The organism is Microbacterium gorillae (assembly GCF_050990725.1).
Classification (GTDB): Bacteria; Actinomycetota; Actinomycetes; order Actinomycetales; family Microbacteriaceae; genus Microbacterium; species Microbacterium gorillae_A.
In genome coordinates, this window is record NZ_CP158844.1 from 974776 (window position 1) to 1031623 (window position 56848).

Consider the following 56848-nt stretch of genomic DNA (forward strand, 5'->3'; position numbering starts at 1 on the left):
TACGCCGTGGTGTTCGGGCAGGAGAAGGCCTGGGCTCAGCAGATCACCGTCTACTACGAGAGCGCCCAGGTGGTGCCGTACTGGTACGCGGGCTACGGCGCCTTCGACGGACACTCGTTCTCCAGCAGCATCGGCGGCATCACCGGCGGGATCAGCAGTGCGCTGGCGAGTTCGTCGAGTTCGTCGTCGTCCGGCGGCTCGAGTGGCGGCGGCTTCAGCGGTGGTGGCTCGGGTGGCGGCGGAGGCGGAGGGGTGTAAACCGCCGTGTCACAAGAGTGAGGGCCGATCGGATGGTGTCCGATCGGCCCTCGTCCCTTGCACCAAGAGTGTCCTGCAATCACATGTCGGCAGCTGCCACAGCAAAACAACTACCTGTCGTGAACTCTATAACGGCGAGGTAACGGAAGGGAAGGACACGCCGTTATCTTTTTGTGATTTGTTTGCTGTGAGGTCACGCGCCGCGATCTGCGGCATACACAAGGTCGGCGAAGCGTTCGAGGGCTCGCTCGCACGTGCGCAGACGCTCCGCCGAGGTCTCCGCCTCCGCGAGCCCCAGGACGTCGCGGCGCTTGAGGTCGCGGTACCAGCGGCGGAGGCGGTCCAGACTCTGCTCCTCTTCCTCGAGCTCGGCGAAGGTGAACTTCTCCTTCGCGATCTCGGATTCGATCTCCGCCTCGAACTTCCCGCAGTCGGCGTCGAACTCGCGCCACTCGTCCACGCGCGCGTCGCGATACAGATCGGCGACGATCGTGCGTGCCGCATCGTTCTGCGGATCCACGGTGAAGACGGCGACCTGGCCGCCACCCTCCGCCGCCAGTTCGCCGGCGCGATCCAGGGCAGCCCGTGAGCGGGTCGCGTCGGGGAGCGCCCAGGTGCCCTGTGTGATCGTGACTGCGCCCGCGCGCTTCAGTTCCCGCCACACGGCGACGCGATGACGCGACGGCTCGGCGGGGATCTGGACCAGGGCGAACAGCCAAGACACCTCATGCTGCATGCCCCGACGCTAGCAGGCTCGTCACTTGCGGGTATGTAACCGCTGTTACTCTCGTCAGTGTGACGAAGAACTCCTCCGCCCCGCGCGGCCTGGCTCCCCTGTATCTCGCCGGATTCACCACGGCGTTCGGCGCGCACGGCGTCGCCTCCGTGTTGGGATCCGAGAACGATGAGATCGGCATGTCTCTGCTCGGGCTGGGCCTCGTGCTCGCGCTGTACGACCTCGCCGAGGTGGTGTTGAAGCCTCTGTTCGGTGCCCTGAGCGACCGGATTGGCGCGAAGCCGGTGATCATCGGCGGACTCGTGACGTTCGCCGTCGCGTCCGCGGTCGCCTTCGTGATGCCCACCGTGCTGGTCCTCGCGCTCGCACGTCTGGGGCAGGGTGCGGCGGCGTCGGCCTTCTCTCCGGCGTCCTCGGCATCGGTCGCGCGTCTCGCTGGGAAGCAGCGCCTCGGCAGGTACTTCGGTCGCTACGGCGCGTGGAAGAGCCTCGGGTACGTGCTCGGGCCGCTGCTCGGCATCCTGCTCACTCAATGGGCGGGGATCGCGGCCGTGTACGCGGCGCTCGGCACCCTCGCGATCGTCGCGGCGGTGTGGGTCGCGCTCGCCATGCCTGCTCTTCCTGTCTTGCCGCGTACGCGCACGACACTGGTGGACCTCGCCCGTGAGATCACCGCACGCGGATTCCTCGTGCCCACCTTGATGCTCGCCACGAGCACGGCGGTCATCGGCGTCGCCGTGGGCTTCCTTCCGCTCCTCGCCACGCGCCTCGAGCTTCCGCCGATTCTTGGCGCCGTCGCGGTGGCCGTCTTGGCTCTCGTCTCCACCGCAGTGCAGCCCCTCGCGGGTCGCTGGCGGGACGAGGGTCGCATCTCCACCCGCGCGGGAAGTGCGGCCGGCCTGTTCCTGGCTGCGGCGGCGCTCGTGCTGCTGGCCGTTGCGCCCGGTGCGGTCACGATGCTCATCGCAGCGGCCGCGTTCGGCCTCATGACCGGCATCGTCACCCCGCTGGCCTTCGCCCATCTCGCTGACGTGACTCCCGACGCGCGCATGGGACGGACCATGGGCAGCGCCGAGCTGGGACGGGAGATCGGCGACGCCGGCGGCCCGCTGCTCGTCGGCGCAGTCGCAACGGCATGGACGCTGCCGGCAGCGCTCGCGGTACTCGGCGGGGTGTCGGCCGCGTCCGGTGCGATCGGCTGGCTCGCGCTGCGACGGTCGGGCTCGACGGCAGAGTCACAGTCGGGCTCGACGGCAGAGTGAGGGGCGGCGTCGGACGCAGGCTCGGAGTCGGATCGCGGGTCGGAGTCAGGCTCGGGGTCGCCGTCTGACCCGGAGGCGGCGCCGGAGTCCGCAGCAGGTGAGGCGCTCCGCATCGGGTACGGTCGGCACATGCACCGTCGCGTCCTGCTGCCGCTCGTCCTCGCCGCGTTCGTCGGACTGACAGCCTGCACGCCCGCGAGCGACGCGGATACGCAGCTGCTGTCCGAGCAAGCCGAAGACTACGTCGGGAGCACGGGGAGCGGGTCCGGCTCGCTGGGCGCGGGGAGCTTCTCCCTGAGCTCACGGAGCGTCGACGGAGGTCGCATCACGCTCGGCGAGATGCATGCTGCCGTCACGGCGGTCCGCGCGATCTGCTTCGGGGAAGGCAGTGCGAGCGCCAGCTTCGAACTGCGGGGCATGGACAGCACGGTCACGAACACCTTCGATGTGCCATGCGACAGTGCTGAACACGACGCGGTTCTCGGTGAGCCGCTCCGCGGTGTGACCGAAGCTGAGCTGGGTGCCACGTGGGTCAGCGGGTCCGATCTCGCGGTGGTGGTCTCCGTCGTCGGCGACCAGGAGTGACAGCCGGTCACACGGCGCGGACGAGCACGAATCCCTGATCCTGCGCCTCGCCGGGACGCGCTGGGCGCACGACGCTCTCGATGGACACGAACCCGACGCGCTCCAGCTCGGACGACACGTCGTCCACGGAATGCAGGTGAGCCCGGAGCTCCACGGCGTGACCGTAGGCCTCGCTGCGACGACGTTCGCCGCTGCCGTGCTGGAACCCGAACAGCGCGGCTCCACCGTCGGCGAGAACGCGCCGGAGTTCCGCGAACACCTCCGCGAGATCAGCGGGTGCGGTGTGGATGATCGAGTACCAGGCGAACACCGCATCGAAGCTCGCGTCGGGATAGGGGAGTGCCGCTAGCTCCCCGCGGTCGAACCTCGCCTGCGGATACGCCAGCCGAGCGTGACGGAGCATCTCGTCGGACAGGTCGACGCCGACTGCCCGGTGTGCGGGCAGCAGCGACCGGAGGACCGGTTGCATACGGCCCGTGCCGCATCCGGCGTCCAGCACCCGCGCATCGGAGGGGATCAGCGCGGCGAATCTGCCGATGATCGCGAGATCCTCCCCAGCCTCGAACGAGGCGTCCGGAAGGCGACGGACATACGAATCCGCCACCGTGTCATAGAGCTGCCGGGCCGCGGTGAGATCGTCCATGCGGTCACGATACGCATGGCCTCCGACATCGATTCCGCGTCAGCCGCGGTGGGCCGCACGGGCGAGGAAGTAAGCGCGCTCGCGTGCATTCTGCGTGAGCTGGGCAGCGCGGTCGAACTCCACGGCCGCCTCGCTGTCGCGCCCCAGCCGAGACAGCAGCTCGCCGCGCACGGTGGGCAGCAGGTGTGACTGCGCGAGTCGTCGGTCGGTCGCAAGATCGTCGACCAACGCCAGCGCGGTGTCGGCGCCGTCTCGCATAGAGACGGCAACCGCCCGATTGAGTGCGACCACGGGAGACCCGGACAGTGACAGCAGTCCGTCGTAGCAGCGCACAATCACGTCCCAGTCCGTGCCGGCCACGTCCGAGGCGATCGCGTGCTGCTCGGCGATGGTCGCCTGCAGCGCATAGGCGCCTCGTCCGCGCCCCAGGGCGTCGACCCGGCCCAGAGCGGCGCGGCCGCGGAGAATCGCCGAACGATCCCACAGGCGTCGGTCCTGTTTCTCGAGTGGCACCGGAGAGCCATCCGCACCGGTGCGCGCAGGGAAGCGCGCCGCCGTGAGCTCCATGAGCGCCAGCAACCCCCACGGCGCGGGCTCGCGGGGCAGCAGGGCGGTGAGCATGCGCCCGAGCCGCAGCGCTTCGCGGGCGAGTTCCGGACGCAGAACTTCGTCGCCGTCGGTGGCGGTGTGCGCTTCCGTGAAGATGAGGTACACCACACCGAGCACGGTGCTGAGGCGGGCGCTCCACTCGTCGCGCGTCGGCGTCTCGAACGCGACGCCGGCGTCTCCCAGCGCCCGCTTCGCCCGCACGATGCGCTGCTGCACGGTGGCGGTCGACGTCAGGAAGGCGCGTGCGATCTGCTCCGTCTCCAGCCCCGCAACTGTCCGCAGAGTCAGCGCCAGCTGCGCCTCGCGACCGAGCACGGGGTGGCACGCGATGAAAATCAGGCGCAGCACATCGTCGTCGATGACGTCCGGATCCCAGGGCAGCTCGTCACCCGTGTCCTCGCGCAGCTCCTGGCCGATCTGCGCGAGCCGGTCCGCGTATCGCTCGTTCCGGCGCCAGCCGTCCACGGCCTTGCGCTTGGCCGCAGTGGTCAGCCACGCCGCCGGATTGTGCGGGATCCCGTCGACCGGCCACTGCCGCAGTGCGTCAGTGAAAGCGTCCTGCGCGAGGTCCTCCGCCAGAGCGAAGTCGCCGGTGTAGCGCGCCAGGGTCGCGACGATACGGGCAGCATCCATGCGCCACGCCGCGGAGACGGCACGGTGCGCGGACTCCGCCGCACCGGCCGTCTCCTGCGTTGTCATCGTGGCGTCGGCTCTCAGCGAGCGGCCTGCTCTTCGCGCCAGCCCGCTTCCTTCTCGATCCACTCGTTGTCGGCGGGGAAGTCGGACTCATCGGTCACCCGACGCACCTCGATCTTCGAGCCGGGGCCCAGCGGTACGCGCTTCGCCCACTGCACCGCCTCTTCGCGATCGGCCACCTGCAGGATCCAGAAGCCGTTGAACAGCTCCTTCGTCTCGCCGTAGGGGCCATCGGTCACGAGGGGCTCATCACCGGAGAAGTCCACCACGAACGAATTGGCCGGGTCATCGGCGAGGCCGTCTCCGGCCAGCAGGACGCCCGCCTTCATCATCTCCTCGTTGAAGCGGCCCATCTTCTCGATGACCTCCTCGAACGGCAACTCCTTGTACGCCTGGACGGCCTCGTCGGTAGCGCGCATGATCAGCATGACCTTCATCGGTTCTTCTCCTTCTGGGGGACGCTTCTCGACCCTCTCACTGAAGACGTCGAACGGGGAACGCCCCGATCGACACGATCGAGAAGATTCTTCGAAGAAAGTTGGCGCGGCACGCCTGGGAGCCGGCTGGGCGGCATTTGCGAGCCCTGTGGATATCACGTAGTATCAATCTTTGGTGTCTTGCGCCTTCATTGGCGTGTCTCTGACACCGATCCATCATCCACCGCAGACCGACCGGTCTGCTGAGCGTCAGCGAGTGTATGGCTAAGAAAGACGGTGTCATCGAAATCGAAGGCACGGTGTCCGAGGCGTTGCCGAACGCGATGTTCCGCGTCGAACTCACCAACGGACACAAGGTGCTGGCTACGATCTCCGGAAAGATGCGGCAGAACTACATCCGCATCATCCCCGAAGACCGTGTTGTCGTGGAGCTGAGCCCCTACGACCTCACGCGTGGCCGCATCGTCTACCGCTACCGCTGATCCAACATCCGGTCGGGAAGTAACGGCCGGGAGCGATCCCGGTACGAAGACAGCGATAAGGAAGCACCATGAAGGTCAACCCCTCCGTCAAGCCCATTTGCGACCACTGCCGCGTGATCCGTCGTCACGGCCGCGTCATGGTCATCTGCAAGAGCAACCCGCGTCACAAGCAGCGCCAGGGCTGACACCCCGCGCTTCGGCGCGGATCTGATAACTGAACACAGACATCAAGGCAGGAACAACAACCCATTCGTGGGGGACACCTCGGGTCGGAGGCCCGAGCACAGATCCTGCTCCACACCTCCATCACTCCTAGGAGAACCGCATGGCACGTCTTGCCGGCGTAGACATCCCGCGCGACAAGCGCGTGGTGATCGCACTCACTTACATCTACGGCATCGGCCGTACCCGCTCCGTCGAGATCCTCAAGCAGGTCGAGATCGACGAGAGCATCCGCGTCAAGGACCTCAGCGACGACCAGCTGGTCGCACTGCGTGACTACATCGACGCCAACTACAAGGTTGAGGGTGACCTCCGCCGTGAGGTCGCAGCCGACATCCGCCGCAAGGTCGAGATCGGTTCGTACGAGGGTCTCCGCCACCGCCGCGGTCTCCCGGTTCGCGGACAGCGCACCAAGACCAACGCCCGCACGCGCAAGGGTCCGAAGAAGACCGTCGCCGGCAAGAAGAAGGCCGGCCGCTGATCAGCGGCGGCAAGGATTAGGAGAAGCACATGGCTGCACCCAAGACTGCCGCGCGCAAGCCGCGTCGCAAGGAGAAGAAGAACATCGCGCTGGGCCAGGCCCACATCAAGTCGACGTTCAACAACACCATCGTTTCCATCACCGACCCGAGCGGCGCTGTCATCGCGTGGGCCTCGTCCGGTGGAGTGGGCTTCAAGGGCTCGCGCAAGTCGACCCCGTACGCCGCTGGTATGGCCGCCGAGGCTGCCGCCAAGGGCGCGCAGGAGCACGGCGTGAAGAAGGTCGACGTCTTCGTCAAGGGCCCGGGTTCGGGTCGCGAGACGGCGATCCGTTCGCTGACCGCCGCGGGTCTCGAGGTCGGTTCGATCTCGGACGTGACCCCGCAGGCGCACAACGGCTGCCGTCCCCCGAAGCGTCGCCGCGTCTGAGTCCTCTCGCCGCGCCGGGTGAACCCCGGCGCGGCGCAGGCTTCCCGCCTCGATCATCATCGAGGCGATCACAACTCAAGACCTCACCACCGCAAGTGTCATATAGCGGGCACTTGATCGAAAGGAACACAGAGTGCTTATTGCACAGCGTCCCACTCTGACCGAGGAGAAGATCGGGGAGTTCCGCAGCCGGTTCATCATCGAGCCGCTGGAGCCCGGATTCGGATACACCATCGGAAACGCGCTTCGTCGCAGCCTCCTCTCCTCGATCCCGGGAGCGGCCGTCACGAGCATCCGCATCGACGGCGTGCTGCATGAGTTCAGCACCATTCCGGGTGTGAAGGAGGATGTCACCGAGATCATCCTGAACATCAAGCAGCTGGTCGTCTCCTCCGAGCGCGACGAGCCGATCACCGCCTACCTGCGCAAGACCGGCGCGGGCGAGGTCACGGCAGCGGACATCTCCGCTCCGGCGGGCGTCGAGGTGCACAACCCCGAGCTCGTGATCGCAACGCTGAACGACACCGCGAAGTTCGAGCTGGAGCTCACCATCGAGCGTGGCCGCGGTTACGTCTCGGCTCAGCAGAACCGTAACGAGTACGCCGAGGCGGGTCAGATTCCGATCGACTCGATCTACTCGCCCGTGCTCAAGGTCAGCTACCGTGTCGACGCCACCCGTGCCGGTGAGCGCACCGACTTCGACAAGCTGGTCCTGGACGTCGAGACCAAGCCGGCGATCGCCCCGCGCGACGCCGTTGCCTCGGCCGGACGCACCCTCACCGAGCTGTTCGGTCTCGCCCGCGAGCTGAACGTCGAGGCCGAGGGTATCGAGATCGGCCCGGCGCCGGTCGAGACCGTCCTCTCGAACGAGCTGTCGATGCCGATTGAGGACCTGGACCTGTCGGTTCGTTCCTACAACTGCCTGAAGCGCGAGGGCATCAACACGGTGTCCGAGCTGGTCGCCCTCTCGGAGACCCAGCTCATGAACATCCGCAACTTCGGTCAGAAGTCGGTGGACGAGGTCCGTGACAAGCTCACGTCTCTCGGCCTGTCGCTGAAGGATTCGGTGCCCGGTTTCGACGGCGCCCACTTCTACAGCGGCTACGAAGACGACGCGATCTGATCTCACCCCTTTTCATCTCTGGAGTAATTCACCATGCCTAAGCCCACCAAGGGCCCCCGCCTCGGAGGCGGTCCCGCACACGAGCGTCTGCTGCTCGCGAACCTGGCCGCTGCGCTGTTCACCCACAAGTCGATCACGACCACCGAGACCAAGGCCAAGCGCCTGCGTCCGCTGGCTGAGCGTCTCGTCACCTTCGGTAAGCGTGGCGACCTGCACGCTCGTCGTCGCGTGCTGAGCGTCATCGGCGACAAGAACGCAACGCACATCCTGTTCGCGGAGATCGCGCCGCTCGTCGCCGAGCGCGAGGGTGGCTACACCCGCATCACCAAGATCGGCAACCGCAAGGGTGACAACGCCCCCATGGCCGTGATCGAGCTCGTTCTCGAGCCCGTCACCAAGAAGGCGAAGGCCAGCACCAAGGCCGCGCCCAAGGCTGAGAAGGCCGAGAAGGTCGAGGCTCCGGCCGAGGCTGAGGTCGTCGAGGAGACCGTTGAGGCTCCGGCCGAGGCTGAGGCTGAGGTCGTCGAGGAGGCTCCCGCGGCTGCTGCCGAGGAGACCGCCGAGGCCGACAAGTAAGTCGCACTGCCACAGCAGTCGAAGGGGTCCCGCTCACGCGGGGCCCCTTCGTCGTTCCCAGATTCCCCCGCTGCTCTCGACCGTCTCGGGGTTGGCCACACCATGACCCGCGAGAATTCCGTCTGTGGGCGAGAATCCGCGCAACGCGGCGATTGTCACCCACAGACGGAAGTTTCGCGGGGTTGTGGGGTGTCCGACGTCACGCGGGGGAGAGGGCGCCGGAAGTCTCGCGGGGTGAAGGGGCGCGGGTAGGGTGGGGGGATGCGCCTGCGCCTCGACATCGCCTACGACGGCAGTGACTTCCGAGGCTGGGCGAAGCAGCCGGGGCTGCGGACCGTGCAGGGCGTGCTGGAAGACGCGCTCGGGAAGATTCTCGGATCTCCGGTCGCGATCGTCGTCGCGGGGCGGACGGATGCCGGCGTGCACGCGTCGGGTCAGGTCGCCCACATCGATCTGGACGAAGCCCAGCAGGCGCGGGTGCTCTCGCGTCGCGCGAACGATCAGCGCGATCCCGTCGGCCGTCTCGCAGACAAGCTTCGAGGCGTGCTCGGGCCTTACTCTGACGTGGACGTCCGCGCCGTCACGGAGGCGCCCGCCGGGTTCGACGCGCGCTTCTCCGCTGTCTGGAGGCGCTACGAGTATCGGCTCGCCGACGATGTCAGCGGCTACGACGTGTTCGAGCGCAACCGCACCACGCTCGTGCGCGGTACGCACGACCTCGATCGTATGAACGACGCCGCATCGCGGCTCATCGGTCTCCACGATTTCGCTGCGTACTGCAAGCCGCGTGAAGAGGCCACCACCATCCGCACACTGATCGAGTATGAATGGCGCCGCGACGCCGCAGGCACCCTGATCGCACACTTGCGGGCCGATGCCTTCTGCCACAGCATGGTGCGCGCCCTCGTCGGCGCCTGCGCCGCGGTCGGTACCGGGCGGCTCGAACCCCAGGACGTCGTGACCCTGCGCGACGCGGGAGCGCGCACCAGCGCCTTCCCGGTGCTGGTCGCGCGCGGCCTGACCCTTGCCGAGGTGGGGTATCCCGCGGACGAGCTTCTCGCTGCGCGCGCGGAGCAGACGCGGGCTCGCCGCGAGCTCTGACGCGAACTCTGAAGCGAGCTCCGAAGCGAGCTCTGACGCGAGAAGCTGAGAGCGCTCCCGCCGTGTGCTGACGCGGCTCGTGGAAGTGTGATCACAGCAGTGGACTTCTGTGCATGGATACGCGACGTTGTGTGAACTGCCCGCAGAGGGGTCGCTGGCCGAAAACCGCATGAAACTCGGGGTAGGGCACCGCAACCGCCTCTTGGCGCAGATTCATGCGGACGAATATGAGCGATCCGCTATCAATAGGATGAAGGCGATCCAGTGTCCCCACACTCGTGCGTCACCCGATGCGACCCCGATTACGAGTGCGTCCCCAACGACATGGCGTGCCCGCGCCGCACTGGATCCGAGCACTGACGCTCTCGCTCCCCTGGAGCGGGAGCGTTGATTGTTGTGCGCCCCGGGGTCCGAGGAGATGACCGTGCGTAGTGATCGCACTCCCATCCGGCGCAGACCGCTGCGTGCCGCTCTCGCGGCGCTGCTGTCAGGCCTGCTGCTGGTAACCGGCCTCATCGCTGTTCCAGCGATGGCGGCCGCGACCGATGGAATCAGTTTCGAGACCAACCTGCCGAAGGACGGCACGATCGTCGGCGGATCGACTTACAACGCCACTCTGGTGTTCGAGGTCCCGACGCACGCGGGCGAGACGCTCAGCGTGCAGTACCCGAGCCAGGTGAGTGATGTCGCGTCCCTGACGGCTGCGCTTGAGGCGCTGGATGCCGTCACGGCCGGATCCGTGACGGTAGACCCCGCGACCCGCACCGTGAGCTTCCGGGTGAGTGACACCAGCTCCCAGCTGCAGGCGATGGCGAAGTTCACCTTCGTGATCGACAACCCCGAGCAGTCGATGCGCGATCAGACGGTCGAGTGGAACGTCGCCGGAGAACGCACCACGTCCACCCTGACGATCGTGAAGAAGGGCGACGAGCAGTCCCCGATCCGCCAGAACAGCACGCAGAAGCGACTGGCGAACGGCAACGACAACCTCTGGCAGGTCGTCACCGTGAACGGTGAGCGTCGTGTCGTTCTGTCCCACCCGGAGAACGCGACGGTCCGCTACAGCATCCAGCTCGATGCCGCGTCGGCACGCACGATCGCACTGAAGGACGTCATCGACGCTGACCTGGACATCGTCACCGACTCCGTGTCGGCGACCATCTCCACCTGGACCGATGGCCTGAACAAGACCACCGCTCCGCTGCCGATCTCGGCTACGGCGGACGGTCTGAACGCATCGTTCGAGATGCCCGCCGACTCGCGCGTCACGATCACGTACACGGCGATCCTCGCTGCCGCCGATCTGGACGCGATCGTCGCCGACCTGCAGGCGCAGCTCGACGCCGCCGACCCGGAGAAGGCCGTCACGCTGAGCCACAAGTTCACGAACGTCGTCACCACCGGTGAGGCGGGCGTGGAGGCATCGGCCACCGCCGACATCCACTACGTGGTCAACGCTCCTGCGGGTCCGGACTTCGGCCGCATCTTCGGCAAGTCGTCGTCGGTGACCACCGCGCAACAGATCGCCGTGGACGCGGAAGGGAACCTCACCGCGCCGATCGCCGTGACGTACACGCTGACCGCGAATCTGTCGGGGTTCGCGGGGAAGCCCAGCGGCACCCTGCCGAACCAGAACATCATCATCACCGATGATCGCGCCGGTGCCACCGCCATCGAATGGACAGGCACGGTGACCGACAGCTCGGGCCGCGCGCTGACGGAGGCTCCCGCAGATGCGGACCTCGCGGATGACGCATATATCGACCACTTCCGCATCCGCAACGGGGTGCTGGAGATCAACGCCGGCGGCCGCGTCGCCCCGTACGTCGACAAGGCGTACACGGTGTCCGCGACGGTCTCGAACATTTCGAGCCTGAAGCCGCGCACGGGCGATGCGTTCAAGGAACAGCAGTGGGATGTGGCCAACCGCGCCCGCTTCGCCTACCGCACGGACAAGTCCGCCGCCGAGCGCACCACCTCCTTCGAGGTGTACACGCCGAAGGACGTGAGCGCCGGTGTGAACGACCGTGACGCCTTCGCCAAGACGACCGATAACGAGACGCGGATCGACGCCGACGGCGTAGCTCGCGTTCCGTTCACCTTCACCACCGGGTGGAAGGTGCAGTACGACGTGACGAAGTCCACCATCGTCGATGAGGTCGACCACTCCGTCTTCAACGTGACCGAAGCGAACCTGGCCGAGATCGCGGCGAGCATCAGCGGAACCTTCGCGGGGATCGCCCTGCACGCCGGCGATGTGGATGTCGCTCTTGTCGACGGCAACCTCGAGCTGAAGCTGTCGGACGCATTCAACGCCGCGAACCCCTGGGTGTACAAGCAGGGCAACCTGAATCTGCGGGTCCTCCTGCCGACCCACCCCGTCGAGGGACGCGCCACGATCGACTTCGTGAACTCCGCGCGCCTGTACGGCGAGGATCGCACGCAGTTCCCGTGGCTCAGTGAGGCGACCGCTTCGGTGACGTCGTACTCGAGCGAGCTCGAGGTGCGTAAGAGCGTCTACCAGGGCGAGGGTGCGTTCGGATCGAACCTGCGCGTCGCCTACGAGAACGACACCCTTGTGAAGGACACCTTCGTCTACCGCGTAGAAGTTCGTCCGCACGGTGACTGGATGAACACCCAGATCATCCCGATCGAGGACGTGCTTCCCGCGGGTGTCCGCTGGGAAGGTTTCGTCGCCGATGAGCATCTGGATGACGAGGTCATCGCGAGCGCGACGACGTATGACCTGGGTGGCGGACTGACCGCTTCCTGGGGCACGGCGAAGAACGGCGAACCCGCGCTGGTGCTGAGCGGGCGACTGAACACTCTGAAGACGCTGCACGTGAACTTCCTGGTGACGCTCACGGACTGGACGCCGGACACGTCGATCGTGAACGCGATCGGTTCTGCCAAGGCGACCATCACGCCCAGCAACGGCTACCCGCTGGTGGTCGAGAAGCAGGACTCCGCCAACCCCGACAAGCTCATCACCGACGAGAAGTCGCGCTTCCGCGTGGACCGTCAGCTCGCTGACGGCTCGTGGCAGAAGGTTCTGGACGATGCGTTCCTCGTCGACGGCAACGTCGTGGTCGCGGGAGAGAACGGACGTCCGCGCGCGATCGTCGTGCCTGAGGAGGGCACGTACCGTGTCTCGGAGATGAAGGCGCCCGCCGGTTACCAGCCGGTCACCGTGTCTGAGGATGGCACGACGTCGAACAAGTCGGTCGTTATCACGATCGCCGATGGCACCAGTTCTGCAGCGCGCATCGTCAACGACCCCGCCGTCGAGCCGGTCGAGAAGAACTACGCGATCGGCGACGTGGTCTGGTACGACGACGCGCGTGACGGTGTGCAGCCCACCACCGCTCTGCGTCCGGTTCCGGGCGTCGGGGTGGAGTTGCTGGACGCGGATGCGAAGCCGGTCTTGAACGCCGATGGCGAGCCGTACACCACCACGACGGACGCGAACGGTCGCTACCTGTTCGACGAGCTGCCGGCCGGCGAGTACCGCGTGCGGTTCACGCTGCCCGAGGATGTAGCCGCGGAGTATGTGTTCACCACGACCGGTTCCGGTGACGATGTCGCTCGCGACTCCGACGCAGACCCGGCGACGGGAACCACCGGTGTGATCACGCTGAACGACGAGAACAGCGAGCTCATCAAGCGCGACGGCGTCGCTGCCACGATGGGCATCGACCCCACCTGGGACGCGGGAATCGTGCGCAAGCCGGAGCCGCAGCCGAAGTCGTATGCGATCGGCGACCGGACGTGGATCGACACCGATAAGGATGGCGTGCAGGATGCCGGCGAGTCGGACATCGACGGCATCATCGTTCGCCTGCTGAACGCGGATGGTGAGGTTGTTGCTGAGACGGTGACGCGTGATGGTCGTTACCTCTTCGATGAGCTGGCTGCCGGTGAGTACCGTGTGCAGTTCGAGATTCCGCAGGAGCTTCGCGAGAAGTACTCCTTCACGCGCAGCGGTGACACCGGTGGCGCCGCGGACGATTCCGATGCGGTTGTGGGGGAGAAGGCATGGATCGGCACGAGTGTGCTGATCGCGCTGGATGACTCGAACCCGCGTCTGGTGACGGACTACACGGATCAGACGGTGCGTGCGACGCAGGGCATCGACCCGACGTGGGATGCCGGTGTGATCGTGACCGAGCCTTCGCCGGAGCCGACGACGGAGCCTTCGCCGGAGCCGACGACGGAGCCTTCGCCGGAGCCGACGACGGAGCCTTCGCCGGAGCCCACGACGGAGCCTTCGCCAGAGCCGACGACGGAGCCTTCGCCGGAGCCGACGACGGAGCCTTCGACGGAGCCGACCACGGAGCCTTCGCCGGAGCCGACCACGGAGCCTTCGCCGGAGCCCACGACGGAGCCTTCGCCAGAGCCGACGACGGAGCCTTCGCCGGAGCCCACGACGGAGCCTTCGCCGGAGCCGACCACGGAACCGACCACGGAACCGACGACCGAGCCGACGACCGAGCCGACGACCGAGCCGACGACGGAACCCACGACGGAGCCCACGACGGAGCCGACGCCGGAGCCCACCACGGAGCCGACCGGAACCCCCGGCACGTCTCCGACGGCAACGCCGGTACCCGCTGAGCCGGGCGACTCCGCATCGCCCACGCACACCTCGGGTGCGCTGCCCACCACCGGTCAGAGCCTTCCCACGGCGGCCGCGGTCATCGCACTGCTGCTTCTTGCGGGCGGCGCGGTGATCATCGCTCGCCGACGCGTGATGCGTCGCGACTGATCGCAGCGAAACACACCAGCGGGGGTCGGACATCGTCCGGCCCCCGCTGGTTTTCTCTCGGCCGATGGAGACGGAGCGTTCACCCCACGGACAGGGGTGCGCGCTACCCTGGTTGGCACATGAAGGTCATCTCGTACAACCTGCGCAAGCACCGCGCGGCCGGTGAGCTGGCGGCACTCGTCGACGCGCACGACCCCGACGTGCTGTGCCTGCAGGAAGCCGATACCGCCGACATCCCCGAGCGGATCGGCGGGCTCGTCCTGGCGGCGGCGACACGAGGAAATCGGCTGGGCCTGGCCGTCTACTACCGTCAGAGCGTGTTCCGCTGCGACGGAACCATCACGCTCGCGCTGAAGAAGTCGCTGCATGATCGCGTCCTCCGCCCCGCACACGAACGGGTGCTCGGGGTGCTGCTGCACGACATCGACAGCGGCTCGCAGGTGATCATCGCGTCCTTCCACGCGGCACCGCTCACCGCGCTGAACTCGCTGCGTCGCCACCAGATCCGCACCGCGCTCAGCGAGCTGGACCGCCTGGGTGCGGGCGTTCCGAAGCTCATGGTCGGGGACTACAACTACCCCGTCTTCAAGGAGGACCTGTCGCGCCGCATGCGCGCCGACGGTCACGAACTCGTGATGAGCGACGCACGCACCTACACGCGCTACCGCTTCTTCCGCGGGTATTACGACTTCGCGACGGCGGTCGGTCTCACCGTCGAAGCCGTGCACACGCTGCCTCAGGGGGAGAGCGATCATCTCCCGATCCTGGTGACCTGCGCAGCGCGCGCGCCGTACCGTCCCATCGGCTGAGTGGGTGAGGACCCGACAACGTCCGGTCCTCACCCACCCGTGCGTCCGCGGTCGTCAGCGCGAATCGGTCATCACGTTTCGAACAGGATCACCTGACGGATCGCCCCGCCGTCCGCGAGTTGATCCATCGCCTCATTGATGTCCTCGAGTCGGATCGTGGAAGAGATGAGTGCCTCCACGGGAAGTCGTTTCTCCCGCCAGAGTTGCGCATATGTCGGGATGTCCCGCGCGGGCACGGCCGAGCCGAGATAGCTTCCCACAATGGTGCGCGCCTCTGCCGTGATGGTCAGCGGCGCGATGGTGGCCTCTGCTGTGGGAGCGGGAAGACCCACCGTGACCGTGCGTCCGCCCACGCCCGTGAGCTTCACCGCCGTTTCGAACGCCCGGGCGTTGCCCGCCGCTTCGATCACGATGGGTGCTCGAATGCCGGCTTCGAGCGCGGCTGCCGGGGAGTAGACCTCGGTCGCGCCGAGTTCGCGTGCGCGATCCAGCTTCTCGGGAACACCATCCACACCGATGACGCGGCCCGTGCCGAGCGACACGGCGGTGATGAGCGCCGCCATCCCGACGCCGCCGAGGCCGACGACGATGATGTCGTCCCCCTCCTGCGGGTCACCCGCGTTGATCACGGCACCGCCGCCCGTGAGGACGGCGCAGCCGAGGACTGCCGCGATGTGCGGGGGCACGTCATCGTCGACCGCGACGATGGACCGGCGATCGACGACGGCGTGATCGGCGAATCCGGAGACTCCGAGATGGTGGAAGATGTCCGCGCCATCGCGATGCAGACGCATCGCGGAGCCGAACAGGGTCCCCGCGTTGTTGGCCGCCGACCCTGGCGAACAGGGGAGTCGACCGTCGGTACGGCAGTTGTCGCACTCGCCGCACCGCGGCAGGAAGGCCATCACGACACGCTGACCGGGGGAGAACTCCTGCACAGCGGACCCGACGCGAACGATGCGACCCGCGGCCTCATGACCGAGGAGCATCGGAACCGGGCGCACTCGGTTGCCGTCCACCACGGACAGATCGGAATGACAGATCCCAGCCGCCTCGATTCGCACGAGAACCTCATCGGGACCAGGATCATCGAGCTCCAGGTCGGAGATCGAGAGGGGACGGCTCTGGGCGTACGGGCGGGCCCGACCGATCTCCTCGAGAACAGCGCCGCGGATCCTCATGATGCACTCCCGGACGAGAAGGTGTGCGAATGGGATTGCCCGGCGGAGGCCGCCGTCGCCGCTGCCACCGCGGACGGGATATCGTCGCCCGCGCGAAGTGGTTTCGGGGCGAAGATGCCCTCGTGGGCGAGGATCGGACGGCGGTCGCCGGCCAGCTCCGGATTGCGCTCTTCCAGTTTCTCGCGCTGACGGGCGATCTCATGCCAGTGGCGGACGGTCTCTCGGTCTCCCTGACCCACGGTGTTCCAACTGCGCGGCATGTTCTCACGGCTGACGCCCGTGCTGGCACGGCCGCCGATCTGAACGCGAGACGGACGCCGCCGCGTGCCGGCGTCACACGTCGGGCACGGCGGGTTGTCGGACATCATGGAGGCGACAGCCTTCTCGAAGTCGTGGCCGGCGTCGCAGGTGAAGTCGTAGATGATCATGATCGGCTCAGCTGTAGTAGCCGTCGGGAGCGAATCGGACGGTCTTGGCCTGTTCGGCGTCGTGTCCGAAGATCACCTCGGCACCGGTGCGATCGGCGATGCCACGCAGCTTCTCGACCGATTCCAACCAGGCCAGGTTGTCCCACACGATGGCCGCGCCCGTGGGGGTGGGGCCCCAGCTGTCTGCGAGGTAGACCGCGTCGGAGGTGAAGATCTTCGTTCCGTCGTTCTCCAGATCGAGCATCAGCGACATGGTGCCCCAGGTGTGACCGGGAGTCTCGATGACGCTGATGCCGGGAAGGATCTCCGCGTCTCCGGAGACCGCCTCCAGGTCCAGCCCGTCGTAATCGCTCACGATGTGCGCACCCTTCGAGTAGCCGCTGATCGCGCGAGCGCCGGCGATCTCGTTCGAGTTCGCGATGATGCGAGTCTTCGGGTTCGTGAACATCTTCGCGTTCGCGGCGTGGTCGAAGTGCAGGTGAGACAACACGAGGATGTCGATGTCATCGGGGGTGAGCTCGAGCTGGGCGAGGGATGAGTCCAAGTATCCCGGTCCGTCGATCGGCTCCTGCACGGGGAAGAAGTCGTGGAACCCGGTGGGCGCCCAGCGCTGCTCCCAATCGCGGGGGACGCCGGTGTCCCACAGCACGCGGCCCTCGGGATGCTCGATCAGCACGGCATGCGTGGGGCACTCGCCCCAGACCACGGGATCGTTCTTGTGGTGCCGGTCGCGAATCGTCCGACCCCCCTTCAACAGCAGCCAGGTCAGATCGGTCTCCATCACTCCGGTCGAGAGCACGTGAACCTTCATCTCAGTCACAACAACCTCCATTGCTTGTGCGTTCTCCCCCAGCGTGATCGACGATGCCGACGACGGCCATGTGTTGCCGTGCCATGATCAGAGTCATCAGATGTGGCGATCGCATATACGGGGAGCGCGGATGCAGGGCCTTGACCGATTGGCACCACCGGTGCAGGACCGTGTGCTCGGAGCCGTGCGGGAGTGCGCAGCGGACCTCGCGACCATCCGCGACCGAACCGTCATCCTGCGCGGCATCGTGCGACGCACACGCGCTCTGCTTGGTACCCACATGTCGTATCTGAGCCTGAATGACCTCACGGCCGGCGACACCTACATCCACATCACGGACGGCGTCGAGACGGAGGCCTACCGGAACATCCGGATGCCGCTGGGAACCGGCGTGCTCGGGTCCGTTGCCGCGGGAGGAACGGCGGTTCAGACCGCGGACTACCTCGCCGATCCGGCGATGAACCACCTCGGCGACATCGATGAGATCGTCCGCAATGAGGGCGTCAAGGCCATCCTCGGCGCGCCGATTCGTGTCGGCGGCAGGGTGGTCGGAGCGCTGCTGGTGGCACATCGCACCGCCACCGTGTTCGGGGAGACGGCGATCGCCGCACTCATCGACATGGCCGCCCAAGCGGCGGTCGCGTTCGAACAGACGCGCCTTGCGGCCGAGATCGCGCGGCTCTCCCGGGAGCATGCGGCCACCGAGTCGGAGACCCAGGCCCGACAGGATGAGCTGGAAGCGATGCTGCGTCTCGATGATCGGCTGATGGGCGGGCTCCTGTCCACCGCGGGTCTCCCCGGCGTCGTCGACGTGCTCGCCGAGGCCATCGGTGCGCCGGTGTCCATCTACGACCCGACCGGCTTCGTGCTGGCCGGGTCGCCGATCCTGGACGGTGAGCGGCTTCGCGCCGCAGACGTGCGGGCAGCGGTTGACGCGTCGCACCACGGGCGTTCGGCGGCTGCACTGCACATCGACGGCGCGCCGCTGTTGATCGTCGCCGTCGCTGCAGGACCAGAGCATCTTGCGACGATCATGACCGTCGACGCCCCCGCAAGGCGATCGCTCGTCGAGCGTGCGTCGGTGTACGTCAGCACGTTGCTGCTGTTCGAGCGAACGCTCGTGGACGCCGACAACCGAGCACAGTCTGCGCTGGTGGAAGACATCGTCCGTTTGGACGGCGTGCCCGACCAGAGCATGCGATCCCGGCTGAACGAGTACGGGATCCGCCCGGAGACGCGCTCACTCGTGCTCGTGTGCGCAGTCCCGGCGACGCAACAGCATCGCGCCCTGCTGGCGCTGCGTGACCAGTTCGCGCAGCAGGCCGCGGTGGTGTCGGTGCATTCCGGCCACCTCTGCGTGATCGCGGCCGATGATACGCGCACACCGGTGGTGACGTTGCGTGAGCGGGTGCTGGATCGCCTCGCTGTTCGCAGTATCGACGCACTCATCGGGGTCGCGCGCGCGACGGATGCCGCACACCTGCGGCAGGCCCATGGCGACGCGCTCGCGGTGAGTGATGCGCTCGCCGCGCTGGGCCACGACACCGGGATCGCGGATGAGGTGGAACTGGGGCTGGCCGGGATGCTCGTCGGTGGCTCCAACGCGGGGCGCGTGGGTGCGCTCGTGGATCGATTCCTCGAACCGCTCCTCGAGTATGACCGCGCGCACGGTTCACGCCTGTGTGAGACCGCGTGGACGTACCTTGAGCACGGAGGACGTGCGGCACCGGTTGCAGCCGCTCTGCACGTGCACGTCAATACCGTCCGGCAGCGAGCCGAGCGCATCGATGCGATTCTGGGGGAGGGGTGGCGCGTGCCGCCCGCCTCCGTCGACGTCCACTTCGCGCTACGACTGTGGCGGCTTCGCGCCGCCCCGTGATCACGACGCGAGCGGCTCCGACCCGCTCGGCCCCGGATTCGCGCGACGCGCCCGGATGACGTAGACTCGACCCTTGGTGTGCTCCCTCTGCTGAAAGCATGCCCGAACGTGAGCCCTCCACCGGTCAGTTCGCACGGCCTCGCTGTGAGAACCGCCACGGGAGTGGGATTCACGAACCTCTCCGTTCGACACAAAGAAAGCAGCACTATCGTGACGCGCACTTTCACTCCGAAGGCTGGCGAGCTCCAGCGTGAATGGCTGGTCATCGACGCGACTGACGTCGTGCTCGGTCGTCTGGCCTCCCACGCCGCCGCCCTCCTTCGCGGCAAGCACAAGGCAACCTTCACCAACTTCATGGATGCCGGTGACTTCGTCATCATCATCAACGCCGACAAGGTCGCCCTGACCGGTCAGAAGCTCCAGAAGAAGATCGCCTACCGTCACTCGGGTCACCCGGGTGGTCTCAAGGCCGTCGCCTACTCCGAGCTCCTCGAGAAGAACCCGGTTCGCGCCGTCGAGAAGGCTGTTCGCGGCATGCTGCCGAAGAACTCGCTGGGCCGCGACCAGCTGAGCAAGCTGAAGGTGTACGCCGGTGCCGAGCACCCGCACGCCGCTCAGCAGCCCAAGACGTACACGTTCGACCAGGTCGCCCAGTAAGCGCCGCTCTCCAAAAGGACACACTCGTGGCTGACATCGAAACTCCGCAGAACTACTCCACCGAGACGCCGGCTGAGGCCGCCGTCGAGGCTCCCCGTCCCGTGCTCTCGGTTCCCGGCGCTGCCGTGGGTCGCCGCAAGCAGGCCATCGCCCGCGTGCGTCTGGTCCCCGGTTCGGGCACCATCACGGTCAACGGCCGCACGGTCGAGGACTACTTCCCGAACAAGCTGCACCAGCAGCTGATCAACGACCCGTTCACCATCCTGAACCTGGCCGGTGCGTACGACGTGATCGCTCGCATCGCCGGTGGTGGCCCCTCGGGTCAGGCCGGTGCGCTTCGCCTCGGCATCGCGCGCGCTCTCAACGAGATCGACCGTGAGAACAACCGCCCGACCCTGAAGAAGGCCGGCTTCCTGTCGCGCGACGCTCGCGTCAAGGAGCGCAAGAAGGCTGGTCTCAAGAAGGCCCGTAAGGCGCCTCAGTACTCGAAGCGTTAAGGTTCGGACCTTCCGATGCCGCTGTTCGGCACGGACGGGGTGAGGGGGCTGGCCAACGGCCCCCTCACCGCCGACCTGGCGCTGTCCCTGGCCCAGGCGACTGCTGTCGTCCTGGGCCAGGGCCGTTCTGCAGAAGCGCGACGCCAGGAGGGCAAGCGTCTCACTGCAGTCATCGCTCGGGACCCTCGGGTGTCGGGTGAGTTCCTGTCCGCGGCCGTTGCCGCGGGTCTCGCCTCCTCCGGCGTCGACGTCTTCGACGCCGGCGTGATCCCGACTCCCGCGCTCGCGTTCCTCGTGGCCGACACCGGTGCCGATTTCGGCGTCGTGGTGTCCGCCTCGCACAACCCGGCGCCGGACAACGGCATCAAGATCTTCGCCCGTGGCGGCGTGAAGCTGCCTGACGAGGTGGAGCTGCGCATCGAGCAGGCCCTCACCGGACCGAAGCTGCAGCCGACCGGGTCCGGGGTGGGTCGCATTCGCCGTTTCTCCGATGCCGAGGACCGCTACCTCATCCACCTCCTGGGTTCGCTGCCCAACCGTCTGGACGGCATCCACGTGGTGCTGGACTGCGCGCACGGTGCCGCCTCCGGTGTCTCTCCCGACGCGTTCCGCGATGCCGGTGCGGAGGTCACCGTCATCGGTGCCGACCCGGACGGCCTCAACATCAACGACGGTGTGGGCTCGACGCACCTGGACAACCTCGCGGAGGCCGTGGTGCGCCTCGGCGCCGATGTGGGAATCGCCCATGACGGCGACGCTGATCGCTGCCTCGCGGTGGACGCTGAAGGCAACTTCATCGACGGTGACCAGATCATGGCCATTCTCGCGGCTGCCATGCACGAGCGCGGTGTACTCACGGATGATGTGCTGGTCGCGACCGTGATGAGCAACCTCGGTCTGCACCGAGCCATGGGCGAGCGCGGTATCACCGTGAAGACCACGGCGGTCGGTGACCGCTACGTGCTCGAGGAGATGAACGACGGCGGCTTCGCCCTTGGCGGCGAGCAGTCCGGCCACGTGATCATGCGGGAGTTCGCCACCACCGGCGACGGCGTGCTCACGGGCCTGCACCTGGTGGCCGAGATGGCACACCAGAAGAAGTCGCTGGCCGAGCTCGCGCAGATCATGACGATCTACCCGCAGGTGATGGTGAACGTCCGTGGTGTCGACCGCGATGGCGTGCACGGTGATGACGAGATCGCCGCCGCCGTCGCCGCCGTCGAGGCGGAACTCGGCGACACGGGGCGCGTGCTGCTGCGTCCGTCCGGCACCGAGCCGCTCGTGCGCGTGATGGTCGAGGCCGCCGACGAGGACTCCGCTCAGCGTCACGCCGCAGCCCTCGCCGCGGTCGTGAAGTCCCGCCTGGCGATCTGATCGCGAAACACGATCTGACGCCGAAACACCCAAGCAAGTCCGAGAAACCCCGCGTTGCAGGGTTTCTCGGACTTGCTTGGGTTTCTCGCGTCTAGAGGGACTCGATGTAGCGCAGCAGGACGCCCTCGCGGAGCGCCCACGGGGACGCCTCCAGCTCCTCCACGCCGAGCGCGAGCATCGCCTCATGCAGCACCACCGCACCCGCCACGATCTGGAACGTGCGATCCGGGGTGATGCCGGGGAGGATATGTCGCGATTCCGCCGGCAGCTTCGCCAGGCGCGGCACCCAGTCACCGAGTTGATCTCGCGAGAGCGTCACGCGGTCGGATCCCGCCCACCCGGTGAGCACGTTCCCGGCGAGACGGGCGAGCGAGCGGATGGTCTTCGAAGAGCCGACCACGTGATCCGGCGCCGGCTGGTCGGCGAACGCCGCGGCGGCGGGCCGCAGCAGGCGACGGGCGTGCTCCCGCAGACGCTCGACAGCCTCATCGCCCGGGGGATCCAGTGGCAGATGCTCGATCGTCATCCGACCGGCACCCAGCGGAAGCGACAGCGCCACATCGGGAGCCTCCTCGCTGCCCGAGGCGATCTCCAGGGACCCGCCCCCGATGTCGAACATGAGCAGCTGCCCCGCCGACCAGCCGAACCACCGGCGCGCGGCGAGGAAGGTGAGCTCCGCCTCCGCAGATCCGCTCAGCACCTGCAGGGAGTGTCCGAGTCGTGCTTCGATCTCGGCGATCACCGCCGCGCCGTTGGTCGCGTCCCGCACGGCGCTCGTCGCGGTGGCGAGCAGGTCGTCCGGTCGCTCGTCGTCCAGAATCTCGCGCGCCCGGGTGACCGCGGCGATGATCGCGTCGACCCCGGCGGGCGAGATCGAGCCGTCGGGTTCGAGGAAGCGCATCAGCCGCAGAACGGCCTTCTCGCTCACCGACGCGATGGGTCGCCCGCCGGCGTGGATCTCCGCGATCAGCAGGTGGACGGTGTTCGAGCCGATATCGAGGACCCCGAGGCGCATCCGCACAGCGTATCGCCCGTCATCCCCACCACGACAAACCCAAACAAGTCCGAGAAACCCCGCGTGGCGGGGTTTCTCGGACTTGCCTGGGTTTGTCGGGGTGTCAGAAGCGCTCGGCGAGCCACGAGGTCTGACGCAGCCACTGCACGGCCTGACCACCCTCGTGACCATTGAACGGGTACACCTCGATGTCGGCGTCGCCGGATGCGAGGTGGTTGAAGGCCGCGAACACGCTCGACGGCAGCACGACGTCGTCCATCAACGCGACGGAGAACAGCGCGGGCGCGGTGATACGACGAGCGAAATTCACGCCGTCGAAGTACGACAGCGTGCGGAACACGTTGTCGACCTCGCCGCGGTGGACGGCGAGATACCGCACGATCTCCGGGAACGGCAGCACGGGAGTCAGCTCGACCGAACGACGGAAGTGGCAGAGGAAGGGGACGTCGGGCATGACTGCGGCGACGTCGGGATGCAGCGCCGCGGCAGCCAGCGAGATGCCGCCGCCCTGGCTGCCTCCCGTCACAGCGATGCGCGAGGGGTCGACGAAAGCGAACTCACGAACGGCGTCGATCGCCAGCACCGCGTCGGTGAACACCCGGCGGTAGTAGTACGTGTCGGGGGAGTCGATGCCTCGCGTCATGAAACCAGGAGCGGCGCCCGCGGAGCCGTGCGGGTCCGGGGTGTCGCCGCCGGATCCCCAGCTCGATCCCTGGCCGCGGGTGTCCACGAAGACGTGTACATAGCCGGCCGCCGCCCACTGCAGCTGCTCGCCGGCGAGGCCGCGACCGCCGCCGTAGCCGATGAACTGCACCACTGCGGCGCGCGGGGTCTCGTCCTTCGGGCGCGTCACCCACGCGCGAATCGGTTCGCCGCCGAAGCCGCTGAACGTGAGGTCTTCCACGATCAGCTGGTCGATCGGCGTCTCTGCCAGGACCAGGGTGGAGGGCGTGCGCAGCGCACGGGATTCGGTCAGTGTGCGCTCCCAGAACGCGTCGAAGTCTTCGGGTTCGGCGACGTCGGGTCGGAAGGTACGCAGGTCATCGAGGGGGAGATCAGTGAGGGCCACCGCAACACCGTAGCGCACCGGGACGGAGGTGTTGAAACGTTTGCGTCGATGCGTTTCGCCTTCTACGATCGATGTTCGAAGCGCTTCGACATTCGAAGTGCTCACCCACGACAGCGCCGCCGCGGGGTGGCGCGGATTCGGAAGCACCATGGCGCCCACGGCACGCTCCAGCGCAGACACCCCGATCATCCCGGGATTCTTCCCGGACCCCTCCATCTGCCGGGCGGGGGAGGACTACGTCATCGTCCACTCCACATTCGAGTACTCACCGGCCGTGCCGCTGTGGCACAGTCGCGACCTGGTGAACTGGACGCTCGCGGGGCATGCGTTGGACGGCGACCCACGCTTCGTGCCCGGGAATGCCCGTGCGGGCGGCGGTGTCTATGCGCCCACGATCCGGCATCATGATGGTCGCTTCTGGATGATCACCACGGACGTCTCCGGCGGCAAGGGCCAGCTCATCACCTCGGCGACCGAAATCACCGGGCCTTGGATGCCCTCCGTGCGCATCGACGGCATCCTCGGCATCGATCCCGACCTCGCGTGGGATAGCGACGGCACGTGCTACGTCACGTTCAGCTCCAACGACCAGCGTGCTCCCGGCATCGCCCAGGTGCGGGTCGACCTCGCCGAGGGCCGGGTCATCGAGGGTCCGTACACCGTCTACGAGGGAACCGGCGCCGCCTATCCGGAGGGACCGCATCTGTTCCGTCGCGGCCCGTGGTGGTACCTGCTCTTCGCCGAGGGTGGCACCGAACGCGGCCACTGCATCAGCGTGGCGCGCGGGACCTCGCCGACGGGGCCGTTCCACGCCAACCCGAACAACCCGATCCTCACGCGCCGCAGCACGACATTCCCCGTGCAGAACACCGGCCACGGAGACCTCGTCGAGTGCGTCGACGGCTCGTGGGCGCTGGTGTATCTCGGCGTCCGGCCCCGCGGCGGCACCCCGATGTGGCACACCAACGGGCGCGAGACGTTTCTCGCCGGGATCGACTGGGTCGACGACTGGCCCGTGGTCGTTCCCGATCGATTCGACCTCCCGGACGCCTCCACGGGCTTCGTCGACCGCTTCGACACCGACCGGCTGGATCTGCGGTGGATCTCGCCCGGCCCGGCGATCGCCGAGTTCGCACACCCGACATCCGATGGCGTCGTGATCTCTCCCGCGTCCAGTCAGCACGGCGTGCCCGGTGTGCTCGCGACGCGTACCCGCGATCTGGCATGGCGGTTCGAGGCGGAGCTCGCCGCGGGCTCCACGGGGACCGTCCATCTTCGCATGGACGATCACCACTGGTGCGAAGTGCGCCGGACGTCTACCGGTGTGGAGGTGGAGGTGGTCATCGGGCAGGTGCGGCAGGTGTTCCTCGCGGACAGCCGCGACCCGGCGGTGCTGTGCGTCGCGGCGCTTGCTCCAACCTTCGGCGGCCCGGACGATCTGACGTTCGCGGTGCGCGACGCAGACGGGGAGCGGGAACTCGCCCGCATCGACGGCCGATACCTGTCCACCGAGGTCGCCGGCGGGTTCGTCGGACGCGTGATCGGCCTCCGTGCGTTGCACGAGCCGGCGGTGTTTCGGCAGGCGCGATACGAGCCCGGCGAGGACCCGGCCGTGCCGGTGTGGAACATCGACGAGCCGCCGACGGCGTGAGAGCGCTCCCAATTGTTACCTGGGCGTTACCGTCCCCCGTTTGACGAGCCGCCCTCTTCCCGCTTATCTTCAATCGAAGCGATTAGTCGAAGCGGTTCGACAACGAAGGTCGGCAACCGTGACATCGCACAGCACGAAGGAGTGAGATGAACATCCACGACCTGTCCGCGCGGGGGACGCAACGATCGGAAGGCTCCGCGTGGTGACCGCGGGGCCGGTGACCACGACACTCGCGGCCACCCTGGATGAGGGATCCGACCCGTCCGCCAAGAAGCAGCGACGCATTGCGCGCGCCGCCGGAGGACGCAAGTCCTACGGCATGTTCTTCTGCATCGTGCCCTTCCTGGTGCTGGTGTTCCTGTTCTCCTATTTCCCGCTTTACGGCTGGATCTACGCGCTGTACGACTACCGTCCGGCCCTCGGCCTGTCGGGCAGCGAGTTCGTCGGATTCCAGTGGTTCCAGATGCTGGTCAGCTCGCCCACCCAGATGGCGCAGATCGGCAAGGTGCTGCTGAACACGCTCGCGATCAGCTTCCTCGGGATCCTCACCTCGATCCTGCCGCTGCTGTTCGCGGTGTTCCTGAACGAGGTGCGGGCGCCGTGGTTCCGCAACCTGGTGCAGACCCTGACGACGCTGCCCAACTTCATCTCCTGGGTGCTGGTCTACATGATCGCCTTCTCGCTGTTCTCCAGCTCGGGGCTGGTGAACGGAATGCTGGTCGATTCGGGGCTGGTGACCGCGCCGGTGAAGTTCCTGGACACCGCGGACAACATCTGGCTCACGATGACGCTGTGGTCGATCTGGAAGGGCCTCGGGTGGGGCGCGATCATCTACCTCGCCGCCATCTCGGGCATCGACCCGAGCCTGCATGAGTCCGCGCGCATGGACGGCGCCGGACGATTCCAGACCATGTGGTACGTCACCATCCCGCAGCTGATGCCCACCTACATCGTGCTGTTGCTGCTGTCGGTGGCAAACCTCCTCAACAACGGCATGGAGCAGTACTTCGTCTTCCAGAACGCGTTCAACCGCGACTGGATCCAGGTGCTCGACCTGTACGTCTACAACATCGGCATGACGGGCAACAGCCTCTCCATGGCCACCGCCATCGGAATGCTCAAGAGTGTGATCTCCGTGATCCTCCTGTTCACCGTCAACGGGATCGCCAAGCGCGTGCGCGGCGAGTCCATCATCTGAGCCGGGAGCGCTGCGATGACGACAACGACCATTCCCACGCGACGCCCCGTGCATCGTCCGAGCATCGGGGACGTGGTGTTCACCACGGTGAACTCCCTCGTTTTCCTGATCCTCGTGATCCTGTGCGCGTACCCCTTCTACTACCTGATCATCAACTCGGTCTCGGCGAACGACGTGTCCGCGCTGGGGGATGTCCGCTTCTGGCCGATCGGGGTGCAGTTCGCCAACTACGAGCAGGTCTTCCAGCTGCCCGGTCTCTCGCAGGCGGCACTGGTGACCATCGGCCGCACCGTGATCGGCACGGCCGCGACGGTGCTGGCCTCCGCGTTCCTCGGGTTCATGTTCACCCAGCGACGGATGTGGGGACGCCTGTTCTGGTACCGCTTCGTGATCGTGACCATGTACTTCTCGGCGGGTCTGATCCCGGTGTTCATCATCATGAAGAACCTCGGACTGACGAACAACTTCTGGGTCTACGTGCTGCCGTTCGTGGTGCAGCCCTTCTTCATCATCCTGGTGAAGACCTACGTGGAGTCCATGCCGGAGTCGCTCCAGGAAGCGGCGGAGCTGGACGGCGCGAACATCGTGCAGATCTTCTTCCGCGTGTACCTGCCCAACATGACCCCGATCCTGGCGACGGTGGCCATCTTCGCGGCGGTGGCTCAGTGGAACAGCTTCCAGGACACCCTCATCTACATCACCGATCAGAACCTGTACACGCTGCAGTACCAGCTGTACATGTACATCAACCAGGCCTCGAGTCTCGCTCAGGCCGCGCAGCAGGCGGGTGGCGACCTCAGCGCCATCGCCGGCGCTGCCACCTCCCAGACGCCCACCTCGATCCGCATGACCGTATCCGTTCTGGTCGTGCTGCCGATCATCTTCATCTACCCCCTGTTCCAGCGCTTCTTCGTGAAGGGCATCATGCTTGGCGCCGTCAAGGGCTGACCGTCGAGCGCAGAGAGAAAGGAATCGTCATGAATCTGAAGAGGAGGATCGCCACCCTGGCGATCGGCCTACTCGCCGCCGGGTCACTGGCCGCGTGCTCCAACGGCGGAGGCACCACGGCCCAGGAGCCGATCACCGCGTTCCCCGATAAGTGGGACACCGAGATCACCATCGACGTGTTCGACGGCCTGGCCAACTACATGGGCATCCAGAACGGCTGGTTCGCCGAGCTGGTCAAGGACAAGTTCAACATGAAGCTGAACATCATCGCCCCGAATGTGGCGGGCGGTGGTGACACCCTCTACAACACCCGTGTCTCCGCGGGTGACCTCGGGGATCTCATCATCACGGAGAAGGGCAAGAAGCTCGACGAGCTCATCCAGGGTGGTCTGGTGATGGACACCACGCCGTTCGTCCCGGCGATGACCAACGTGAAGAGGTTCGATACCGCCCTCACCCACCTCAACGATGGCAAGGACGGCACCTACGCCTTCCCGACCTCCGTCTCCTCGCTGAAGCCCACCGAACCGTCCGAGGGCAACGACCCCACGTTCGGACCGTTCCTGCGCTGGGACCTCTACGCGAAGGCGGGCTACCCGAAGATCGACACGCTTGAGGACCTGCTGCCGGTCCTCAAGCAGATGCAGGATCTGGAGCCGACCGCGCCGAACGGCAAGAAGGTGTACGCCCTGTCGCTGTTCAAGGACTGGGACGGCAACATGATGAACAACGCCAAGCAGCCCATCACCTACTACGGCTACGACGAGGTGGGATTCGCCCTGGCGAAGGCCGACGGCTCCGACTACCAGGGCATCCTGGACTCGGACGGCATGTACCAGCGGGTGCTGGCGTTCTTCAACAAGGCGGCCCAGATGGGACTGGTCGACCCCGAGTCGACCACGCAGAACTACGACACCCTGTACTCGAAGTACCAGAACGGTCAGGTGCTCTTCTCGTTCTGGCCGTGGCTGGGGCAGACGGCGTACAACACCGACGCCAACATCCAGGCGGGCAAGGGGTTCGAGATCGCTCCGCTGGCCGACCAGAAGATCTTCTCCTACGGTGCCGAGGCCTACGGCGGCAAGCCGATCATCGCGATCGGATCGAAGGCCGACGACCCGGAGCGCATCGCCGCGTTCATCGACTGGCTGTACTCGTCGGAAGGCGCGTACTCCAACAACAGCCAGACGATGGGTGCTGCCGGTCCCGAGGGGCTGACGTGGAACAAGAACGCCTCGGGCGAGCCGGAGCTGACGGATTTCGGCAAGCAGGTCTTCCTCGAGGGTGCGGGCACGGTCCCGGCCGAGTGGGGCGGCGGCGACTACACCGACGGCACCTCCGCGTTGAATGTCACCACCGTGCTGCCGGTGGACACCGACCCGGGAACCGGATTCGCGTTCAGCTACAAGATGTGGCCGAGCTACCAGGCGCTGGTGGCCAGCCCGCTGAGCGAGGACTGGTCGGCGCACATGGGTGACGCCCCCACCACGATGGACTACCTCAAGGCCAACGACCAGTTGCTCGTTGCTCCCGGCGCCAGCTACACCGCCCCGGCGGACAGCTCGGAGATCGAGACCCTGCGCAACCAGGTGAAGGCGATCATCGTGCAGAACTCGTGGCAGATGGTGTTCGCGGAGAGTGACGCGCAGTTCGCGTCGCTGTGGAGCGACCTACAGAGCACGGCGAGCGGCCTCGGCTACGACAAGGTGCTGGAGGTCGATCAGGCCAACGCTCAGGATCAGAACTCCCAGCGCGAGGCGATCGCGAAGGAACTCGGCTGATCGAATGAAGAACGGGCCCCGGAGCAGCTGCTCCGGGGCCCGTTCTCGTGTCCGTCAGGCAGCCGGCTGGTGGCGGCGGAAGACGCCGCGCAGGAGGAACGCGGTGCCATAGGCGCCGATGGAGCAGCCGATGGTGGCGAGGATGATCGTGAACGGCGGCATGATGACACTGAGTGCAACCAGCGTCACGGGGATGAGCACGATGCCGAGGGTGCGCACCGGCTCGGCGAAGGGCAGCAGGAACGCGTTCTTCAGCGTCTGACGGAACGTGTTCACGTGCGTGGCCGCGAGGGCGAACGCGTACAGCGTCGCCGCGAAGACGTAGGCGGCGGCCAGGCCCGAGAGCAGCGCGGCGGCGAGGCCGATGGTGCTCGGGCTGGTCAGCCAGAACACGGCGGAGATCACGAGCAGCGCCAGCGGGATCGCGCAGGTGAGCCACAGCGCGGTGGCTCGCAGGAAGTTGCGGGCGAAGGCGGGGAGGAAGTCGTTGAGCGGCCGCCCGCTCTCCTCGTCGGAGAAACGGATCATGACCTCGTACAGCGCGGTAGTTGCGGCACCGATGGTCACGATCGGAACGCACAGCACGAGGTAGAGCACGTTGAGCAGGATGAGCGAGACGAACGTGCTGAGCCCCTGCAGCCCGCGATCTTCCGGATTGAGCTTCATGACGTGGTCGCCGTGGTCGCCGCCGCGGCGGACTGGAGGGAAGGTGGCAGCAGCTGCACCCGCGCGGTCTCGGCTCCGTCGAGCAGCTGCAGCAGGGTCCGTGTGGCGTGCACGCCGATGTTCGACGCCGGGATGTCGATCGCATCGGCGAGGCCGGGAACCGATCGCGACAGGTCGGCCGGGCACAGTGCGATGACATCGCGGTGATGCCCCTCGTCGCCGATCAGTCGCGGTGCCACGTGCGGCAGAGCGCCCTCGTTATGCAGCAGAACACCGGTGATATCCGGGTTCTCCTCCAGCAGGCGGGCGACGACCGGCACCGCCTCGGCGTCGCTCGGGCACGGGTGCACGCTCGCCGTCACGCCCTGCTCCTCCGCCGCGCCGACGAAGCCGGCCACCAGGCGATCGGCATACGACGTGTGCCGCTCGAGCACCTCGGCGGGGGCTCCCACCAGCGCGATGCGCGTGTTGCCGAGCTCGATGAGGCGCGTGGCTGCCAGCCGTCCCGCAGCCTCGAAGTCGAAGTCCACGCAGGTGATCGGAGCTGTCGTGGTGGGAAGCCCGACCAGCACGCTCGGGGTGTCGAGCTCGGCGAGCGTGGTGATGCGGGGGTCGTCGGATTCGACATCCATCACGAGCAGCGCATCCACCTGCGACCCGCGAGTGGCCCGCGTGAGAGTGTCGGGGCGATCGTCGGTGAGCAGCAGCAGGTCGTATCGGTTCGCGCGTGCCTCTTGCACCATGCCCGCGACGATCTCCATCACCACGTGCACATCAACGCCGCTTCGCAGCGGAGCCTGCAGTCCGATCACGTTGGTGGCTCGGGACGCCAGCGAGCGGGCGCTCGCGTGCGGGCTGTAGTTGAGCTGCTCGATGGCCTGCTCGACCCGCTCGCGGGTCTCCTGCGAGATCGTGCGCTTGCCGCTCATGACGTACGACACGGTGGAGATGGAGACTCCGGCAGCGGCTGCGACGTCGGCGATGGTGGGCATCAGAGGTCCTTCGAATCGGCCGAGTCGTGTCGGATGAGGACACGTTGGTCGGGGCTCACGGTGTGGGCGGTCTCGGGTAGACCGGGTCCGGTGACGCGGACGGTCTGCGGCCGTGCGCTGCGCAATCGTACTTCGGTCACCCTACCGCTGCGCCATTGCAGGTCGACGGTGATCCCGCCGCGGGCTCGCAGGCCCCACACCTCCCCGTCCGGCCAGGCGGAGGGGAGGGCGGGGAGCAGGTCGATGCGACCCTCGTGCGACTGCAGGAGGGCTTCGGCGATCGCGGCTCCGAGGCCGAGGTTGCCGTCGATCTGGAACGGAGGATGAGCGCTGAAGAGGTTGCGATACACCCCGCCGCGATGAGCCATGCCGTCGGCGATCGCCGGGCGCTGGGACATCAGAAGCTGGTCGTGGACACGTTCGCCGTCGCGCAGCCTCGCCCACATCGCGGCGCGCCAGGCCAGCGCCCAACCGGTGGTCTCGGCTCCCCGCGCGAGGATGGTGCGAGCCGCGGCATCGGCCAGGTGGGGGGTGCGCTCCCGCGAGATCTGCGTCAGGGGGAACAGACCCACGAGGTGCGACAGGTGCCGGTGGTCCGGCTCCGCATCCTGGGCCGGCGGTCGCGACGCGTCCCATTCCTCGATCCGCCCGTCGGGACGGACGGTGAGGGCGGGTAGCAGGGCGGTGAGTGCCGTCAGCTTCGCGATCCAGGCGTCGTCGCGACCGAGGATGGTTGCTGTCCGCTGGCAGAGGGCCGCCAGCTCGCGCAGGAGAGTGGCGTCCATCGTGACCGAGGTCGTCACCGCGCCGACCGTGCCGTCGGCGCGGACGAAGTTGTTCTCCGGGGACGTGGACGGGCTCGTCCATGCGCGTGTTCCGTCGGTCTGAATCCACTCCCGCGCGAAGTGGGCGGTGCGCTCCAGCACCGGCCAGGCAGCGGCCGCTGCAGCTGCGGGATCGGCAGAGAAGTCGATCCGGTCGCCCAGGTGCAGGGCCAGCCACACGCCGCCGAGCGGCCACGTGGACCACGCCGTGTCGCCGGCACCGGCACCCACCGCACCGGCATGGCCCCAGGGGTCGGAATTGTGGTGCATCACCCAGCCGCCCACGCCGTAGAGCTCGCGCGCCGTCGTTGCGCCCGCACCGGCGGAGACGCGGTCGATCCAGTCGAGAAGCGGATCGTGGGTCTCGCTGAGGTTGGTGACCTCGGCCGACCAGTAAGCCATCTCAAGGTTGATGTTGGTGGTGTAGCCACTGGACCAGGGGCCCGGCAGCTCGGCGTTCCAGATGCCCTGCAGATTCGCCGGCAGACCACCGGGCCGAGAAGAGGACAACAGCAGATAGCGCGCGTAGTGGAACAGCAGTGCGCTGAGGCCTGAGTCGGCACGGTGTTGGGCACGATCCACGCGGTCGTCCGTGTCGATCTCGGTGACGTCGTCCGGAGACGGCAGCACCAGGGCGCACCGATCGTAGAGCTCGCGGTGAGCGTTCACGTGCGCCGCCTGATCGGGATCGGGGGCGGCGATCCGCGAGGCCGCTGCGAAGACGTCTGCGGTGGCGTCGCCGGTCGCGGTGCCGATCACGAGCACATGAACCTGTCGCGCATCGGTGACCGTGCGGCCGCCGGTCGCGGTCAGCGGGCCCTCGGCGCGCACCACCACGGCACCGCGTCGGCCGGCGTCGTGGTCGTAGCGCATCGGCTCATCCGTCACCGCGTGCGACGGCGCCAGCGTCACGGGCAGATGCAGGCCCAGGGTGAGGGCTCCTGCAGCTACCCGCGGAGGATCGGACACCTCCAGCAGGCTGTCCAGGGCGAGGGCGATGCGGACCGGCTCCGGTGCCGAGATGCGGTGCACGAGGGCGCCTGTGACGGCATCAGCCCAGGTCTCGTGTCGGATCCCGTCGTAGACGTGGGCCGCGACGGCGGTGCGCAGATCCAGTGTGCGCACCGTGGCGTCGAATGCGGGCTCATCGGGCGTCGGCGCGTCGAGCACCGTGACATCGAGGGTGGCCAGTGGCAGGTACGCCTCCGCCCACGTCGTCTGCTGCCGGCGCAGGAGTCGATCCGCCTCGGCATGATCGCCATTGTCCACAGCCCTGCGCACGGCGGCCAGAGCCGCGGGGCCCCGATCCACAGCCCCGACGAGCGGGTCCGTCTCCACGCCACCAGACCACGCGGTCGCGTCGTTGAGCCACAGCCGATCGCCCCCGCGCCTGCCCGCGCACATCGCGGCGCGATGCCCGTTTCCGACGGGCAGCGCGTCGGTCCAGATCTCGACCGGACGGCGGTATCGCAGCGTGTGGAGAGCGTCATGGATCTCCGTGGACATCGACATCTGGTTAGTATAACTTCTCAGTGTTGAAACGCTTCGACAATTCGCGTCGATGGAGACCGGGAAGAGACGACATGCCCCCGATGACCGTGGCCACCCACGCCTTCGCTGAGCTGACAGCCGAGCGCGGCCTGTTGTTCGGCGGCGACTACAACCCGGAGCAGTGGCCGCGCGAGACGTGGATCGAGGACATCGCGCTGATGCAGCGCGCGGGGGTCAACCTCGTCACGGTCGGGGTGTTCAGTTGGGCGATGATCGAACCGCGGCCCGGGGCACGCGAGTGGGCGTGGCTCGATGACGTGCTGGATCTGCTGCACGCCGGCGGCATCGCGGTGGACCTGGCGACGCCGACCGCATCACCGCCACCGTGGCTCGGTGTCCGGTTCCCCGAGGTGCTTCCGGTCGACGCCGACGGTGTGCGGCTCGTCGCCGGATCGCGGAACCAGTTCACCCCGGCGTCGCGCGTCTACCGCGAGCACGCGCTGGCGATCACCCGGGACCTCGCCGAACGCTATCGCGACCACCCGGCCGTGCGGATGTGGCACATCGGCAACGAGTTCGGTCAGGTGGACTACGGGGACGAGGCGGCGCGCGAGTTCCGCCTCTGGCTGCGTGAGCGCTACGGAGACATCGACGGGCTCAACCGGGCCTGGGGCACGGCATTCTGGTCGCAGCGCTACGACGATTTCGCGGAGATCCTCCCGCCGCGGCGCATGCCGTACCTCGTGAATCCGACCCAGTCGCTGGACTTCCGCCGCTACAGCTCCGATCAGCTCCGCGTTGTGCATCGAGAACTACGGGAGGCGATCCGTGCGACCGGTGCGGCCCAGCCGATCACCACCAACTTCATGGGCTTCTTCGCCCACGTCGACTACCGCAGCTGGGCGGACGACGTCGACGTCATCTCCGACGACCAGTACCCCGACCCGGCACGGCCGACCGCAGCTGCCGAAACGGCGCTCGTGCAGGATCTGATGCGATCCCTCGGCCACGGGCGACCCTGGATGCTCATGGAGCAGGCCGTCAGCGCGGTCTCCTGGCGTGAGCACAATCTGCCGCGCAGCGCCCAGAGCGCGCGTCGCAACTCGCTGCAGGCGGTCGCCCGCGGTGCCGACGCGGTGTGCTTCTTCCAGTGGCGACAGGCGCGCGCCGGTGCCGAGCGCTTCCACTCCGCGATGCTCCCGCACGCGGGGGCGGACTCGGACGTGTTCCGCGGCATCGTGCAGCAAGGGCGCGACCTCCGCGCCCTCCGCGCCGTGGCCGGCCAGCGCATCGCGACGGATGTAGCCGTGCTGTTCGACTGGTCGTCGTGGTGGGCGGGGGAGGAGCCCGCGCGCCCCACGACGCGCCTCAGTACCCTGGAGCAGGTCAACCGCTGGTACGCGGTGCTCTGGCGTCGCGGCATCTCCGCGGACGTGGTGGGCCCGCGCGACTCTCTGGGTGACTATCGCGTCATCCTGGTGCCGCACTCGTACATCATCGAGCCCGCGACAGCCGATGCTCTGGCCGCTGCCGCACGCGCCGGCGCTCAGGTGGTGATCGGGGCCTTCAGCGGCGTCGCCGACGAGAACGCGCAGGTGATCCCGGGGCGCTCGCCCGTCCTCCTGCGTGAGCTGATCGGTGCCAGTGGCGAGGAGTGGGCGGGGCTCCCCGACGCGCCGACCCCGCTCACCGGTGCTGGCGTGCCCGCGGGCGCGACCGCATCCATCCTCGCCGAACGACTGCGTGCCGAGGGCGCGGAGACCCTCGCGTCGTTCGACGCCGGTGACCTGGCCGGGCGTCCGGCGGTCACCCGCCATCGCGTGGGCGACGGTGCGGCCTGGTATCTCGCCACCGTGCCGGATGACGCCGCGCTCGCGGCGATTGTGAACTCCGTGATCGATGCCTCCGGTGTCGTGGGAGCGCATGGCAGCGCCGAGCCGCTGCCCGCAGATCTCGAGGCGGTGCGGCGCGGCGACGTGCTGTTCCTCCTCAACCACGGTGATTCGCCCGTGGAACTCGCCGTGGCGGAGGGCCTCACCGACCTCCTCACCGGCGAACAAGTCCCGACCGTCGTGGCCGTCGGCCCCGGCGACGTCCGCGCCCTGACCGAAAGGCACCCCTCGTGAAGTTCACCGACGGCTACTGGCTGACCCGAGCCGGCTATGCACCGCTGTACGCGACGACAGTCGATGACATCCGCATCGATGAGGAGGCCGGCACGCTCACGGTCTACGCGCCCACCGCGGCGATTCGCCACCGCGGCGACACGCTGAACCGGCCGATGATCACGGTCGTGTTCTCCTCGCCCGCACCGGGCGTGGTCCGGGTGCGCGTGGAGCGTCACGCCGGGGGCGTGCATCGCGGTCCGGACTTCGTCGTCCGCGGCGAGCACGGTTTCGTTCCGCGGGTCTCGGTCACGGACGACGGGGGAGTGCTGGAGAGCGGCGACGTGCGAGTGCGCGTCTCCCGCGACGGCTGGAACGTGTCGTTCGAGCAGGGCGATCGGGTGCTCACCTCGTCCCTGCCGCGCTCGGTCGGCCACATGACGGCCACGGGACTGGACGGTACGACCGCGGGCGACACCTGGATCCACCAGCAGCTGGGCCTGGAACCCGGCGAGCGGGTCTTCGGATTCGGGGAGCGCTTCGGTGCGTTCGCCAAGAACGGCCAGGTGATCGAGAGCTGGAACGCCGACGGCGGCACGGCCAGCGAGCAGTCCTACAAGTCGATTCCCTTCTACCTCACCACTCGCGGATACGGCGTGCTGGTGAACACCCCCGACGCCGTCTCCTTCGAGGTGGGCTCGGAGGTCAACACCCGCGTGCAGTTCTCGGTCCCGGGGGAGACGCTCGACTACTTCCTGATCGGTGGCGGAACGCCCAAAGAGGTGCTGCGGCGGTACACCGCGCTGACCGGTCGGCCGGCACGAGTGCCCGCCTGGTCGTTCGGGCTGTGGCTGACCACCTCCTTCACCGCGGACTACGACGAGGCGTCGGTGAACTCCTTCATCGACGGATTCGCCGAGCGGGACCTGCCGCTGAGCGTGTTCCACTTCGACTGCTTCTGGATGCGCGAGTACCAGTGGACCGACTTCGAGTGGGATCCGCGCACGTTCCCGGACCCCGAGGGACAGCTGCAGCGACTGCACGAGCGGGGGCTGAAGGTGTCGGTGTGGATCAACCCGTACATCGCGCAGCGCTCGCGACTGTTCGCCGAGGCCGCGGAGAAGGGGTACCTGCTGCGCCGCACCGACGGCGGCGTGTGGCAGTGGGATCTGTGGCAGGCGGGAATGGGCATCGTGGACTTCACGAACCCCGACGCCACCGACTGGTACGTGGCGCACCTGGAGCGCCTGATGGAGCAGGGCGTGGACAGCTTCAAGACCGACTTCGGCGAGCGCATCCCCACCGAGGGCGTGGTCTGGTTCGACGGCTCCGACCCGCAGCGCATGCACAACTATTATCCGCAGCTCTACAACGAGGCGGTGTTCCGAGCGCTCGAGGCCAAGCGCGGTGTCGGCGAGGCGGTGCTGTACGCGCGGTCGGCTACGGTCGGCGGGCAGCAGTTCCCGGTGCACTGGGGCGGAGACAACGACTCGTCCTTCCCGTCGATGGCCGAATCCCTGCGCGGCGGACTGTCGCTGGCGCTGTCGGGCTTCGGATACTGGAGCCACGACATCGGCGGCTTCGAGGGCACACCGGACGCCGATCTGTTCAAGCGCTGGCTGGCGTTCGGACTGCTCTCGTCGCACTCGCGGCTGCACGGATCGTCCAGTCTGCGCGTGCCGTGGCTGTTCGATGAGGAGGCCGTGACGGTGACGCGCGCGTTCACGCGCCTGAAGATGCGGCTGATGCCGTACCTGATGGGCATCGCCGAGCAGGCGCACACCGAGGGCATCCCCATGATGCGACCGATGGTGCTCGAGTTTCCGGAAGACCGCAGCGGCTTCGACGCCGACACGCAGTACATGCTGGGTGACGCGCTGCTGGTCGCCCCGGTGTTCACGGCCACGGGTGACGTCGAGTACTACGTGCCGGAGGGGTCGTGGACCTCGCTGTTGCACGGCGACAGGGTCGAAGGACGTCGATGGGTCAGCGAGCAGCATGACGTGCTGAGCGTGCCGCTGCGGGTGCGCGGCGGAACGGTGCTCCCCTGGGGAGCGGTGGAGTCCCGACCCGACTACGACTGGGCCGACGGCGTCACGCTGCGCTGCTTCGACCTGCCGGACGGATATGACGCGGTCACCACGGTCGCGTCGTCGACCGGTTCCGCCGCGAGCTTCCGCGTCCGCCGCGAGGGTGCGCGGATCACCGCGAGCAGCACCGATGCGCGGGCTGGCTGGAGTCTCCAGGTCGGAGATGCGGTGGTGTCCGCCGATGCCGCCGGAACGCTGGCCATCGACCTGGCGGAGGTGAACGCATGAGTGGCGAGGCCTTCCGCGACACGTCGCTGTCCGTCGCCCAGCGTGCCGCCGATCTGCTGTCGCGTCTGAACAGTGCGGAACGACTCTCGCTGCTGCACCAGGCCGTCCCTGCGATCGAGCGCCTGGGCATCGGACCGTTCCATACCGGGTGCGAGGCGCTGCACGGCGTCGCGTGGCTCGGCATCGCGACGGTGTTCCCGCAGGCGGTGGGACTCGCGGCGACCTGGGACACCGACCTCATCGAGCGCGTGGGCGCGGTGACGGGTGAGGAGGTGCGCGCCAAGCGCGCCGCTGATCCGGCGGTGAGCCTCAACGTGTGGGCGCCGGTCGTCAACACTCTCCGCCACCCCGCGTGGGGGCGCAATGAGGAGGGCTACTCGGAGGATCCGCACCTCACGGGGCAGTTCGGGGAGGCGTACTCCCGCGGTCTGCGCGGTGATCAGTCGGTGTGGCGCACGGTGCCCACCCTCAAGCACTTCCTCGCCTACAGCAACGAGACCGACCGGTCGGCCACCGACTCGGAGATGTCGCTGCGCACCCTTCACGAGGAGGAGCTGCCCGCGTTCCGTCCGGCGATCGAGTCTGGCGCGGCCGGCGGGATGATGCTCGCGTACAACCTGGTCAACGGACGCCCCGCGCACACGCAGCCGGAGCTGGTGGCGGAGGCACGCAGCTGGACGGACGAGTCGCTGCTCGTGGTCACCGACGCCGGTGCCCCGACGTTCGTGGTCACCGTGCAGGACGCGGAGCCGGACCACGTGCACGCCGCCGCGGCCCTCGTGCGCGGCGGGGTCGACTCGTTCACCGACAACGACGCGAACGCCGAGCCCACGCTGGAGCACCTGCGCGGGGCGCTCGCGGCCGGCCTGCTGACGGAGGCGGACATCGATGCTGCCGCCACGCGCGTGCTGGAGATGCGCGTGCGCAGCGGGGAGTTCGACGGCCCCGCCGACCCGTGGGGCTCGATCACCGCGGATCACCTGGATCAGCCGCACGCTCGCGCGCTGGCGCGTGAGGCTGTGGCGCGATCGGTGGTGGTGCTGCGCAATGACCACGAGCTGCTGCCGCTTGCGCAGCCGAGCTCAGTCGCGGTCATCGGGCCGCTCGCGGACGTGGTCCTCACCGACTGGTATGCCGGAACCCCGCCGTACGCGGTGAGCGTCGCGGACGGACTCCGGGCGCGGTACCCGAACGCGGAGGTCACGGTCGTGACGGGAGCCGACACCGTCGCGCTGCGCTCCGATCGCGGCGGATACCTGTCGGTGGATGAGGACGGACAGGTGCGCGCCTCCGCTGCGAGCGCCGATGCGTCAACGCTGTTCGACGTGACGGACTGGGGTGACGGTGTGCTGACGCTTCGCTCCGCCGCCAGCGGCAGGCTCCTCACCGGCGGAGCGTGGCCTATGCGCGCGGATGCCGCGCGGGTGGGCGGCTGGGTGGCGCAGGAGACCTTCCGACGCACCGTGCACGCCGACGGCACCTGGTCGCTGCTGCACCTGGGGACCGGCCGCTGGGTGCGGGTGTCGCGCAACGGCGGGCTGGTGCTCGCCGATGCCGTGACGCTCGACACCGCGGAGCGCTTCGATGTGCGCCCGGTCCGCTCCGGTGCCGCGGAGGTAGCTCGTGCTGCCGCGGCTGCGGACGTCGTCATCGCGGTGGTGGGCAACGATCCGCATATCGCCGGTCGCGAGACCGAGGATCGCCCGCACCTCTTCCTGCCGCGTTCGGCGACGTCTCTCTGGCGCGCCGCCCGGGAGGCGAACCCGCGCACCGTGCTCACGATCGTGTCGAGCTATCCCTACGTGCTCGGCGATGCCGAAGCGGCGTCCACCGTCGTCTGGTCGAGCCATGGCGGACAGGAGCTCGGGTCCGGCCTCGCGGATGTTCTGAGCGGGGACACCGAACCCACCGGTCGGCTCGCGCAGTCGTGGCCGGCCGATCCCGCGCAGGCCGGTGACCTGTTCGATTACGACACGCGTCGACAGCACGCGACCTACCGTCACCAGGGCCAGCCGTACGCCTTCGCATTCGGTCACGGGCTCACGTACTCGGAGGTGGAGTATCGGTCGGTGGTTCTCCCGTCCGCCGCGGTGGCCGCTCCGGCACCGACGCACCGTCATGCCGCACTCGGCGTCGCCGGCGACATCCAGGCCCGGGTGACGGTGGCGAACATCGGCGATCGTGTCGCCGAGGAACTGGTGCAGGTGTATGTCACGGGTGCGCACGAGCACGCGATCGTCGGCCCTCGTCGTGCGTTGGTCGGCTACCGCCGAGTGACCCTGCAGCCGGGTGAGGTGGCCGAGGTCGTCGTGAGCTTTGCCGTGGATCGTCTCGCCGTGTGGGATGACGATGTTCGCCTCCCCGACGCGCCGTCGGACTGGGTGCACGCCGGTGCCCTTCGCGTCCAGCCCGGCGAGTACACGGTCGCCGCCGGCCCCTCCGCCGACGCCCTCCCCGTCTCGACCCCGCTCACCGTCACCCCATAACCCGCGAGACTTCCGTCTGTGGGCGAGAATCCGCGCAACGCGGCGATTGTCGCCCACAGATGGAATTCTCGCGGGACATGGTGAGCGCCTCGCGCGGGGACGGGGACTCGCGCGGAGGCGGCCGTCCCTCGGCGGCGGGGGGCGGGTCCGCGTCAGGAGAGGAGGCCGTGGCGGGCGAACACCGTGTGCACGCCGCCGTCGAGCACCGCGGTGGTGACCTCCGACGCCGCGGACTTCACCGCGTCGGTGGCGTTGCCCATCGCGGCCGAGACACCGCACGCCGCGAACATCTCCAGATCGTTCGGGCTGTCGCCGATGCCGATGGCCTGCTCGCGGGTGAAGCCGAGGCGCGGGAGCAGCAGCTCGATCGTGGTGCCCTTGTTCACGCCGGGGCCCGAGATCTCGCCGCTCGCGGAACCGAGGAACGGGATGGACCCGGTCACGATGTGGAAGCGGTCGCCGAGACCCGCGACCGTGCGGTCGTACGCGCCGTGGTCGTCGCCGACGAAGACCACCTTGGCGATGTGATCGCGAACGTCCTCGGGAGCCTCGGCGATGTCGCGCACCGTCGGCTCGGCGGCTCCCGCGTGCGTGACGTCCACTCCCGCGGCGGCCAGAGCCTCATGCGCGCGGATCGCCCCGGCGGTGATCCGCTCCACGGCGGCGGATTCCGCGTACGTTCCGGTGAAAGTCTGCAGCACGGCGGGCAGATCCTCGGCGCGGAGGAAGTCGAGCAGCTCGGTCGCGAGAGCCTTGGGCATCGCGCGCTCGATGATCAGTTCACCGTCGATCGTGACGAACCCGCCGCCCGCGGAGACGATGCCGTCGAAGCCGATCTCCCGCACCGGCGGCGCGATCTCGGTCTCCGCGCGACCCGTGCAGAGGAACACGCGGTGCCCGCGGGCGCGTGCCTCGCGCACCGCGGTGATCGTGGTGGGGTCGATGCGTCCCAGCGAATCGATGATCGTGCCGTCGACGTCGAGGAAAGCGATGCGCTGCATAGCTCCCACGCTAGGGCACTGGCCCGTGCGCGACGCCCGGACGGCCGCGATAGCATGGCGGAATGCCCGCCGCGCCCGCATCGCCGCTGAGCCCGTACCGCGACATCACCCGCGCGGAGTGGGCACAGCTCGCGCAGGGGATGCCGCAACCCCTCACCGAGCCGGAGCTCGTCCAGCTGCGCGGGCTCGGCGATCGGATGGATCTCACTGAGGTGCGGGAGGTCTACCTGCCGCTGAGCCGCCTCCTCAGCCTTTACGCCGCCGCCACCAAGCGCCTCGGCGCCGACACAGCGGCGTTTCTGAATGAGCCTGACGTCACGACGCCGTTCGTGATCGCGGTGGCCGGTTCGGTCGCCGTCGGCAAGTCCACCGTGGCGCGACTGCTGCGCGAGCTCGTCAGCCGCTGGTCCGATACCCCGCGCGTCGAACTGGTGACCACCGACGGCTTCCTCTACCCCAACGCCGAGCTGGAGCGGCGTGGGCTGATGGATCGCAAGGGCTTTCCGGAGTCCTACGACCGGCGGGCCCTGATCGAGTTCCTCACCGAGGTGAAATCCGGTGCCGAAGAGGTGCGCGCGCCCTTCTACTCCCACATGCGCTACGACATCGTGCCCGACGCGCACGTCGTGGTGCGGCGCCCGGACGTGGTGATCGTCGAGGGACTCAACGTGCTGCAACCACCGCCCAGCCCGAACGAGGTAGCGGTGAGCGACCTGTTCGACTTCTCGGTGTACGTGGACGCGGACACGCGCCACATCGAGAGATGGTACGTGGACCGCTTCCTGGAGCTGCGCCAGGGCGCCTTCAGCAACCCGCACTCCTACTTCAACGTCTTCGCACACCTCACGGATGCCGAGGCCGAACAGGCCGCGCTCGGGTACTGGAACGACATCAACATGCCGAACCTGGTGGAGAACGTGCTTCCCACCCGACACCGCGCCAGCCTCATCCTCCGCAAGGGACCCGGGCACAGCGTCGAGCGGGTCTCTCTCCGCAAGCTGTGACGCCCGCTCCACACAGGGCACAGGAACGCCTCGGGGCTCGCCCCTAGAATCAGGACCATGTGTGGAATCGTTGGATACGTGGGTGCTCGCCAGAGCCAGCCCATTCTGCTGGCCGGCCTCGCCCGGCTCGAATACCGGGGCTACGACTCCGCCGGAATCGCGGTCATCGACGATGACGGCGGCTTGGACATGCGCAAGAAGTCCGGCAAACTCAGCGTGCTGCGCGAGAATCTCGCCGCAGCGCCCATGCCGGACGGATCGACCGGCATCGGTCACACGCGCTGGGCGACGCACGGTGGACCGACCGACGAGAACGCCCACCCGCACCTCGCCGACGACGACCGCCTCGCCCTCATCCACAACGGCATCATCGAGAACTTCTCCGAGCTGAAGAACGAGCTCCTCGCCGAGGGGTACACGTTCCGCTCGGAGACCGACAGTGAGGTCGCGGCCATCCTGCTCGGCCGCGAGTACCGCGCCACGGGCGACCTGCGTGATGCCTTCCGTGCCGTCGTGCGTCGCCTCGAAGGTGCCTTCACCATCCTCGCCACCCACCGCGACAGCCCCGGCCTCGTGGTGGGCGCTCGTCGGAACTCGCCGCTCGTGATCGGTCTCGGCGACGGCGAGAACTTCCTCGGCTCCGACGTGGCCGCCTTCGTGGAGCACACTCGTCGCGCCCTGGCGATCGGACAGGACCAGATCGTCGCGATCACGCCTGGTGGCGTGGAGATCACCGACTTCGACGGCAACCCGGTCGAGGCGGAGGAGTTCACCGTCAACTGGGATGCCGCGGCCGCGGAGAAGGGCGGCTGGCCGAGCTTCATGGCCAAGGAGGTCTCCGAGGAGCCCGAGGCCGTGGCCAACACCATCCGCGGACGCCTGCAGGACGGACAGGTCGTCATCCCCGAACTCGATGGTCTCGACGAGCTCTTCGCCGGGATCTCGCGCATCATCATCGTCGCCTGCGGCACCGCCGCGTACGCGGGCGAGGTGGGCAAGTACGCCATCGAGGCCTGGGCCCGAATTCCCGCCGACGTGGAGCTCGCGCACGAGTTCCGCTACCGCGATCCGGTGATCGGCCCCGACACGCTGGTGGTGTCCATCAGTCAGTCCGGCGAGACGATGGACACCCTCATGGCGGTGAAGTACGCCCGCGAGGCGGGCGCGAAGACGCTCAGCATCTGCAACACCCAGGGCGCCACGATCCCGCGCGAGAGCGATGCGGTGGTCTACACGCACGCCGGCCCCGAGGTGGCGGTCGCCTCCACGAAGGCGTTCGTCGCGCAGATCACGGCTCTGCTGCTGCTGGGCCTGCACATCGGTCGCATCCGCGGCACGATCAGCGCGGACGAGGGCGCGCGTCACGTGCGCGAGCTGGAGGCGATTCCCGCCAAGATCAGCCGCGTGCTGGAGCAGCAGGAGCGCATCGGTCAGCTCGGACACTGGATGGCCGACACCCGCTCCGTCCTGTTCCTCGGTCGTCACGTCGGATTCCCGATCGCGATGGAGGGCGCTCTCAAGCTCAAGGAGATCTCCTACATCCACGCCGAGGGCTTCGCGGCGGGCGAGCTCAAGCACGGACCGATCGCGCTCATCGAGCCCGGTCAGCCGGTGTTCGTCATCGTCCCCTCGCCGCGCCACTCGTCGCTGCTGCACGCGAAGGTGGTCTCCAACATCCAGGAGATCCGCGCTCGCGGCGCGCGCGTCATCGTGATCGCCGAGGAGGGCGACGCCGCGGTGCTGCCGTTCGCCGACGAGGTGCTGCGCATCCCGCTCGCCGAGCCGCTCTTCGAGCCGATCCTCGCCGTCGTTCCGCTGCACGTCTTCGCGATGGCTCTGGCCACCGCGAAGGGACTTGATGTGGACCAGCCGCGCAACCTGGCCAAGTCCGTGACGGTGGAGTGAGCGCGAACCCGTGAGCATGATCGCCGGCATCGGCGTCGACCTCGTCGACATCGCGCGCTTCGAACGCACCCTCGAGCGGACTCCGCGTCTGCGCGAGCGACTGTTCACCGCGAACGAGCAGCCGATGCCGGCGAGGTCCCTCGCCGCCCGCTACGCCGCCAAGGAGGCCTTCATCAAGGCGCTCGGCGGGTCGGACGGGGTGTACTGGCGCGAGATCGAGGTGCGAAACGATCCCGAGGGGCGTCCGTTCTTCTCCCTCACCGGTGCGACCGCTGCCACGGTCATCGCACGCGGCATCAGCACGATGCACGTCTCGATGTCGCACGACGGCGGATTCGCGACGGCGTACGTGATCGCCGAGCTCCGGTCGGATCGTCCGGCCGGCCGGAAAGGTCTGTGATGGTTCCCGATTCAGCCGCTCAGGTGCTGCGCGAAGCGGTGATCGACACCCAGGCGATCACGACCAACACCCGGACGTTCGGTGCGCTCACCGGAACCCCCGTCCTCGCGGTCGTGAAGGCGAACGCCTACGGCCACGGTGCCGTCCGCACCGCCCGTGCCGCGCTCGCCGGCGGTGCGGTGATGCTCGGCGTCACCGATCTGTCCGAGGCGTTCGAACTGCGCGAAGCCGGCATCACGGCCGACATCCTGTCGTGGCTGCATGCCCCCGGCACGCGGTTCGAACGAGCGGTGGCGGAGCGCATCACGATCGGCGTGTCCACGCTCGAGCAGCTCACCGCCGCGATCGATGCCGGATCGGTAGCGGTTCCCGCGCGCGTGCATCTCAAGCTCGAGACCGGACTCAGTCGCAATGGGCTGCCCCCGGAGCACTGGGACGAGGCGTTCGCGGTCGCCCTCCGCGCACAGGAGTCGGGTGTGCTCGACATCGACGGGCTGTTCTCGCACGTCTCCAACACCTCCGACGCCGATGATCGTGCGGCCCTTGCCGCATTCCTTGACGGCGTCGACCGCGCCGCCGCGATCGGCATCCGTCCGCGGGTGCGACACATCGCCGCCACGGCCGCCGCGCTCGCCCTCACGGAGACACGGTTGGATCTGGTGCGCATCGGCATCGGACTGCACGGCCTCAGCCCGGACCCCGACAGATTCTCCGCGGCCGAGCTGGGCCTGCGCCCCAGCATGACGCTGCGGGGAACGGTGGCGAACGTCCGTCGTGTTCCTGCCGGAACCGGACTCTCGTACGGCTACACCTATCGCACCGAGCGGGAGACCACGCTGGCGCTCGTGCCGCTCGGCTATGCCGACGGGATTCCGCGGCAGGCCTCCAATCGCGCCCCGGTGCGGATCGGTGACGCGGTCCATCGCGTGTCGGGCCGCATCGCGATGGATCAGTTCATCGTGGACGTCGGCGATGCTCCGGTCGCGGTGGGCGACGAGGTCGTGCTGTTCGGCGACCCCGCCACGGGGGATCCGGCCGTGGAAGCGTGGGCGGATGCCGCAGACACGATCAACTACGAGATCGTCACGCGCATCAGCGGCCGGGTGCCGCGTCGTGAGGTCTCCAGCCCGACGGACGGAGTGACGGCGTGAACGAGGCGCTTCTCGGGGAGGTCGCCGTCGACACGGCCGCCGATATGGAGGCGCTGGGTCGTCGGATCGGTGAATCCCTCGTCGCAGGGGATCTGATCGTGCTCACCGGAGCGCTCGGCGCTGGCAAGACGACGCTGACGCGGGGGATCGGTGCCGGACTCGGGGTGCGCGGACCGGTGCAGAGCCCCACGTTCGTCATCGCCCGCACACACCCGTCCCTCGTGAGCGGCCCTGCGCTCATCCATGTCGATGCGTATCGCCTTGGCTCCGCCGCAGAGCTGGACGATCTCGACCTCGACGTCGACGGTTCCGTGGTGATCGTCGAGTGGGGGCAGGGGATGGTCGACGGTCTTCGCGATCACTGGTGGGAGATCGAGATCGAACGCCCCACCGGTGAAGATGTCGGTGGCGTGGCCGACGACGACCTCGATGGCGACACCACCCGCCACATCCGCATCACGTCTCATCCGTAGCGTCAGCCCCTCGGTTGCTGGCGCCCTTCGCCTTGTCGCAAGCTCCTCGCTCAGGAACCGGCGGGATACCCTGGAGGGGTGATTCTCGCGATCGATACGTCCCTGGGTTCCGCGGTCGCCGTGGTCGATCGTGACGGCGCCGTGCTCGCCGAAGCGCATACGGATGACCGCCTCGGCCACGCCGAGGTGATCGGCGATCTGCTGGTGCGCGTGCTCCGGGAAGCGGGGGATCCCGTCATCACGCACGTCGCGGCGGGGATGGGACCCGGCCCCTTCACCGGGCTCCGCATCGGAATCGCGGCGGCTCGGACGTTCGCGCTCGCGCGTGGTGCCGCGGTGGTGCCGGTGGTGAGCCACGACGCGATCGCGCTCGGCCTTCTGGAGGCGGACCACGACGCGGAGTTCGTCGTGGCCACCGACGCGCGCCGTCGCGAGATCGCCTGGACCGCGTACACCGGCATCGACGCCGACGGACTCCCCGTGCGCCATGCGGAGCCGGGCCTCGTGAACCGTGCCGAGGCGGAGATCGCGCTCACCGGGTGGATCTGGGGTGAAGCCGAGCAGCTCGATGCCGGCCTCCTGGGCCGGGTCGCGGCGCGTGCGATCGCCGCGGGGCGGATCATCGGTCCGGACGAGCCGCTGTACCTGCGCTCTCCGGACGTCGCCGCGCCCAAGACCGTTCCCCCGAGGGCCGGAGCATGATCCTGCGCGATGCCGGGGCCCAGGACCTCGCCGCCATCATGGCCCTGGAGCACGCCTCGTTCCCGACCGACGCCTGGTCGGAGAACACGATGGCCGACGAGCTCGCCTCACCGCACACCCAGTACATCCTGCTGGTCGACGAGCACGGCACGGCTCACGGCTATGCGGGGTTGCGCGCCCTCTCGGGCTCGCCGGATTCGGACGTGCAGACCATCGCGGTCGCTGCCGCGGCTCGCGGTCAAGGCTTCGGGCGGATGCTGCTTCATGAGCTCCTGCGCCGCGCGATCGGTGCCGGTGCCCGCGAGGTGTTCCTCGATGTGCGTGACGACAACGAACCCGCCCGCGCCCTCTACGCATCCGAAGGGTTCGAGGAGATCGGCCGTCGCCCGCGCTACTACCAGCCGGACGACGTCGACGCCGTGGTGATGAGGCTGGCGCTGAGCGCCGCCGTGAAGGAGAAGCTCGCGTGAACCGCACGGAACCCCTGGTGCTCGGTATCGAGTCCAGCTGTGACGAGACCGGGATCGGCATCGTGCGGGGTCGCACGCTGCTGAGCAACACGATCGCCTCCAGCATGGACGAGCACGCCCGCTACGGCGGCGTGATCCCCGAGATCGCTGCGAGGGCTCACCTGGAGGCGCTGCAGCCGACGATCGAGGCCGCCCTGGCCGAGTCCGGTGTGACTCTCGACGACCTCGATGCGGTCGCCGTCACCAGCGGCCCCGGACTGGCGGGCGCGCTGATGGTCGGCGTGGGTGCCGCGAAGGCGCTCGCGGTCGGCCTCGGCAAGCCGCTGTACGCCGTGAACCACCTCGTCGGACACATCGCCGCGGACATTCTCGACGACTCCGCTGAGCCGCTCGAGTACCCGACCGTTGCCCTCCTGGTGTCCGGTGGCCACACGTCGCTGCTCCTGGTGCGCGATCTCACGACCGATGTCGAGCTGCTCGGCGAGACCATGGACGACGCGGCCGGCGAGGCCTTCGACAAGGTGGCGCGCCTGCTGGGGCTGCCGTATCCGGGCGGTCCGCAGATCGATCGTGCAGCGGCAGACGGCAATCCGACGGCGATTCGTTTCCCGCGCGGACTCTCCCGCGCCAGCGACATGGCCGAGCACCGCTACGACTTCTCGTTCTCCGGGCTGAAGACCGCCGTCGCGCGCTGGGTGGAGCAGAAGAGCGCCGCAGAAGAGGAGATCCCGATCGCCGATGTCGCCGCGAGCTTCCGCGAGGCCGTGGTCGACGTGCTCGTCACGAAGGCGCTCGACGCCTGCGCCCAGTACGACGTGCCCCGTCTGCTGCTCGGCGGCGGTGTGATCGCCAACCGCCGGCTGCGTGAGGTCGCTCTCGAACGGGGAGCGAAGGCCGGCGTCACCGTGCGGATCCCGCCGCTGTCGCTGTGCACCGACAACGGCGCGATGATCGCCGGGCTCGCCTCCGAGCTGATCATGTCCGGGCGCGAGGCGTCGACGCTGGCGTTCGGGGCGGATTCGACATTGCCGGTCACCGAGATCCAGGTAGCGCCAGCCGGCGCCGGTCGCGATGGCTGACGAGTCGGGCACCGGATCCGCGTCGCCGGGCACCGGTGGCGTGGCCGGACGCGAGCCCGACGCAGCGTCCGACAGCGTTCCGGCACCCGGGAGCGCCTCCCGAGACGATGTCGTGGTCGAGTCGGCCATCCGCGAGGACCTGGTGTCGCAGGACATCCTGGCCGAGATCGACCCGGAGCACACCGGCTGGACCGCCGAGGTCTCGGTGATCCGCCAGATCCCCGCCCCCGCGGACGATCCGGAACTGCGCGGCGCGCCGCCCGTCGGCGATGAGTCGACCGCTCAGCCGGCCCCGCAGCCCGAGGTGCTGTGGGCTCCGGCCGCACTCGTGCGCAAGGGGATCGGCGGGAGCGCGCTGTCGTTCTCGATCTCGGCCCTCATCGGGTCCTGCGTTGTGGGGTGGCTGTTCCCCCTCGGCATCTTCGCGCTGGTCCTCGGGATCGTTGCGGTGCGTCGACCAGCGGAGAGCACGTCGCTCGGACGTTGGGCCATCGGGCTCAGCATCCTCTCGCTGATCTACAGCGCGGGATGGATCTGGTGGGTTGGCCGCCAGGTCGGCTGGTGGTTCTGAACCGAGCTGTTGAGGGTGCCCAGCGGCGAGCACGCTCAGGGACCCGCCAGGGCCCTCAGCGCGAGCGTGAGCTCAGCGCGGCGTTCACAGCCTCCGCCACGGCGACACTGGACTGCGGGTTCTGTCCACTGATGAGGTTGCGATCGCGCACGACGTGACTGGTCCACGCAGCGCCATCCTCGACGATCGCGCCGAGATCGCTCAGGCGGTCCGTCACGAACCAGGGTGCGTTGGCACCGAGACCGCCCGTGAGCTCTTCCTCCCGCGTGAAGCCCGTCATGCGGCGACCGCCGAAGGCGAATCGGCCGTGGTCGGTGACAGCGCTGAGCAGACCAGCCGGTCCGTGGCAGAACGGCGCGATCAGCGCGCCGCGGTCGTTCGCGTCGATGAGGATTCGTCCGAGATCGGGATCCGAAGCCAGGTCATGCATCGGACCGTGGCCTCCGGGCAGGACGATCGCGTCGAATTCCTCCTGCGCGATCGTGGCGAGGGCCACTGGCGCATCCAGCCAGGCAGCGCTGGCTTCGAGGGAAGCGCGAAACTCCTCCGCGCGGTCTTCGCCGCCGACCACGGACGCGTTCAGCGAGGCCGGATCGACCGGAGGGCGCCGTCCTCCCGGCGTGGCGAGGACGATGTCGTGGCCGGCTTCCGCCAGCAGCCGGCGCGCGACAACCAGCTCCTCTGCCCAGAAGCCGGTGGGATGGGTGGTGCCGTCTGCGAGGACGAGAGTGTCAGCCGCCGTGACGACCATGAGGATCCGTGACATGAGAGTGCCTTTCGTTTTCCTCAGTGTCTGGCGGCGCCTCGTGCGTCGGTCATCGGCAGACTGATGGACCCCATCGGCACGTCGTCGTTGCGCGGTTGCTGAGCGAGCGTGAACGAGACGACGCGCGCTCGGCAACCGGGCAGCGCGCTCACCTGCCGGGGTTTCAGCGGATGATCGCGCGGAGCTCGGACGTGAGGTCGCGCACCCGCTGATTGCGAGCCGACTCTCCGGAGCGGGTCGCGAGGTACACCGTGTTCAACGGGGCGACATCAGGGGTGTTCAACAGCACCAGCTCGCCGCGCGTGAGGTGGTCACGCACAAGATATTCGGGGAGGACCGACATGCCGGCGCCGGCGAGCACGGCATCCCGTACCCCGCGGAGGTCGGGGATCACCGCACTGACCGTCAGCCCTTCCGGGCGTCGACCGAAGACGCTCTGCCAGTAGCGGCGGATGATCGGGAGGTTCTGGGCATAGGCCACCACGGGGATCTCGGCCCCGGGCTCGGCGTCGCCCCGAGCCGCGTGGTCACGCCACCGCGGTGCGCCCACGAGCACGAACTCCTCGTCGTACAACGGTGCGGCGGAGATTCCCCGCGCCTGCGGGCGCACGGCGCTGACCACGATATCCAGCGTTCCGGCGCGCAGCATCTCCACCAACGAGTCCGCCACCCCAAAGGTGAGCTGCACGGGCGCGCCGATCGCGACGACCACGTCGGCGAGCCGCGGCACCACCATCGCGGAGAGCAGTTCGGCCGGGCCCCCGAGCTGAATCGCGGTTGCCGGTGCACTCAGGTGCGAGCTGAGCAGGTCATCGAGCAGGTCGACGGATGACGCGGCTGCGCGGGCGAGTTCATCGCCTCGGGCGGTGGCGATCACCCCACTGCGCGTTCGCTCGAAGAGCGGGTGCCCGCCGGCCGCTTCCAGCTCCTTGATCCGAGCGGTCACCGTCGGCTGTGAGAGGCCGAGGAGCGCCGCGGCCTCGGTCAGCGAGCCCGTGCGGTACACGGTGACGAAGGTGCGCAGATGCTCGAGGTCGGGAGCCGCCATCGACGCCTCAGTCCCTGCCGGCCGGATCTACGCGGTCCGCGAGGATCGCGATTCGTGAGTCGCCGCGCCGCGTGAGGAACAGCGTGGCCGATGCGCTGCCCGTGAGCTTGAGCTTGCGCCGCAGTACCGCAGGGTCGACGTCGACGCCGCGTTTCTTGATCTCCAGGGTGCCGATGTCACGCGCTTTCAGCGCGCGCGCCAGCTGCTTGACGTCGGTCGGGAGCTCCTCGCGCACGCGGAACGACTGCACGAACGGACTGGTGACGGCGGCGTCGCCGGTCACGTAGGCGATGCCCGCGGACAGCATGCCGGCATCCAGCGAGCGCGCCACCTCGCCGATCAGCCGTGCACGGATCACGGCGCCGTCGGGTTCGTGCAGGAACGCACCCAGGGCACGCACCGGCTCATCCTCGGTATCGGCCGATGCGGTCAGCTCATGCGCCTCGTGGCCGCGCATGACCAGCGCGGAGCGTCGGATCCCCGGCCGCGCGAGCGCTCCGAACCAGAGGGCCAGCTCCACCACGGATCCGCCGTCACTCACCCACTGCGCCTCCGCTTCGGCGGGAATCTCGGCGCGATCGTGAGCGGGGCCGAGCTTCACGCCGACGGGCAGCCGTTCGGCCAACTCGTAGACCCACGGCAGCGACGGGGTGTACTCGTCGGCGCCTACCCGCGTGGTCTCGGAGTGCCCGGAGGTGCGACGGGCGGGATCCAGCCACGCTGCGTCGACGCCGGAGAGGTCTGTGTCCTCGGCGCGGGCATGACGGACGCGGACGTCATCTCCGAAGATCGCGAGGTTGTACGCGGTGATGGCGGCGGTGACCTCGTCCGCATCCACTGCGAGCACGCGCAGGTCGGCACCGGCGAAGGCGAGCGCGTCGCCGCCGATCCCGCAGCCGAGGTCGGCCACACTCGTGATCCCGGCGGCACGGAAGCGACCGGCATGACGGGCTGCGACCGGCATGCGCGTCGCCTGCTCGAGACCGGCGCGCGTGAAGAGCATCCGCTCGGCGAACGGACCGAACTTCGCCGCCGCCCGTGTGCGCAGCCGCGCCTGGGTGACCACCGCGGATACGAGGTCCGGGCCGTGTCCGGCGGCGCGGAGTCGCGAGACCGCACGCAGGGCGTCGTCGCTCGTGGCGACTGCGCCGGTGGCGTCGAGGAGGGCGAGACCCTCCGGCGTCAGCAGGGCTCGCAGCTCGCTCATCTCCACTCCGACAGCCTACGGCGCGCTCGTCGGGCCGCGCAGTCTGATCGGTTCCTGAAGGATTGGCACTCGCATTGCGTGAGTGCCAGCCGCCGTCCTACACTGGCATTAGCACTCGACTAGTGCGGGTGCTAACGAGTCTTGAATCGCAAGAAGGAAGAGGTAAACCGTGTCGGTTTCCATCAAGCCGCTCGAGGACCGCATCGTCATCAAGCAGGTCGAGGCTGAGCAGACCACTGCCAGTGGACTGGTCATCCCCGACACCGCCAAGGAGAAGCCCCAGGAGGGCGAGGTCGTGGCCGTGGGCCCCGGTCGCATCGACGACAACGGCAACCGCGTTCCGCTCGACGTCGCCGTCGGTGACCGCGTGCTCTACAGCAAGTACGGCGGCACCGAGGTGAAGTTCGGCGCTGACGAGTACCTGGTGCTCTCCGCTCGCGACGTTCTGGCGGTCGTCGTTCGCTGATCGTCAGCTGACGCTTTCGTCTGAAGGCCCGTGTGCACCCGCACACGGGCCTTCGTCGTTCCCAGGAGGGGACGGGGCGGGAGGCGGGGGAGCCGTAGACTGCTGAAGTGATGACGGACCGCGCCCCTGCGGAGGAGCGCGGGAAGGGAATCCTCTACGCCTCGGGCAGCTACGTGCTGTGGGGGATCGTTCCGCTGTTCTTCCTGCTGCTGATCCCGCTGCAGGCCGACGAGATCGTCGGCTGGCGCGTGGTGTTCTCGCTGGTGTTCTGCGCCATCCTCGTCGCTGTCACCCGCGGATGGTCCAACATCGTCGCCGTGATCCGCCAACCACGCGTGCTGTTGCTGTGCGGGCTGGCCGCCGGGATCATCTACCTGAACTGGTACCTGTTCACCCTCGCGGCCACCACCGGAAATGTGCTGGAATCCAGCCTCGGCTACTTCATCACTCCGATCATCTCCGTGGTGCTGGGCATCGTCTTCTTCCACGAACGGCTCCGACCGCTGCAGTGGGCGGCGTTCGGGCTGTCGCTGCTCGCCGTTGTGGTGCTGTCGGTGATCTATGGCATGGTGCCGTGGATGGCGCTGCTCATGGCCGTGACGTTCGGGTTCTACGGCTTCGTGAAGAAGAAGATCGGCGCACGCGTCGATGCCGTCAGTGGCCTGACCCTCGAGACCCTCTGGACGCTGCCGATGGCCGTGGTCCAGCTGGTGGTGATCGCCCTCACACGCGGGCTGGAGTGGGGGACGCTCGGAGCACTCAACACGGCCATGGTGCCGTTGTCTGGGCTGGTGACCGCACTGCCCCTTCTTCTCTTCGCCGCGGGGACGCGTCGGGTTCCGCTGATCTACATCGGCATCCTGCAGTTCATCGAGCCGATCATCCAGTTCGTGGCCGGCGCCATGATCCTCGGCGAGCCGATGCCACCCGCCCGCCTTCTCGGATTCGGAATCGTGTGGGTCGCGGTGGCGTTGCTGGTGGTGGATAGTCTCATCACGCTCGGCGCCCGCCGCCGCGAGCGACGACTCGCGCGCGGCATCCCCACCACCGCAACCGGGCCGATGCAGCGCATTGAGACCGCACCCACTCCCGTCATCGACTCCCGGAGGAAGCAGTGATGAGCGCACCCGCGCAGCGCCGCGCCAGCGACGAGACCGTCGGATTTCTGAGTACGCTCTCGGCCTACGTGCTGTGGGGAATCCTTCCGGTGTATTTCCTCATCCTCGCGCCGACCGGCGCGTGGGAGACCGTCGCCTGGCGCATCGTGTTCTCTGTGGTGTTCTGCCTCGTGGCGCTCGCGATCACCCGCGGCTGGTCGCGCGTGATCGCCATCTTCCGCAACCCGAAACTCGCCGCACTGACGGGGCTGGGCGGAGGACTGGTCTACATCAACTGGCAGCTCTTCGTGCTGGCCGCTCAGGGCGGTCAGGTGGTGGAGAGCAGCCTCGGCTACTTCATCAACCCGATCGTGTCGGTGCTGCTCGGCGTGCTCGTGCTGCACGAGCGGCTGCGTCCGCTGCAATGGACCGCGATCGGCGTGGCCGCGCTCGCGGTGATCGTCATCGTGATCGGGTACGGCGAGATGCCGTGGATCTCCCTGGGTCTGGCGTTCTCGTTCGGCTTCTACGGTCTGGTGAAGAACCGCATCGGACCGAGCGTGGATGCGGTCAGCGGTCTGACCCTGGAGACGGTGTGGTTGCTGCCGGTCGCCATCATCCAGCTCATCGTCGTTGCGGTCGCCTCGGGCATCACGATCGGTGTGGGCGGGATCGGACACGTGGCCCTCATCGCGGGGCTCGGCATCACCACGGCGGTCCCGCTGCTCCTGTTCGCGATCGGGACGCGGCGGATCCCGCTGACGATGGTCGGCATCCTGCAGTTCGCCGCCCCGATCCTCCAGTTCCTGGTGGGCGTCCTCCTCCTGCACGAGCCGATGCCGCCGGAGCGATGGATCGGCTTCGGCATCGTGTGGGTGGCGGTCGTGATCCTCGTCACGGATTCGCTGATGGCGGGGCGACGTGCTCGCGCGGCTGTCGCACGCACCGAAACCGAAGCTGTGGATCGTTAGCAGTCTGATACGCACGCGGGCCTTCGCGCACCATAGTGTTTCAGGAAACCCGGAGCGATCCGGATGCGTCATTGCACGACGCGCATGTTTCGAGCAAAGGAACACTATGTACGAATTCACGCGAAAGCGCCGCACGCGGGTGCTCGCCGGGCTGGCGCTGACAGCAGTGTCCGCGCTCGTGCTGGCCGGTTGCAGCACTGGCGGCAGCGGCGACACCCCTTCCGCTTCGTCCGGCGGCGAGTCGACAGCTGCGTCGTCGGAGGGCTCGGGCAGCACGCAGGACCTCACGTTCAAGATGGGTGCGCTCCTGCCGAAGACCGGTTCGCTCGCGTTCCTCGGCCCGCCCATGTCGGGCGGCACCACGCTCGCGGTCAAGGAGGTCAACGAGGCGGCAGCCGGAATCACCATCGACCTCACCGAGGGCGACGAGGGTGACACCGACTCGAAGCTGTACGACGCCAGCATGACCACACTGCGCAACGCCGGGATCACCGGTCTCGTGGGTGCGGCATCGTCCGCCGTCACGAAGATCATCCTCCCGGAGAACGTCGCGGCCAACATCGTCGAGGTCTCCCCGTCGAACACGTCGCCGGACTTCACCACCATCGACGACAACGGCCTGTACTTCCGCACGGCGCCGAGCGACCTCCTCCAGGGTGAGGTGCTCGCCGGCGTCATGGCCGACGACCAGAAGAAGAACCTCGCGATCATCTACCAGAACGACGCCTACGGCACCGGTCTGAACGAGGCCATCGCGTCGAACTTCGAGGCCAGCGGTGGAAAGGTCGTCGCGCAGGAGTCGTTCAACGTCGGTGACGCGCAGTTCGACTCGCAGGTCTCCGCGGTGGCTGCCGCGAAGCCCGACGCCATCGCCGTGGTCAGCTACGACCAGTTCAAGACCATCGGCCCGCTGCTGGTGAACGCCGGCTTCTCGGCCAAGGACTTCTACCTGGTGGACGGCAACCTGAAGCAGTACGTCGCGGGTAGCGCCGATGCGATCTCCATCGACATGACGGGTGCGAAGGGCACGAAGGCCGGCCCGAAGCTCCCCGACGACTTCACGGAGCGTCTGCAGGCCAACTGGACCGCGGCGGGCAACCCCGAGGTTGAGGACTGGACCTACGCGGCTGAGGCGTACGACGCCGTCGTGCTGATGTCGCTGGCTGCGCTGGCCGCGAAGTCGACCGAGGGCAAGGACGTCGCTGCCAAGATGCAGGAGGTCTCGGGCGGTTCCGGCGACGGCACCGAGTGCACCTCGTTCGCCGACTGCGCGAAGATCATCAACGACGGTGGCGTGGCCAACTACAACGGCTACTCCGGCGACGTCGACTTCGACGAGGCCGGCGACCCGCAGGCTGCCGCCATCGGCGTCTACGAGTACAAGGCTGACAACCAGTACGAGCGCATCGACTGAGATGCCTCACGCGAGATGCCCTCGGTGCTTCACCGGGGGCATCTCGCGTTTTGTCCGGCGTGAGAAAGCAGAAACGCACCCCCGACCGGGATCGGGGGTGCGTTTCTTCTTCTCCCACGGGGGACTAGGCGGCGTCCTCCGCAAGGGTGCCGAGGTAGAGGGCGATGACCTTCGGGTCCACGAGCAGCTCACGACCCGGACCCTCATACGCGTCACGGCCCTGATCCAGCACGTAGCCGCGGTCGCAGATCTGCAGGCAGCGGCGGGCGTTCTGCTCCACCATGATCGTGGTGACGCCCGCCTTGTTGATGTCGCTGACGCGGATGAAGGCGTCGTCCTGACGCACCGGGCTGAGACCGGCGGAGGGCTCATCCAGCAGCAGCACCGACGGATCCATCATCAGGGCCCGGCTCATGGCCACCATCTGCCGCTCGCCACCGGACAGCGACCCGGCGCGCTGCTTGAGGCGTGTCCCCAGCTCGGCGAAGATTCCGGTGACGAACTCCAGCCGCTCCGCGAAGGCCTTCGGGTTCTGAAAG

At 68.0% G+C, this 56848-nt stretch carries 53 protein-coding genes (2 of these 53 running past the window's edge); 36 read left to right on the plus strand and 17 right to left on the minus strand.

Annotated elements, in window-relative coordinates; translation table 11 throughout:
- Window positions 1-258 carry the 3' end of a DUF2207 family protein gene (locus tag ABTV68_RS04250; RefSeq protein ID WP_433676384.1) on the plus strand. It extends 1533 nt beyond the left edge of the window, so only the last 258 of its 1791 coding nucleotides appear in the window; the start codon falls outside the window, past its left edge; the stop codon is at window positions 256-258.
- A 193-nt stretch (window positions 259-451) separates the two neighbouring features.
- Here ABTV68_RS04250 and ABTV68_RS04255 read toward each other — a convergent pair whose 3' ends face one another.
- Window positions 452-994, minus strand: a complete 543-nt coding sequence (locus tag ABTV68_RS04255) for a Chromate resistance protein ChrB (protein WP_433676385.1) — start codon at window positions 992-994, stop codon at window positions 452-454.
- Window positions 995-1053: 59 nt separating this feature from the next.
- Here ABTV68_RS04255 and ABTV68_RS04260 point away from each other — a divergent pair, with 59 nt between their 5' ends.
- On the plus strand, window positions 1054-2256 hold the full coding sequence (locus ABTV68_RS04260) for an MFS transporter (protein WP_433676386.1): 1203 nt from the start codon (window positions 1054-1056) through the stop codon (window positions 2254-2256).
- A gap of 129 nt (window positions 2257-2385) precedes the next feature.
- Complete coding sequence (locus tag ABTV68_RS04265) at window positions 2386-2841, plus strand: hypothetical protein (protein WP_433676387.1); 456 nt, start codon at window positions 2386-2388, stop codon at window positions 2839-2841.
- Between the two features lie 7 nt (window positions 2842-2848).
- Here ABTV68_RS04265 and ABTV68_RS04270 read toward each other — a convergent pair whose 3' ends face one another.
- From ABTV68_RS04270 to ABTV68_RS04280, 3 genes are read right to left on the minus strand one after another with little or no spacing between them, the layout of a single operon-like run.
- Window positions 2849-3484, minus strand: a complete 636-nt coding sequence (locus ABTV68_RS04270; RefSeq protein ID WP_433676388.1) for a class I SAM-dependent methyltransferase — start codon at window positions 3482-3484, stop codon at window positions 2849-2851.
- A gap of 39 nt (window positions 3485-3523) precedes the next feature.
- Entirely contained in the window at window positions 3524-4792 is a 1269-nt protein-coding gene (locus tag ABTV68_RS04275) for an RNA polymerase sigma factor (RefSeq protein ID WP_433676389.1), read from the minus strand.
- A gap of 14 nt (window positions 4793-4806) precedes the next feature.
- A complete protein-coding gene (locus tag ABTV68_RS04280) occupies window positions 4807-5226 on the minus strand; it encodes a YciI family protein (RefSeq protein ID WP_433676390.1) in 420 nt (139 codons plus the stop codon).
- A 260-nt stretch (window positions 5227-5486) separates the two neighbouring features.
- Here ABTV68_RS04280 and infA point away from each other — a divergent pair, with 260 nt between their 5' ends.
- The 9 genes from infA to ABTV68_RS04325 all read left to right on the plus strand — a co-directional run bounded on the left by infA (window position 5487) and on the right by ABTV68_RS04325 (window position 15213).
- Window positions 5487-5708, plus strand: a complete 222-nt coding sequence (gene infA, locus ABTV68_RS04285; protein WP_013583992.1) for a translation initiation factor IF-1 — start codon at window positions 5487-5489, stop codon at window positions 5706-5708.
- Window positions 5709-5776: 68 nt separating this feature from the next.
- Window positions 5777-5893 (plus strand): 50S ribosomal protein L36, encoded by a 117-nt coding sequence (rpmJ, locus tag ABTV68_RS04290; protein WP_071644008.1) that lies wholly within the window; start codon window positions 5777-5779, stop codon window positions 5891-5893.
- Window positions 5894-6033: 140 nt separating this feature from the next.
- Entirely contained in the window at window positions 6034-6411 is a 378-nt protein-coding gene (gene rpsM / locus ABTV68_RS04295) for a 30S ribosomal protein S13 (protein ID WP_404922859.1), read from the plus strand.
- Window positions 6412-6440: 29 nt separating this feature from the next.
- Window positions 6441-6839 carry a 30S ribosomal protein S11 gene (rpsK, locus tag ABTV68_RS04300; protein WP_433676391.1) on the plus strand — a complete coding sequence of 133 codons (399 nt, stop codon included), beginning with the start codon at window positions 6441-6443 and terminating at the stop codon, window positions 6837-6839.
- 133 nt (window positions 6840-6972) lie between these two features.
- On the plus strand, window positions 6973-7962 hold the full coding sequence (locus ABTV68_RS04305) for a DNA-directed RNA polymerase subunit alpha (protein ID WP_231090568.1): 990 nt from the start codon (window positions 6973-6975) through the stop codon (window positions 7960-7962).
- Window positions 7963-7995: 33 nt separating this feature from the next.
- The gene (rplQ, locus tag ABTV68_RS04310; protein ID WP_433676392.1) at window positions 7996-8538 is read left to right on the plus strand and encodes a 50S ribosomal protein L17; all 543 of its coding nucleotides are present in this window, start codon (window positions 7996-7998) and stop codon (window positions 8536-8538) included.
- Between the two features lie 261 nt (window positions 8539-8799).
- Entirely contained in the window at window positions 8800-9639 is an 840-nt protein-coding gene (truA, locus tag ABTV68_RS04315; RefSeq protein ID WP_433676393.1) for a tRNA pseudouridine(38-40) synthase TruA, read from the plus strand.
- A 424-nt stretch (window positions 9640-10063) separates the two neighbouring features.
- Window positions 10064-14404 carry an SdrD B-like domain-containing protein gene (locus tag ABTV68_RS04320; protein WP_433676394.1) on the plus strand — a complete coding sequence of 1447 codons (4341 nt, stop codon included), beginning with the start codon at window positions 10064-10066 and terminating at the stop codon, window positions 14402-14404.
- Window positions 14405-14523: 119 nt separating this feature from the next.
- Window positions 14524-15213, plus strand: a complete 690-nt coding sequence (locus tag ABTV68_RS04325; protein WP_433676395.1) for an endonuclease/exonuclease/phosphatase family protein — start codon at window positions 14524-14526, stop codon at window positions 15211-15213.
- A 71-nt stretch (window positions 15214-15284) separates the two neighbouring features.
- On the opposite strand, the gene ABTV68_RS04330 is transcribed toward ABTV68_RS04325, so the two are convergent.
- Genes ABTV68_RS04330 through ABTV68_RS04340 form a run of 3 tightly spaced genes read right to left on the minus strand, consistent with a single transcriptional unit; the run spans window position 15285 to window position 17633 of the window.
- Complete coding sequence (locus ABTV68_RS04330; protein ID WP_433676396.1) at window positions 15285-16394, minus strand: alcohol dehydrogenase catalytic domain-containing protein; 1110 nt, start codon at window positions 16392-16394, stop codon at window positions 15285-15287.
- Entirely contained in the window at window positions 16391-16822 is a 432-nt protein-coding gene (locus ABTV68_RS04335) for a zinc ribbon domain-containing protein (RefSeq protein ID WP_433676397.1), read from the minus strand. The genes ABTV68_RS04330 and ABTV68_RS04335 overlap by 4 nt, the downstream gene beginning before the upstream one ends.
- 7 nt (window positions 16823-16829) lie before the next feature.
- Window positions 16830-17633, minus strand: coding sequence for an N-acyl homoserine lactonase family protein (locus tag ABTV68_RS04340; protein WP_433677539.1), 804 nt, complete (start codon window positions 17631-17633; stop codon window positions 16830-16832).
- Between the two features lie 43 nt (window positions 17634-17676).
- On the opposite strand from ABTV68_RS04340, the gene ABTV68_RS04345 reads away from it, so the two are divergent.
- The 4 genes from ABTV68_RS04345 (at window position 17677) to glmM (ending at window position 22040) form a co-directional block, all read left to right on the plus strand.
- On the plus strand, window positions 17677-19512 hold the full coding sequence (locus ABTV68_RS04345; RefSeq protein ID WP_433676398.1) for a helix-turn-helix domain-containing protein: 1836 nt from the start codon (window positions 17677-17679) through the stop codon (window positions 19510-19512).
- A gap of 210 nt (window positions 19513-19722) precedes the next feature.
- Complete coding sequence (gene rplM, locus ABTV68_RS04350) at window positions 19723-20169, plus strand: 50S ribosomal protein L13 (protein ID WP_433676399.1); 447 nt, start codon at window positions 19723-19725, stop codon at window positions 20167-20169.
- A gap of 26 nt (window positions 20170-20195) precedes the next feature.
- Window positions 20196-20666 carry a 30S ribosomal protein S9 gene (gene rpsI, locus ABTV68_RS04355; RefSeq protein ID WP_231090562.1) on the plus strand — a complete coding sequence of 157 codons (471 nt, stop codon included), beginning with the start codon at window positions 20196-20198 and terminating at the stop codon, window positions 20664-20666.
- Window positions 20667-20681: 15 nt separating this feature from the next.
- Window positions 20682-22040, plus strand: coding sequence for a phosphoglucosamine mutase (glmM, locus tag ABTV68_RS04360; RefSeq protein WP_433676400.1), 1359 nt, complete (start codon window positions 20682-20684; stop codon window positions 22038-22040).
- Window positions 22041-22131: 91 nt separating this feature from the next.
- On the opposite strand, the gene ABTV68_RS04365 is transcribed toward glmM, so the two are convergent.
- Together ABTV68_RS04365 and ABTV68_RS04370 are read right to left on the minus strand one after the other, a co-directional pair.
- Window positions 22132-23055 (minus strand): Ppx/GppA phosphatase family protein, encoded by a 924-nt coding sequence (locus ABTV68_RS04365; RefSeq protein ID WP_433676401.1) that lies wholly within the window; start codon window positions 23053-23055, stop codon window positions 22132-22134.
- A 103-nt stretch (window positions 23056-23158) separates the two neighbouring features.
- Window positions 23159-24124 carry an acetylxylan esterase gene (locus tag ABTV68_RS04370; RefSeq protein WP_433676402.1) on the minus strand — a complete coding sequence of 322 codons (966 nt, stop codon included), beginning with the start codon at window positions 24122-24124 and terminating at the stop codon, window positions 23159-23161.
- A gap of 97 nt (window positions 24125-24221) precedes the next feature.
- Here ABTV68_RS04370 and ABTV68_RS04375 point away from each other — a divergent pair, with 97 nt between their 5' ends.
- The 4 genes from ABTV68_RS04375 (at window position 24222) to ABTV68_RS04390 (ending at window position 29702) form a co-directional block, all read left to right on the plus strand.
- Window positions 24222-25775, plus strand: coding sequence for a family 43 glycosylhydrolase (locus tag ABTV68_RS04375; protein WP_433676403.1), 1554 nt, complete (start codon window positions 24222-24224; stop codon window positions 25773-25775).
- A 202-nt stretch (window positions 25776-25977) separates the two neighbouring features.
- On the plus strand, window positions 25978-26973 hold the full coding sequence (locus ABTV68_RS04380; RefSeq protein WP_433676404.1) for an ABC transporter permease: 996 nt from the start codon (window positions 25978-25980) through the stop codon (window positions 26971-26973).
- A gap of 15 nt (window positions 26974-26988) precedes the next feature.
- A complete protein-coding gene (locus tag ABTV68_RS04385; protein ID WP_433676405.1) occupies window positions 26989-27921 on the plus strand; it encodes a carbohydrate ABC transporter permease in 933 nt (310 codons plus the stop codon).
- A gap of 29 nt (window positions 27922-27950) precedes the next feature.
- On the plus strand, window positions 27951-29702 hold the full coding sequence (locus ABTV68_RS04390; RefSeq protein ID WP_433676406.1) for an ABC transporter substrate-binding protein: 1752 nt from the start codon (window positions 27951-27953) through the stop codon (window positions 29700-29702).
- Window positions 29703-29756: 54 nt separating this feature from the next.
- Here ABTV68_RS04390 and ABTV68_RS04395 read toward each other — a convergent pair whose 3' ends face one another.
- The 3 genes from ABTV68_RS04395 to ABTV68_RS04405 are packed head-to-tail and all read right to left on the minus strand — an operon-like array spanning window position 29757 to window position 33696.
- Window positions 29757-30368: a YesL family protein gene (locus ABTV68_RS04395; protein ID WP_433676407.1), complete on the minus strand. Its 612-nt coding sequence runs from the start codon at window positions 30366-30368 to the stop codon at window positions 29757-29759.
- Window positions 30365-31360 (minus strand): LacI family DNA-binding transcriptional regulator, encoded by a 996-nt coding sequence (locus tag ABTV68_RS04400; protein WP_433676408.1) that lies wholly within the window; start codon window positions 31358-31360, stop codon window positions 30365-30367. The genes ABTV68_RS04395 and ABTV68_RS04400 overlap by 4 nt, the downstream gene beginning before the upstream one ends.
- The gene (locus ABTV68_RS04405) at window positions 31360-33696 is read right to left on the minus strand and encodes a glycosyl hydrolase family 95 catalytic domain-containing protein (RefSeq protein ID WP_433676409.1); all 2337 of its coding nucleotides are present in this window, start codon (window positions 33694-33696) and stop codon (window positions 31360-31362) included. The genes ABTV68_RS04400 and ABTV68_RS04405 overlap by 1 nt, the downstream gene beginning before the upstream one ends.
- Window positions 33697-33767: 71 nt before the next feature.
- On the opposite strand from ABTV68_RS04405, the gene ABTV68_RS04410 reads away from it, so the two are divergent.
- The 3 genes from ABTV68_RS04410 to ABTV68_RS04420 are packed head-to-tail and all read left to right on the plus strand — an operon-like array spanning window position 33768 to window position 40584.
- Window positions 33768-35801 (plus strand): beta-galactosidase, encoded by a 2034-nt coding sequence (locus ABTV68_RS04410; RefSeq protein ID WP_433676410.1) that lies wholly within the window; start codon window positions 33768-33770, stop codon window positions 35799-35801.
- The gene (yicI, locus tag ABTV68_RS04415; RefSeq protein ID WP_433676411.1) at window positions 35798-38098 is read left to right on the plus strand and encodes an alpha-xylosidase; all 2301 of its coding nucleotides are present in this window, start codon (window positions 35798-35800) and stop codon (window positions 38096-38098) included. The genes ABTV68_RS04410 and yicI overlap by 4 nt, the downstream gene beginning before the upstream one ends.
- Window positions 38095-40584 (plus strand): glycoside hydrolase family 3 C-terminal domain-containing protein, encoded by a 2490-nt coding sequence (locus ABTV68_RS04420; protein ID WP_433676412.1) that lies wholly within the window; start codon window positions 38095-38097, stop codon window positions 40582-40584. The genes yicI and ABTV68_RS04420 overlap by 4 nt, the downstream gene beginning before the upstream one ends.
- Before the next feature lie 152 nt (window positions 40585-40736).
- On the opposite strand, the gene ABTV68_RS04425 is transcribed toward ABTV68_RS04420, so the two are convergent.
- A complete protein-coding gene (locus ABTV68_RS04425; RefSeq protein ID WP_433676413.1) occupies window positions 40737-41585 on the minus strand; it encodes an HAD family hydrolase in 849 nt (282 codons plus the stop codon).
- Window positions 41586-41647: 62 nt separating this feature from the next.
- Here ABTV68_RS04425 and coaA point away from each other — a divergent pair, with 62 nt between their 5' ends.
- The 9 genes from coaA (at window position 41648) to ABTV68_RS04470 (ending at window position 49340) form a co-directional block, all read left to right on the plus strand.
- A complete protein-coding gene (coaA, locus tag ABTV68_RS04430) occupies window positions 41648-42589 on the plus strand; it encodes a type I pantothenate kinase (protein WP_433676414.1) in 942 nt (313 codons plus the stop codon).
- A gap of 57 nt (window positions 42590-42646) precedes the next feature.
- On the plus strand, window positions 42647-44494 hold the full coding sequence (gene glmS / locus ABTV68_RS04435) for a glutamine--fructose-6-phosphate transaminase (isomerizing) (RefSeq protein WP_433676415.1): 1848 nt from the start codon (window positions 42647-42649) through the stop codon (window positions 44492-44494).
- A gap of 16 nt (window positions 44495-44510) precedes the next feature.
- Window positions 44511-44894: a holo-ACP synthase gene (locus tag ABTV68_RS04440; RefSeq protein ID WP_433677541.1), complete on the plus strand. Its 384-nt coding sequence runs from the start codon at window positions 44511-44513 to the stop codon at window positions 44892-44894.
- Window positions 44894-46045: an alanine racemase gene (alr, locus tag ABTV68_RS04445; RefSeq protein WP_433676416.1), complete on the plus strand. Its 1152-nt coding sequence runs from the start codon at window positions 44894-44896 to the stop codon at window positions 46043-46045. The genes ABTV68_RS04440 and alr overlap by 1 nt, the downstream gene beginning before the upstream one ends.
- 44 nt (window positions 46046-46089) lie before the next feature.
- The gene (gene tsaE / locus ABTV68_RS04450) at window positions 46090-46518 is read left to right on the plus strand and encodes a tRNA (adenosine(37)-N6)-threonylcarbamoyltransferase complex ATPase subunit type 1 TsaE (RefSeq protein ID WP_433677542.1); all 429 of its coding nucleotides are present in this window, start codon (window positions 46090-46092) and stop codon (window positions 46516-46518) included.
- A gap of 78 nt (window positions 46519-46596) precedes the next feature.
- A complete protein-coding gene (gene tsaB, locus ABTV68_RS04455; RefSeq protein WP_433676417.1) occupies window positions 46597-47220 on the plus strand; it encodes a tRNA (adenosine(37)-N6)-threonylcarbamoyltransferase complex dimerization subunit type 1 TsaB in 624 nt (207 codons plus the stop codon).
- On the plus strand, window positions 47217-47690 hold the full coding sequence (gene rimI / locus ABTV68_RS04460) for a ribosomal protein S18-alanine N-acetyltransferase (protein WP_433676418.1): 474 nt from the start codon (window positions 47217-47219) through the stop codon (window positions 47688-47690). Before tsaB ends, rimI begins: the two co-directional genes overlap by 4 nt.
- Entirely contained in the window at window positions 47687-48769 is a 1083-nt protein-coding gene (tsaD, locus tag ABTV68_RS04465; RefSeq protein ID WP_433676419.1) for a tRNA (adenosine(37)-N6)-threonylcarbamoyltransferase complex transferase subunit TsaD, read from the plus strand. The genes rimI and tsaD overlap by 4 nt, the downstream gene beginning before the upstream one ends.
- The gene (locus ABTV68_RS04470) at window positions 48762-49340 is read left to right on the plus strand and encodes a hypothetical protein (RefSeq protein ID WP_433676420.1); all 579 of its coding nucleotides are present in this window, start codon (window positions 48762-48764) and stop codon (window positions 49338-49340) included. Before tsaD ends, ABTV68_RS04470 begins: the two co-directional genes overlap by 8 nt.
- 55 nt (window positions 49341-49395) lie before the next feature.
- On the opposite strand, the gene ABTV68_RS04475 is transcribed toward ABTV68_RS04470, so the two are convergent.
- The 3 genes from ABTV68_RS04475 to ABTV68_RS04485 form a co-directional block, all read right to left on the minus strand.
- Window positions 49396-50106 (minus strand): type 1 glutamine amidotransferase domain-containing protein, encoded by a 711-nt coding sequence (locus ABTV68_RS04475; protein WP_433676421.1) that lies wholly within the window; start codon window positions 50104-50106, stop codon window positions 49396-49398.
- A 163-nt stretch (window positions 50107-50269) separates the two neighbouring features.
- Entirely contained in the window at window positions 50270-51154 is an 885-nt protein-coding gene (locus ABTV68_RS04480; protein ID WP_433676422.1) for a LysR family transcriptional regulator, read from the minus strand.
- A 7-nt stretch (window positions 51155-51161) separates the two neighbouring features.
- Window positions 51162-52367: a THUMP-like domain-containing protein gene (locus ABTV68_RS04485; RefSeq protein ID WP_433676423.1), complete on the minus strand. Its 1206-nt coding sequence runs from the start codon at window positions 52365-52367 to the stop codon at window positions 51162-51164.
- Window positions 52368-52530: 163 nt separating this feature from the next.
- On the opposite strand from ABTV68_RS04485, the gene groES reads away from it, so the two are divergent.
- From groES to ABTV68_RS04505, 4 genes are all read left to right on the plus strand, one after another.
- A complete protein-coding gene (gene groES / locus ABTV68_RS04490) occupies window positions 52531-52827 on the plus strand; it encodes a co-chaperone GroES (RefSeq protein WP_039394204.1) in 297 nt (98 codons plus the stop codon).
- A gap of 110 nt (window positions 52828-52937) precedes the next feature.
- Window positions 52938-53945, plus strand: coding sequence for an EamA family transporter RarD (gene rarD / locus ABTV68_RS04495; protein WP_433676424.1), 1008 nt, complete (start codon window positions 52938-52940; stop codon window positions 53943-53945).
- Window positions 53945-54895: an EamA family transporter RarD gene (rarD, locus tag ABTV68_RS04500; RefSeq protein ID WP_433676425.1), complete on the plus strand. Its 951-nt coding sequence runs from the start codon at window positions 53945-53947 to the stop codon at window positions 54893-54895. The genes rarD (ABTV68_RS04495) and rarD (ABTV68_RS04500) overlap by 1 nt, the downstream gene beginning before the upstream one ends.
- A gap of 106 nt (window positions 54896-55001) precedes the next feature.
- Entirely contained in the window at window positions 55002-56309 is a 1308-nt protein-coding gene (locus tag ABTV68_RS04505) for an ABC transporter substrate-binding protein (RefSeq protein ID WP_433676426.1), read from the plus strand.
- Window positions 56310-56433: 124 nt separating this feature from the next.
- Here the strand turns inward: ABTV68_RS04505 and ABTV68_RS04510 are convergent, their stop codons facing one another.
- Window positions 56434-56848, minus strand: partial view of an ABC transporter ATP-binding protein gene (locus ABTV68_RS04510; protein ID WP_433677543.1) — the 3' portion only. The gene runs 296 nt beyond the window's last position; 415 of the gene's 711 nt are visible here — the last part of the coding sequence; its start codon lies off the right edge, out of view; the stop codon is at window positions 56434-56436.

Bases quoted from the DNA above. Each gene is read 5' to 3' on its own strand.
- ABTV68_RS04255 (WP_433676385.1), bottom strand. From the start codon at position 994: ATGCAGCATGAGGTGTCTTGGCTGTTCGCCCTGGTCCAGATCCCCGCC.
- ABTV68_RS04265 (WP_433676387.1), top strand. From the start codon at position 2,386: ATGCACCGTCGCGTCCTGCTGCCGCTCGTCCTCGCCGCGTTCGTCGGA.
- ABTV68_RS04270 (WP_433676388.1), bottom strand. From the start codon at position 3,484: ATGGACGATCTCACCGCGGCCCGGCAGCTCTATGACACGGTGGCGGAT.
- ABTV68_RS04275 (WP_433676389.1), bottom strand. From the start codon at position 4,792: ATGACAACGCAGGAGACGGCCGGTGCGGCGGAGTCCGCGCACCGTGCC.
- ABTV68_RS04280 (WP_433676390.1), bottom strand. From the start codon at position 5,226: ATGAAGGTCATGCTGATCATGCGCGCTACCGACGAGGCCGTCCAGGCG.
- infA (WP_013583992.1), top strand. From the start codon at position 5,487: ATGGCTAAGAAAGACGGTGTCATCGAAATCGAAGGCACGGTGTCCGAG.
- rpmJ (WP_071644008.1), top strand. From the start codon at position 5,777: ATGAAGGTCAACCCCTCCGTCAAGCCCATTTGCGACCACTGCCGCGTG.
- rpsM (WP_404922859.1), top strand. From the start codon at position 6,034: ATGGCACGTCTTGCCGGCGTAGACATCCCGCGCGACAAGCGCGTGGTG.
- rpsK (WP_433676391.1), top strand. From the start codon at position 6,441: ATGGCTGCACCCAAGACTGCCGCGCGCAAGCCGCGTCGCAAGGAGAAG.
- rplQ (WP_433676392.1), top strand. From the start codon at position 7,996: ATGCCTAAGCCCACCAAGGGCCCCCGCCTCGGAGGCGGTCCCGCACAC.
- truA (WP_433676393.1), top strand. From the start codon at position 8,800: ATGCGCCTGCGCCTCGACATCGCCTACGACGGCAGTGACTTCCGAGGC.
- ABTV68_RS04325 (WP_433676395.1), top strand. From the start codon at position 14,524: ATGAAGGTCATCTCGTACAACCTGCGCAAGCACCGCGCGGCCGGTGAG.
- ABTV68_RS04330 (WP_433676396.1), bottom strand. From the start codon at position 16,394: ATGAGGATCCGCGGCGCTGTTCTCGAGGAGATCGGTCGGGCCCGCCCG.
- ABTV68_RS04335 (WP_433676397.1), bottom strand. From the start codon at position 16,822: ATGATCATCTACGACTTCACCTGCGACGCCGGCCACGACTTCGAGAAG.
- ABTV68_RS04340 (WP_433677539.1), bottom strand. From the start codon at position 17,633: ATGAAGGTTCACGTGCTCTCGACCGGAGTGATGGAGACCGATCTGACC.
- glmM (WP_433676400.1), top strand. From the start codon at position 20,682: ATGCCGCTGTTCGGCACGGACGGGGTGAGGGGGCTGGCCAACGGCCCC.
- ABTV68_RS04365 (WP_433676401.1), bottom strand. From the start codon at position 23,055: ATGCGCCTCGGGGTCCTCGATATCGGCTCGAACACCGTCCACCTGCTG.
- ABTV68_RS04385 (WP_433676405.1), top strand. From the start codon at position 26,989: ATGACGACAACGACCATTCCCACGCGACGCCCCGTGCATCGTCCGAGC.
- ABTV68_RS04390 (WP_433676406.1), top strand. From the start codon at position 27,951: ATGAATCTGAAGAGGAGGATCGCCACCCTGGCGATCGGCCTACTCGCC.
- ABTV68_RS04395 (WP_433676407.1), bottom strand. From the start codon at position 30,368: ATGAAGCTCAATCCGGAAGATCGCGGGCTGCAGGGGCTCAGCACGTTC.
- ABTV68_RS04400 (WP_433676408.1), bottom strand. From the start codon at position 31,360: ATGCCCACCATCGCCGACGTCGCAGCCGCTGCCGGAGTCTCCATCTCC.
- ABTV68_RS04405 (WP_433676409.1), bottom strand. From the start codon at position 33,696: ATGTCGATGTCCACGGAGATCCATGACGCTCTCCACACGCTGCGATAC.
- ABTV68_RS04410 (WP_433676410.1), top strand. From the start codon at position 33,768: ATGCCCCCGATGACCGTGGCCACCCACGCCTTCGCTGAGCTGACAGCC.
- ABTV68_RS04420 (WP_433676412.1), top strand. From the start codon at position 38,095: ATGAGTGGCGAGGCCTTCCGCGACACGTCGCTGTCCGTCGCCCAGCGT.
- ABTV68_RS04425 (WP_433676413.1), bottom strand. From the start codon at position 41,585: ATGCAGCGCATCGCTTTCCTCGACGTCGACGGCACGATCATCGATTCG.
- coaA (WP_433676414.1), top strand. From the start codon at position 41,648: ATGCCCGCCGCGCCCGCATCGCCGCTGAGCCCGTACCGCGACATCACC.
- glmS (WP_433676415.1), top strand. From the start codon at position 42,647: ATGTGTGGAATCGTTGGATACGTGGGTGCTCGCCAGAGCCAGCCCATT.
- ABTV68_RS04440 (WP_433677541.1), top strand. From the start codon at position 44,511: ATGATCGCCGGCATCGGCGTCGACCTCGTCGACATCGCGCGCTTCGAA.
- alr (WP_433676416.1), top strand. From the start codon at position 44,894: ATGGTTCCCGATTCAGCCGCTCAGGTGCTGCGCGAAGCGGTGATCGAC.
- tsaE (WP_433677542.1), top strand. From the start codon at position 46,090: ATGGAGGCGCTGGGTCGTCGGATCGGTGAATCCCTCGTCGCAGGGGAT.
- rimI (WP_433676418.1), top strand. From the start codon at position 47,217: ATGATCCTGCGCGATGCCGGGGCCCAGGACCTCGCCGCCATCATGGCC.
- ABTV68_RS04470 (WP_433676420.1), top strand. From the start codon at position 48,762: ATGGCTGACGAGTCGGGCACCGGATCCGCGTCGCCGGGCACCGGTGGC.
- ABTV68_RS04475 (WP_433676421.1), bottom strand. From the start codon at position 50,106: ATGTCACGGATCCTCATGGTCGTCACGGCGGCTGACACTCTCGTCCTC.
- ABTV68_RS04480 (WP_433676422.1), bottom strand. From the start codon at position 51,154: ATGGCGGCTCCCGACCTCGAGCATCTGCGCACCTTCGTCACCGTGTAC.
- rarD (WP_433676424.1), top strand. From the start codon at position 52,938: ATGACGGACCGCGCCCCTGCGGAGGAGCGCGGGAAGGGAATCCTCTAC.
- rarD (WP_433676425.1), top strand. From the start codon at position 53,945: ATGAGCGCACCCGCGCAGCGCCGCGCCAGCGACGAGACCGTCGGATTT.
- ABTV68_RS04505 (WP_433676426.1), top strand. From the start codon at position 55,002: ATGTACGAATTCACGCGAAAGCGCCGCACGCGGGTGCTCGCCGGGCTG.